This window comes from Stenotrophomonas sp. YJH_SMC_73, from assembly GCF_059370155.1.
The window spans coordinates 1-55215 of record NZ_JCAFTJ010000005.1; the positions used below are offsets into that span (position 1 = coordinate 1).

61 protein-coding genes (1 of these 61 only partly in view) are annotated in these 55215 nt (G+C 65.9%); 49 read left to right on the top strand and 12 right to left on the bottom strand.

Annotation, left to right across the window (positions count from 1 at the left end):
• From AC5P8R_RS09240 to AC5P8R_RS09380, 29 genes are all read left to right on the top strand, one after another.
• Positions 1 to 141: EF-Tu C-terminal domain-related protein (locus AC5P8R_RS09240; protein ID WP_487247787.1), on the top strand; the 141-nt coding region annotated here is incomplete at its 5' end.
• 332 nt (positions 142 to 473) lie between these two features.
• Positions 474 to 785: a 30S ribosomal protein S10 gene (rpsJ, locus tag AC5P8R_RS09245; RefSeq protein WP_005408208.1), complete on the top strand. Its 312-nt coding sequence runs from the start codon at positions 474 to 476 to the stop codon at positions 783 to 785.
• Between the two features lie 11 nt (positions 786 to 796).
• A complete protein-coding gene (gene rplC / locus AC5P8R_RS09250; RefSeq protein WP_004145336.1) occupies positions 797 to 1447 on the top strand; it encodes a 50S ribosomal protein L3 in 651 nt (216 codons plus the stop codon).
• 12 nt (positions 1448 to 1459) lie between these two features.
• Complete coding sequence (gene rplD / locus AC5P8R_RS09255) at positions 1460 to 2065, top strand: 50S ribosomal protein L4 (protein ID WP_004145337.1); 606 nt, start codon at positions 1460 to 1462, stop codon at positions 2063 to 2065.
• Positions 2062 to 2361, top strand: coding sequence for a 50S ribosomal protein L23 (gene rplW / locus AC5P8R_RS09260; RefSeq protein WP_004145338.1), 300 nt, complete (start codon positions 2062 to 2064; stop codon positions 2359 to 2361). Before rplD ends, rplW begins: the two co-directional genes overlap by 4 nt.
• A gap of 10 nt (positions 2362 to 2371) precedes the next feature.
• On the top strand, positions 2372 to 3199 hold the full coding sequence (gene rplB / locus AC5P8R_RS09265) for a 50S ribosomal protein L2 (RefSeq protein ID WP_004145339.1): 828 nt from the start codon (positions 2372 to 2374) through the stop codon (positions 3197 to 3199).
• Between the two features lie 6 nt (positions 3200 to 3205).
• Positions 3206 to 3475: a 30S ribosomal protein S19 gene (gene rpsS, locus AC5P8R_RS09270; RefSeq protein ID WP_005415413.1), complete on the top strand. Its 270-nt coding sequence runs from the start codon at positions 3206 to 3208 to the stop codon at positions 3473 to 3475.
• Positions 3476 to 3487: 12 nt separating this feature from the next.
• Positions 3488 to 3823: a 50S ribosomal protein L22 gene (rplV, locus tag AC5P8R_RS09275; protein WP_004145348.1), complete on the top strand. Its 336-nt coding sequence runs from the start codon at positions 3488 to 3490 to the stop codon at positions 3821 to 3823.
• An 18-nt stretch (positions 3824 to 3841) separates the two neighbouring features.
• On the top strand, positions 3842 to 4576 hold the full coding sequence (gene rpsC, locus AC5P8R_RS09280) for a 30S ribosomal protein S3 (RefSeq protein ID WP_004145350.1): 735 nt from the start codon (positions 3842 to 3844) through the stop codon (positions 4574 to 4576).
• A 5-nt stretch (positions 4577 to 4581) separates the two neighbouring features.
• Complete coding sequence (gene rplP / locus AC5P8R_RS09285; protein WP_004154486.1) at positions 4582 to 4995, top strand: 50S ribosomal protein L16; 414 nt, start codon at positions 4582 to 4584, stop codon at positions 4993 to 4995.
• Complete coding sequence (gene rpmC, locus AC5P8R_RS09290) at positions 4995 to 5180, top strand: 50S ribosomal protein L29 (RefSeq protein WP_004154487.1); 186 nt, start codon at positions 4995 to 4997, stop codon at positions 5178 to 5180. Before rplP ends, rpmC begins: the two co-directional genes overlap by 1 nt.
• Before the next feature lie 11 nt (positions 5181 to 5191).
• Complete coding sequence (gene rpsQ / locus AC5P8R_RS09295; protein ID WP_004154489.1) at positions 5192 to 5461, top strand: 30S ribosomal protein S17; 270 nt, start codon at positions 5192 to 5194, stop codon at positions 5459 to 5461.
• A 12-nt stretch (positions 5462 to 5473) separates the two neighbouring features.
• A complete protein-coding gene (gene rplN / locus AC5P8R_RS09300; RefSeq protein ID WP_010483978.1) occupies positions 5474 to 5842 on the top strand; it encodes a 50S ribosomal protein L14 in 369 nt (122 codons plus the stop codon).
• Positions 5843 to 5858: 16 nt separating this feature from the next.
• Positions 5859 to 6176: a 50S ribosomal protein L24 gene (gene rplX, locus AC5P8R_RS09305; RefSeq protein ID WP_004154490.1), complete on the top strand. Its 318-nt coding sequence runs from the start codon at positions 5859 to 5861 to the stop codon at positions 6174 to 6176.
• An 11-nt stretch (positions 6177 to 6187) separates the two neighbouring features.
• Entirely contained in the window at positions 6188 to 6730 is a 543-nt protein-coding gene (gene rplE, locus AC5P8R_RS09310) for a 50S ribosomal protein L5 (protein ID WP_005415416.1), read from the top strand.
• Between the two features lie 18 nt (positions 6731 to 6748).
• On the top strand, positions 6749 to 7054 hold the full coding sequence (rpsN, locus tag AC5P8R_RS09315; protein ID WP_005408209.1) for a 30S ribosomal protein S14: 306 nt from the start codon (positions 6749 to 6751) through the stop codon (positions 7052 to 7054).
• A 258-nt stretch (positions 7055 to 7312) separates the two neighbouring features.
• Complete coding sequence (gene rpsH / locus AC5P8R_RS09320) at positions 7313 to 7711, top strand: 30S ribosomal protein S8 (RefSeq protein WP_005408210.1); 399 nt, start codon at positions 7313 to 7315, stop codon at positions 7709 to 7711.
• Positions 7712 to 7729: 18 nt separating this feature from the next.
• The gene (rplF, locus tag AC5P8R_RS09325; protein WP_014646052.1) at positions 7730 to 8254 is read left to right on the top strand and encodes a 50S ribosomal protein L6; all 525 of its coding nucleotides are present in this window, start codon (positions 7730 to 7732) and stop codon (positions 8252 to 8254) included.
• Positions 8255 to 8334: 80 nt separating this feature from the next.
• The gene (gene rplR / locus AC5P8R_RS09330; RefSeq protein WP_169411773.1) at positions 8335 to 8694 is read left to right on the top strand and encodes a 50S ribosomal protein L18; all 360 of its coding nucleotides are present in this window, start codon (positions 8335 to 8337) and stop codon (positions 8692 to 8694) included.
• Positions 8695 to 8855: 161 nt separating this feature from the next.
• Entirely contained in the window at positions 8856 to 9398 is a 543-nt protein-coding gene (rpsE, locus tag AC5P8R_RS09335) for a 30S ribosomal protein S5 (protein ID WP_005408213.1), read from the top strand.
• Positions 9391 to 9582: a 50S ribosomal protein L30 gene (rpmD, locus tag AC5P8R_RS09340; RefSeq protein ID WP_005408214.1), complete on the top strand. Its 192-nt coding sequence runs from the start codon at positions 9391 to 9393 to the stop codon at positions 9580 to 9582. The genes rpsE and rpmD overlap by 8 nt, the downstream gene beginning before the upstream one ends.
• A gap of 6 nt (positions 9583 to 9588) precedes the next feature.
• A complete protein-coding gene (gene rplO, locus AC5P8R_RS09345) occupies positions 9589 to 10032 on the top strand; it encodes a 50S ribosomal protein L15 (RefSeq protein WP_004154498.1) in 444 nt (147 codons plus the stop codon).
• Positions 10033 to 10039: 7 nt separating this feature from the next.
• Complete coding sequence (gene secY, locus AC5P8R_RS09350) at positions 10040 to 11407, top strand: preprotein translocase subunit SecY (RefSeq protein ID WP_005415420.1); 1368 nt, start codon at positions 10040 to 10042, stop codon at positions 11405 to 11407.
• 347 nt (positions 11408 to 11754) lie between these two features.
• Positions 11755 to 12111 (top strand): 30S ribosomal protein S13, encoded by a 357-nt coding sequence (gene rpsM, locus AC5P8R_RS09355; RefSeq protein WP_004154500.1) that lies wholly within the window; start codon positions 11755 to 11757, stop codon positions 12109 to 12111.
• An 11-nt stretch (positions 12112 to 12122) separates the two neighbouring features.
• Positions 12123 to 12512 (top strand): 30S ribosomal protein S11, encoded by a 390-nt coding sequence (gene rpsK / locus AC5P8R_RS09360; RefSeq protein ID WP_004145443.1) that lies wholly within the window; start codon positions 12123 to 12125, stop codon positions 12510 to 12512.
• Positions 12513 to 12527: 15 nt separating this feature from the next.
• Positions 12528 to 13157 carry a 30S ribosomal protein S4 gene (gene rpsD / locus AC5P8R_RS09365; RefSeq protein WP_004145446.1) on the top strand — a complete coding sequence of 210 codons (630 nt, stop codon included), beginning with the start codon at positions 12528 to 12530 and terminating at the stop codon, positions 13155 to 13157.
• Positions 13158 to 13212: 55 nt separating this feature from the next.
• Positions 13213 to 14211, top strand: a complete 999-nt coding sequence (locus tag AC5P8R_RS09370; RefSeq protein WP_005408216.1) for a DNA-directed RNA polymerase subunit alpha — start codon at positions 13213 to 13215, stop codon at positions 14209 to 14211.
• Between the two features lie 190 nt (positions 14212 to 14401).
• Positions 14402 to 14785, top strand: coding sequence for a 50S ribosomal protein L17 (gene rplQ, locus AC5P8R_RS09375; RefSeq protein WP_005408217.1), 384 nt, complete (start codon positions 14402 to 14404; stop codon positions 14783 to 14785).
• Positions 14786 to 15027: 242 nt separating this feature from the next.
• On the top strand, positions 15028 to 15534 hold the full coding sequence (locus AC5P8R_RS09380; protein ID WP_005415421.1) for a disulfide bond formation protein B: 507 nt from the start codon (positions 15028 to 15030) through the stop codon (positions 15532 to 15534).
• A gap of 104 nt (positions 15535 to 15638) precedes the next feature.
• Here the strand turns inward: AC5P8R_RS09380 and AC5P8R_RS09385 are convergent, their stop codons facing one another.
• A complete protein-coding gene (locus AC5P8R_RS09385) occupies positions 15639 to 17762 on the bottom strand; it encodes a TonB-dependent receptor (RefSeq protein WP_014646057.1) in 2124 nt (707 codons plus the stop codon).
• Positions 17763 to 17978: 216 nt separating this feature from the next.
• Here AC5P8R_RS09385 and AC5P8R_RS09390 point away from each other — a divergent pair, with 216 nt between their 5' ends.
• Positions 17979 to 19370 (top strand): class II 3-deoxy-7-phosphoheptulonate synthase, encoded by a 1392-nt coding sequence (locus tag AC5P8R_RS09390; RefSeq protein WP_014646058.1) that lies wholly within the window; start codon positions 17979 to 17981, stop codon positions 19368 to 19370.
• A 360-nt stretch (positions 19371 to 19730) separates the two neighbouring features.
• Positions 19731 to 20918 (top strand): mechanosensitive ion channel family protein, encoded by a 1188-nt coding sequence (locus AC5P8R_RS09395; protein ID WP_169411760.1) that lies wholly within the window; start codon positions 19731 to 19733, stop codon positions 20916 to 20918.
• 72 nt (positions 20919 to 20990) lie between these two features.
• Here the strand turns inward: AC5P8R_RS09395 and AC5P8R_RS09400 are convergent, their stop codons facing one another.
• From AC5P8R_RS09400 to typA, 3 genes are read right to left on the bottom strand one after another with little or no spacing between them, the layout of a single operon-like run.
• Positions 20991 to 22613: an amidase gene (locus tag AC5P8R_RS09400; RefSeq protein ID WP_049440294.1), complete on the bottom strand. Its 1623-nt coding sequence runs from the start codon at positions 22611 to 22613 to the stop codon at positions 20991 to 20993.
• A gap of 41 nt (positions 22614 to 22654) precedes the next feature.
• Positions 22655 to 23122, bottom strand: coding sequence for a DUF2127 domain-containing protein (locus AC5P8R_RS09405; RefSeq protein WP_197606323.1), 468 nt, complete (start codon positions 23120 to 23122; stop codon positions 22655 to 22657).
• Positions 23123 to 23133: 11 nt separating this feature from the next.
• The gene (typA, locus tag AC5P8R_RS09410) at positions 23134 to 24981 is read right to left on the bottom strand and encodes a translational GTPase TypA (protein WP_046429077.1); all 1848 of its coding nucleotides are present in this window, start codon (positions 24979 to 24981) and stop codon (positions 23134 to 23136) included.
• A gap of 273 nt (positions 24982 to 25254) precedes the next feature.
• Here typA and AC5P8R_RS09415 point away from each other — a divergent pair, with 273 nt between their 5' ends.
• The 6 genes from AC5P8R_RS09415 (at position 25255) to AC5P8R_RS09440 (ending at position 32112) form a co-directional block, all read left to right on the top strand.
• On the top strand, positions 25255 to 25746 hold the full coding sequence (locus AC5P8R_RS09415) for a peptidylprolyl isomerase (protein WP_005408225.1): 492 nt from the start codon (positions 25255 to 25257) through the stop codon (positions 25744 to 25746).
• 118 nt (positions 25747 to 25864) lie between these two features.
• Positions 25865 to 26851 carry a malate dehydrogenase gene (locus AC5P8R_RS09420; RefSeq protein WP_004153634.1) on the top strand — a complete coding sequence of 329 codons (987 nt, stop codon included), beginning with the start codon at positions 25865 to 25867 and terminating at the stop codon, positions 26849 to 26851.
• Positions 26852 to 27046: 195 nt separating this feature from the next.
• Positions 27047 to 27661, top strand: coding sequence for an RluA family pseudouridine synthase (locus tag AC5P8R_RS09425; protein WP_014646064.1), 615 nt, complete (start codon positions 27047 to 27049; stop codon positions 27659 to 27661).
• A gap of 710 nt (positions 27662 to 28371) precedes the next feature.
• Positions 28372 to 30252, top strand: a complete 1881-nt coding sequence (gene prpE, locus AC5P8R_RS09430) for a propionate--CoA ligase (protein ID WP_049406571.1) — start codon at positions 28372 to 28374, stop codon at positions 30250 to 30252.
• Positions 30253 to 30506: 254 nt separating this feature from the next.
• Entirely contained in the window at positions 30507 to 31010 is a 504-nt protein-coding gene (locus AC5P8R_RS09435) for a hypothetical protein (protein ID WP_014646066.1), read from the top strand.
• A gap of 46 nt (positions 31011 to 31056) precedes the next feature.
• Complete coding sequence (locus tag AC5P8R_RS09440; protein WP_401735679.1) at positions 31057 to 32112, top strand: suppressor of fused domain protein; 1056 nt, start codon at positions 31057 to 31059, stop codon at positions 32110 to 32112.
• Positions 32113 to 32231: 119 nt separating this feature from the next.
• Here AC5P8R_RS09440 and AC5P8R_RS09445 read toward each other — a convergent pair whose 3' ends face one another.
• The 5 genes from AC5P8R_RS09445 to AC5P8R_RS09465 all read right to left on the bottom strand — a co-directional run bounded on the left by AC5P8R_RS09445 (position 32232) and on the right by AC5P8R_RS09465 (position 37831).
• Positions 32232 to 32843: a glutathione S-transferase N-terminal domain-containing protein gene (locus AC5P8R_RS09445; protein WP_014646068.1), complete on the bottom strand. Its 612-nt coding sequence runs from the start codon at positions 32841 to 32843 to the stop codon at positions 32232 to 32234.
• Between the two features lie 84 nt (positions 32844 to 32927).
• The gene (locus AC5P8R_RS09450; protein WP_004154513.1) at positions 32928 to 33386 is read right to left on the bottom strand and encodes a cell wall hydrolase; all 459 of its coding nucleotides are present in this window, start codon (positions 33384 to 33386) and stop codon (positions 32928 to 32930) included.
• 297 nt (positions 33387 to 33683) lie between these two features.
• On the bottom strand, positions 33684 to 35714 hold the full coding sequence (locus AC5P8R_RS09455) for an NADPH-dependent 2,4-dienoyl-CoA reductase (protein WP_014646069.1): 2031 nt from the start codon (positions 35712 to 35714) through the stop codon (positions 33684 to 33686).
• 272 nt (positions 35715 to 35986) lie between these two features.
• Positions 35987 to 36616, bottom strand: a complete 630-nt coding sequence (gene yczE, locus AC5P8R_RS09460; RefSeq protein WP_014646070.1) for a membrane protein YczE — start codon at positions 36614 to 36616, stop codon at positions 35987 to 35989.
• 195 nt (positions 36617 to 36811) lie between these two features.
• On the bottom strand, positions 36812 to 37831 hold the full coding sequence (locus AC5P8R_RS09465) for a zinc-binding alcohol dehydrogenase family protein (RefSeq protein WP_032955885.1): 1020 nt from the start codon (positions 37829 to 37831) through the stop codon (positions 36812 to 36814).
• A 357-nt stretch (positions 37832 to 38188) separates the two neighbouring features.
• Between AC5P8R_RS09465 and AC5P8R_RS09470 the strand changes: the two genes are divergently transcribed.
• From AC5P8R_RS09470 to AC5P8R_RS09485, 4 genes are all read left to right on the top strand, one after another.
• Positions 38189 to 39280, top strand: coding sequence for an OmpA family protein (locus tag AC5P8R_RS09470; RefSeq protein ID WP_014646072.1), 1092 nt, complete (start codon positions 38189 to 38191; stop codon positions 39278 to 39280).
• Positions 39281 to 39498: 218 nt separating this feature from the next.
• Positions 39499 to 40005 (top strand): hypothetical protein, encoded by a 507-nt coding sequence (locus AC5P8R_RS09475; protein WP_014646073.1) that lies wholly within the window; start codon positions 39499 to 39501, stop codon positions 40003 to 40005.
• Between the two features lie 20 nt (positions 40006 to 40025).
• A complete protein-coding gene (locus AC5P8R_RS09480) occupies positions 40026 to 40832 on the top strand; it encodes a pseudouridine synthase (RefSeq protein ID WP_401732735.1) in 807 nt (268 codons plus the stop codon).
• Positions 40833 to 40917: 85 nt separating this feature from the next.
• On the top strand, positions 40918 to 41253 hold the full coding sequence (locus AC5P8R_RS09485; protein WP_005415439.1) for a hypothetical protein: 336 nt from the start codon (positions 40918 to 40920) through the stop codon (positions 41251 to 41253).
• A gap of 161 nt (positions 41254 to 41414) precedes the next feature.
• Here the strand turns inward: AC5P8R_RS09485 and kbl are convergent, their stop codons facing one another.
• Positions 41415 to 42623 carry a glycine C-acetyltransferase gene (gene kbl / locus AC5P8R_RS09490; RefSeq protein WP_041863091.1) on the bottom strand — a complete coding sequence of 403 codons (1209 nt, stop codon included), beginning with the start codon at positions 42621 to 42623 and terminating at the stop codon, positions 41415 to 41417.
• Between the two features lie 201 nt (positions 42624 to 42824).
• On the opposite strand from kbl, the gene AC5P8R_RS09495 reads away from it, so the two are divergent.
• Positions 42825 to 43520 (top strand): TorF family putative porin, encoded by a 696-nt coding sequence (locus AC5P8R_RS09495; RefSeq protein ID WP_495223317.1) that lies wholly within the window; start codon positions 42825 to 42827, stop codon positions 43518 to 43520.
• A gap of 185 nt (positions 43521 to 43705) precedes the next feature.
• Here AC5P8R_RS09495 and tdh read toward each other — a convergent pair whose 3' ends face one another.
• Positions 43706 to 44728, bottom strand: a complete 1023-nt coding sequence (gene tdh, locus AC5P8R_RS09500; protein WP_032955954.1) for an L-threonine 3-dehydrogenase — start codon at positions 44726 to 44728, stop codon at positions 43706 to 43708.
• A 478-nt stretch (positions 44729 to 45206) separates the two neighbouring features.
• On the opposite strand from tdh, the gene AC5P8R_RS09505 reads away from it, so the two are divergent.
• The 7 genes from AC5P8R_RS09505 to AC5P8R_RS09535 all read left to right on the top strand — a co-directional run bounded on the left by AC5P8R_RS09505 (position 45207) and on the right by AC5P8R_RS09535 (position 53795).
• The gene (locus AC5P8R_RS09505; protein WP_014646077.1) at positions 45207 to 47372 is read left to right on the top strand and encodes a S46 family peptidase; all 2166 of its coding nucleotides are present in this window, start codon (positions 45207 to 45209) and stop codon (positions 47370 to 47372) included.
• A gap of 199 nt (positions 47373 to 47571) precedes the next feature.
• On the top strand, positions 47572 to 48216 hold the full coding sequence (locus AC5P8R_RS09510) for a histidine phosphatase family protein (protein ID WP_014646078.1): 645 nt from the start codon (positions 47572 to 47574) through the stop codon (positions 48214 to 48216).
• 41 nt (positions 48217 to 48257) lie between these two features.
• On the top strand, positions 48258 to 49529 hold the full coding sequence (folC, locus tag AC5P8R_RS09515) for a bifunctional tetrahydrofolate synthase/dihydrofolate synthase (RefSeq protein ID WP_046429107.1): 1272 nt from the start codon (positions 48258 to 48260) through the stop codon (positions 49527 to 49529).
• Positions 49530 to 49609: 80 nt separating this feature from the next.
• The gene (locus tag AC5P8R_RS09520) at positions 49610 to 50638 is read left to right on the top strand and encodes an SPOR domain-containing protein (protein WP_164109412.1); all 1029 of its coding nucleotides are present in this window, start codon (positions 49610 to 49612) and stop codon (positions 50636 to 50638) included.
• A 46-nt stretch (positions 50639 to 50684) separates the two neighbouring features.
• Positions 50685 to 51464 carry a CvpA family protein gene (locus tag AC5P8R_RS09525; protein WP_014036126.1) on the top strand — a complete coding sequence of 260 codons (780 nt, stop codon included), beginning with the start codon at positions 50685 to 50687 and terminating at the stop codon, positions 51462 to 51464.
• Positions 51465 to 51494: 30 nt separating this feature from the next.
• Positions 51495 to 52961, top strand: coding sequence for an amidophosphoribosyltransferase (gene purF / locus AC5P8R_RS09530; protein WP_005408246.1), 1467 nt, complete (start codon positions 51495 to 51497; stop codon positions 52959 to 52961).
• Positions 52962 to 52970: 9 nt separating this feature from the next.
• A complete protein-coding gene (locus AC5P8R_RS09535; protein ID WP_046429113.1) occupies positions 52971 to 53795 on the top strand; it encodes a ferritin-like domain-containing protein in 825 nt (274 codons plus the stop codon).
• 67 nt (positions 53796 to 53862) lie between these two features.
• Here the strand turns inward: AC5P8R_RS09535 and AC5P8R_RS09540 are convergent, their stop codons facing one another.
• Positions 53863 to 55215, bottom strand: the 3' portion of a protein-coding gene (locus tag AC5P8R_RS09540) for a T6SS phospholipase effector Tle1-like catalytic domain-containing protein (RefSeq protein ID WP_046429116.1). Its footprint extends 105 nt past the window's final position; only the last 1353 of its 1458 coding nucleotides appear in the window; its start codon lies off the right edge, out of view; it ends in the stop codon at positions 53863 to 53865.

The window sequence follows — 55215 nt, forward strand, 5'->3', positions numbered from 1 at the left end:
GAAATGGTGATGCCGGGTGACAACGTCAAGATGGTCGTCACCCTGATCAACCCGGTGGCAATGGACGAAGGCCTGCGCTTCGCCATCCGCGAAGGCGGCCGTACCGTCGGCGCCGGCGTGGTCTCGAAGATCATCGAGTAATCTGGTAGTATCTGCGCCCCGATGTTGCCTGGGTAGGGCATCGGGGCGTATCAAATGGGAAAGCAGGCACAGGATGTGCCTTGTGTTCCCCGGACCAGGAAGGGTCAATGCCATTCAGGCGGCGTCAACAGGCGACTGTTGACAGCTGCCTTGCGTGCCATTATGCTTCTACGTCTGGGCAGGCCAGGAAACTGGTCTGCCTGCGTTTTTGAGGTCCATGGAGTGACCTTGTCGGCCTGCAGGACTGCGGGCCGTCCGTATTCAGGAATTTCATGGGGCAAAGCAACCCAGAGGCTTTGTCTGTCGCTCTTTTAACGAAGGAACCTACCGCCATGGCGGACCAAAAGATCCGGATCCGGCTGAAAGCGTTCGATCATCGTCTGATCGACCGTTCGGCCAGCGAGATCGTTGAAACGGCAAAGCGGACCGGCGCGCAAGTGCGTGGCCCGATCCCGCTGCCGACCAAGATCGAGCGTTACACCGTTCTCGTCTCCCCGCACGTCGACAAGGACGCGCGTGACCAGTACGAGACCCGCACGCACAAGCGCGTGCTCGATATCGTTGACCCGAATGACAAGACCGTGGACGCGCTGATGAAGCTCGAACTGGCTGCCGGCGTCGACGTTCAGATCAAGCTGACCTGAGGACTACGACCATGACGAAGAAGTATTCGTTGGGCTTCGTGGGCCGCAAGGCCGGCATGAGCCGCGTGTTCACCGAAGATGGCCGTTCCATCCCGGTGACCCTGATCGAAGCAACCCCGAACCGCATCGCGCAGATCAAGACCGTCGAAACCGACGGCTACAGCGCCGTGCAGGTGACCGTCGGCGCGCGTCGCGCTGCCCTGGTCAACAAGCCGGAAGCCGGCCACTTCGCCAAGGCGAAGGTGGAAGCGGGTCGTGGCCTGTGGGAATTCCGCGTTGAAGACGCGCAGCTCGGCGATTTCGCCGTTGGCGGCGAAGTCAAGGCGGACATCTTCGAAGTCGGCCAGATCGTCGACGTCCAGGGTGTCACCAAGGGTAAGGGCTTCCAGGGCACCATCAAGCGCCACAACTTCCGTATGGGCGATGCAACCCACGGTAACTCGCTGTCGCATCGCGCGCCGGGTTCGCTGGGTCAGCGCCAGACCCCGGGTCGCGTTTTCCCGGGCAAGAAGATGTCGGGCCACATGGGCGCGGTGCAGCAGAGCACCCAGAACCTGGAAGTGGTCAAGGTCGACGTCGAGCGCGGTCTGATCGCCGTTCGCGGCGCCGTTCCGGGCGCGGCGGGTGGCGATGTGATCGTCCGTCCGGCGAGCAAGGCATAAGGAGAGATGACGATGGAACTCGTTATCACGGGTAGCAACAACAAGGTCTCGGTCTCCGACGCCGTGTTCGGTCGCGATTTCAGCGAAGATCTGGTCCACCAGGTCGTCGTTGCCTACCGCAACGCCGGTCGCGCCGGCACCAAGGCACAGAAGACTCGCTCCGAAGTGGCTGGTACCACCAAGAAGTCGAAGAAGCAGAAGGGCGGCGGCGCGCGTCATGGCGCACTGACGGCTCCGATCTTCGTCGGCGGCGGTGTCACCTTCGCGGCCAAGCCGCGCAGCTTCGAGCAGAAGGTCAATCGTAAGCAGTACCGTGCCGCCATGTGCGCGATCCTGTCCGAGCTGAACCGTCAGGGCCGTCTGACCATCGTGGAGTCCTTCGATGTCGAAGTGACCAACACGAAGGGTCTGATCGCCAAGCTGGCCGGCCTGGAGGTGGGCAAGCGCCCGCTGATCGTCACCGAAGAAGCGTCCGAGCACCTGTACCTGTCCGCCCGCAATCTGCCGTACGTGCAGGTGCGTGACGTCCAGGGTCTGGATCCGGTCTCGCTGGTGGGTGCCGACACGGTCGTCATCACCGCTGACGCGGTCAAGAAGGTCGAGGAGTGGCTGGCATGAACAGCAACGAAAAAATCTTCAGCGTGCTGCGTGCCCCGCGTGTCTCCGAAAAGACCGCGCGCCTGCAGGAACTCTCCAACCAGTATGTCTTCGAAGTTTCGAACGAAGCCACCAAGGCCGATGTAAAGGCCGCGGTTGAGCAGCTGTTCGACGTCAAGGTCGAAGCCGTCAACGTGGTCAACGTCAAGGGCAAGAACAAGTCCTTCCGTAACCGTGCTGGCCGCCGCGGCGATTGGCGCAAGGCGTACGTTCGCCTGGCCGACGGCCAGTCGATCGATGTAACGGCCAAGGCCTGAGGTACATCCCATGCCATTGATGAAATTCAAGCCCACTTCCCCCGGCCGCCGTTCGGCCGTGCGCGTGGTTACGCCCGACCTGCACAAGGGTGCTCCGCACGCCGCACTGGTCGAGTCGCAGAGCCGCTCGGGTGGCCGCAACCACCACGGCCGCATCACCGTGCGTCACGTCGGTGGTGGTGCCAAGCAGCACTACCGCATCATCGACTTCAAGCGCAACAAGCTGGGCATCCCGGCGCGCGTGGAACGCATCGAATACGATCCGAACCGCACCGCCCACATCGCCCTGCTGTGCTACGTCGATGGTGAGCGTCGCTACATCATCGCCCCGAAGGGCCTGAAGGCCGGTGATCAGGTGATCGCTGGTTCGGACGCCCCGATCAAGGCCGGCAACACCCTGCCGCTGCGCAACATCCCGGTCGGCACCACCATCCACTGCATCGAGCTGAAGCCGGGCAAGGGCGCTCAGATCGCTCGCGCCGCTGGTGCGGCCGTGCAGCTGGTGGCTCGCGAAGGCATCTACGCCACCCTGCGCCTGCGCTCGGGTGAAATGCGCAAGGTTCCGGTCGAGTGCTGCGCCACCATCGGCGAAGTCGGCAACGACGAGCACAGCCTGGAAAAGCTGGGCAAGGCCGGTGCCAAGCGTTGGCGCGGCGTCCGCCCGACCGTTCGTGGTGCTGCCATGAACCCGGTTGACCACCCGCACGGTGGTGGTGAGGCCAAGGCCGGCCAGGGTAACCCGCATCCGGTCACCCCGTGGGGTGTTCCGACCAAGGGTTACAAGACGCGCCATAACAAGCGCACTCAGCAGTTCATCGTCCGCGATCGTAGGGGCTAATCGACCATGGCACGTTCACTCAAGAAGGGCCCGTTCGTCGATCACCACCTCGTCAAGAAGGTGGAGGCCGCTGCGGGCAGCAAGAAGCCGATCAAGACCTGGTCGCGCCGTTCGATGATCCTGCCTGACATGGTAGGCATCACCATTGCCGTGCATAACGGCAAGAACCACATCCCGGTTCTCGTCAACGAGAACATGGTCGGCCACAAGCTCGGCGAATTTGCCATCACCCGGACCTTCAAGGGTCACGGTGGTGACAAGAAGTCGGGCAAGTAAGGAGAGATGACAATGGAAGCGAAAGCCATCCTGCGCACTGCGCGCATCTCCCCGCAGAAGGCTCGTCTGGTCGCTGACCAGGTGCGCGGTCTGCCGGCCGAACGTGCGGTCAACCTGCTGAAGTTCTCGGACAAGAAGGCTGCCCACCTGATCAAGAAGGTGGTGGAGTCGGCAATTGCCAACGCCGAGAACAACCAGGGCGCCGACGTCGACGAGCTGAAGGTTCAGACCATCATGGTTGATGAAGGTCCGACCCTGAAGCGTTTCATGGCGCGGGCGAAAGGCCGCGGTACCCGCATCCTCAAGCGCACCAGCCACATCACTGTGGTTGTGGGCGCCGCCAAGTAAGCGGATAAGGAAAAGACCATGGGTCATAAAGTTCATCCGATTGGTATCCGCCTCGGCATTTCCAAGGACTGGAACTCCAAGTGGTACGCCAACAAGGCCGAGTTCGCCGGTTACCTGGCAGCCGACCTGAAAGTGCGCGAAATGCTGCGCAAGAAGCTGGCCCAGGCCGGCATCAGCAAGATCCTGATCGAGCGTCCGGCCAAGACCGCTCGCGTGACGATCCACACCGCCCGTCCGGGCGTGGTGATCGGCAAGCGCGGTGAGGACATCGAGAAGCTGCGCAAGGAAGTGAGCGAGATGATGGGCGTCCCGGCGCACATCAACGTCACCGAAGTGCGCAAGCCGGAACTGGACGCGCAGCTCGTTGCCGAGTCGATCGCCCAGCAGCTGGAGCGTCGCATCATGTTCCGCCGTGCAATGAAGCGCTCGGTCGGCAACGCGATGCGCCTGGGTGCCCTGGGCATCAAGGTCAACGTTGGTGGCCGCCTCAACGGTGCTGAAATCGCCCGTTCGGAGTGGTACCGCGAAGGCCGCGTGCCGCTGCACACCCTGCGTGCCGACATCGACTATGGCTTCGCTGAAGCCAAGACGACCTACGGCATCATCGGCATCAAGGTCTGGATCTACAAGGGCGAGGTCTTCGATTTCTCCCAGGTTGGCCAGGAAAAGCAGGACGACACCCCGTCGCGCAACGATCGTCACGATCGCGGCGACCGTGGTGACCGTCAGCGCCCGGCCCGTGAAGCGAGGTAACGACAATGTTGCAACCCAAGCGAACCAAGTACCGCAAGGTACACAAGGGCCGTAACGATGGCCTGAGCTGGAGCGCCAACGCTGTCAGCTTCGGCGAATACGGCCTGAAGGCAACCGCACACGGTCAGCTGACCGCGCGTCAGATCGAAGCGGCCCGCCGCTCGATCAGCCGCTACGTCAAGCGCGGCGGCAAGATGTGGATCCGCGTGTTCCCCGACAAGCCCATCACCAAGAAGCCCATCGAAGTTCGAATGGGTTCGGGTAAGGGTAACGTGGAATACTGGGTGGCCCAGATCCAGCCCGGCCGCATGATCTATGAAATCGAGGGTGTTTCCGAGGAAGTGGCTCGCGAGGCGTTCCGCCTGGCCGCCGCCAAGCTCTCGGTCACCACCACTTTCGTGACCCGTACGGTGCGCTGATGGATATCAAAACTCTCCGTGAAAAGTCGGCTGACGAACTCAAGGCCCACCTGATCGACCTGCGTAAGGAACAGTTCTCTGTCCGTATGCAGCAGGTCACCGGCCAGCTGCCGAAGACCCACGACATTCGCCGGGTCCGTCGCGAGATTGCTCGCGTCAAGACCCTGCTCGGCAGCACGAAGTAAGGATGGCCGCTATGAGCGACAATACTGAAAAGAAGACGCTGCGCACGGTCGAAGGCCGTGTCGTCAGCAACAAGATGGACAAGACGGTTACCGTCCTGGTTGAGCGTCAGGTCAAGCACGCGCTGTACGGCAAGTACATCAAGCGCTCGACCAAGCTGCACGCCCACGATGCCGACAACGCCTGCAAGGAAGGCGATGTCGTCCGCGTGACCGAGATTGCTCCGATGTCCAAGACCAAGAACTGGCGCGTGGTGGAAGTCATCACGCGTGCGGCTGAATAAGGAGTCTGAATCATGATCCAGATGCAGAGCTACCTTGACGTCGCGGACAATTCGGGTGCCAAGCAGGTGATGTGCTTCAAGGTGCTGGGTGGTTCCAAGCGCCGTTACGCCGGCATCGGCGACATCATCAAGGTCACCGTGAAGGATGCGATTCCGCGCGGCAAGGTCAAGAAGGGTGAAGTGTATGACGCCGTCGTGGTGCGTACCCGCAAGGGTGTGCGTCGCGCCGACGGTTCGCTGATCCGCTTCGACGGCAACGCTGCCGTCCTGCTGAACAACAAGCAGGAGCCGATCGGTACCCGTATCTTCGGGCCGGTGACCCGTGAACTTCGTTCGGAGAAGTTCATGAAGATCGTCTCGCTCGCTCCCGAAGTGCTGTGAGCGACAGGAGATAATCATGGCTAACCGTATCAAGAAGGGCGACCAGGTTGTCGTCAACGCTGGCAAGGACAAGGGCAAGCAGGGCGAAGTCGTCCGCGTCGACGGCGACCGTGTGGTCGTCGCCAACGTGAACATCGTCAAGCGCCACACCAAGCCGAACCCGCAGGCAGGTGTTGCCGGCGGCGTGGTCGAGCGCGAAGCTTCGATCCATATCTCCAACGTGAACGTGCTGAACCCGGCTTCGGGCAAGGGCGAACGCGTTGGCTTCAAGGTGCTGGAGGATGGACGCAAACTGCGTGTGTTCCGCTCCAGCGGTGAGGCGCTCGACGCCTGAGGAATGTGAAGATGACTTCCCGTCTCGAAAAGATCTACAAGGAAGAAGTGGTGCCGGCGCTGATGAAGCAGTTCGGCTACACCAATCCGATGGAAGTACCGAAGCTCGTCAAGGTCACCCTGAACATGGGTGTCGGCGAGGCTGCCACCAACAAGAAGATCCTGGAAAACGCCGTCGCGGACATGACCAAGATTTCCGGCCAGAAGCCGGTTGTCACCAAGTCGCGTATCTCGGTTGCGTCGTTCAAGATCCGTGATGGTTGGCCGATCGGCTGCAAGACCACGCTGCGTCGCCACAAGATGTATGAGTTCCTGGACCGCCTGATCAACATCTCGCTGCCGCGCGTGCGCGACTTCCGTGGTGTTTCCGGTCGTTCCTTCGACGGCCGCGGCAACTTCAACATGGGTGTGAAGGAACAGATCATCTTCCCGGAAATCGACTTCGACGCCGTCGACGCGATCCGCGGTATGGATATCGCCATCACCACCACTGCGAAGACCGACGCGGAAGCGAAGGCGCTGCTGGCAGCGTTCAAGTTCCCGTTCCGTAACTGATCTGTCGAGGAAACCGAAATGGCAAAGACCTCCATGGTCAACCGCGACATCAAGCGGGAAAAGCTGGCCAAGAAGTACGCTGAGAAGCGTGCGGCTCTGAAGAAGATCGTGTCCTCCGTGGACGCGACCTACGAGGAGAAGATCGACGCCGCAACCAAGCTGGCCAAGCTGCCGCGCGATTCGTCGCCGAGCCGTCAGCGCAACCGTTGCGAGCTGTCGGGTCGTCCGCGTGGCGTGTACAGCAAGTTCGGCCTCGGCCGCAACAAGCTGCGCGAAGCCACCATGCGTGGCGACGTCCCGGGCCTGCGCAAGGCCAGCTGGTAATCCCAGCCGGCCCTGCGCTCAGCACCCCCTTGCGGGGGTGCTGAACCGGGGGAGGGGGCTGTTCAGCTTCCTTTCTGCGAAAAAACCCGAAGAGCCCGACGCAAGTCGGGCTCTTTTGGCGTATACTCCCGCGTCTTGCCCTGTGCAGACGGGGTTGTAGGAGTGGGCCCCGGCCCGCTGCATCAAGGGACCTGGCCCGTTTCCAGGAGACAACAGATTTTCGCGAAAGCGGATATCGGTGCACTCAAAGGTACTCATATGAGCATGACTGATCCCATCGCCGACCTGCTGGTCCGCATCAAGAATGCGGCCGCAGTTGGCAAGCAGACGGTGAAAGCCCCGTCGTCCAAGATCAAGGTTGCGATCGCCCAGGTCCTGAAGGACGAGGGTTACATCACCGACCTGCGCGTGACCCAGCTGGAAAACAACAAGTCCGAGCTGGAAATCGTGCTGAAGTATTTCGAAGGCAAGCCGGTCATCGCGACCCTGAAGCGCTTCTCGCGTTCGGGCCTGCGCCAGTACCGCGGCAAGAGCGAGCTGCCGAAGGTCATGAACGGCCTGGGTATCTCCATCATTTCCACCTCCAAGGGCATCATGACTGATGCGCAGGCGCGCCAGCTGGGCGTCGGCGGCGAAGTCCTGTGCTTCGTGGCCTAAGGCGAAAGGAGTAGAACTATGTCCCGCGTAGCCAAGAAGCCGATCACCCTGGGTAAGGTTGAACTGAACGTCCAGTCGGACAGCGTCACCGCCAAGGGCCCGAAGGGCACCCTGTCGCTGGCCAAGCCGGCCGGCATTGCCATCAACGTCGACAATGGCGTTGCCACCCTGAGCACCGAGAACGCCGAGCTGGTCGCACTGACCGGCACCGTGCGTGCGATCCTGTCCAACATGGTCAAGGGCGTGTCCGAAGGCTTCGAGCGCAAGCTGGAGCTGGTTGGCGTGGGTTACCGCGCTGCCATGCAGGGCAAGGACCTGAGCCTGTCGCTGGGCTTCTCGCACCCGGTCGTGTTCGTGGCGCCGGAAGGCATCACCATCACCACCCCGACCCAGACCGAGATCCTGGTCCAGGGCGCTGACAAGCAGGTCGTCGGTGAAGTCGCCGCCAAGATCCGTGCGTTCCGCAAGCCGGAGCCGTACAAGGGCAAGGGCGTGAAGTACTCCGACGAAGTCATCATCCGTAAGGAAGCCAAGAAGGCGTAAGTGCGAGTCCCTCGCAAGAGCCCGCACATCCATGTGCGGACTCCTCAGGGAGAAGCCCATCCTTCAGCTTTCAAGGAATAATCAAAATGAACAAGAACATCGCCCGCCTGCGTCGCGCCAAGTCGACCCGCGCCCACATCCGTGAGCTCGGCGTCGCCCGCCTGTCGGTGCTGCGCACCGGCCAGCACCTGTACGCCCAGGTCTTCACCGCTGACGGTTCGAAGGTGCTGGCTGCCGCCAACACCACCCAGACCGACGTCAAGGAAGGCCTGAAGAACGGCAAGAACGCCGATGCCGCTGCCAAGGTTGGCCGCATCGTCGCCGAGCGCGCCAAGGCCGCCGGCGTCGAGAAGGTTGCCTTCGATCGTTCGGGCTACCGCTACCACGGCCGCATCAAGGCCCTGGCAGAAGCGGCCCGCGAAGCCGGCCTGCAGTTCTAAGGGACAAGGGCAGGGGGCCGATGGCCTCCTGCCTGCCTGCTCGCCAGCCTGAGCGAGGCTGGACGGCGCCGCTCTTCTGCAGTGGCCCACCGGAACAACGCGTCACTCCACAACCATAAGCGGCCTCGAGCCGTACATACCCAAACAACCAAGGAATCAACATGGCAGAAGAGCGTCAGCAGCGGGGTCGCGATCGCGACCGTAACCGCGAAGAGAAGATCGACGACGGCATGATCGAAAAGCTGGTCGCGGTCAACCGCGTCAGCAAGACCGTCAAGGGTGGCCGCCAGTTCACCTTCACCGCCCTGACCGTTGTCGGCGACGGCGAAGGCAAGGTCGGTTTCGGTTATGGCAAGGCCCGCGAAGTGCCGGTCGCCATCCAGAAGTCGATGGAACAGGCCCGCAAGAACCTGGTCAGCGTTGACCTGAACAACGGCACCCTGTGGCACACCATCAAGGATGGTCACGGCGCAGCCCGCGTGTTCATGCAGCCGGCTTCGGAAGGTACCGGCGTGATCGCCGGCGGTGCCATGCGCGCCGTGCTGGAAGCCGTTGGCGTGAAGAACGTGCTGGCCAAGGCCACCGGTTCGCGTAACCCGATCAACCTGGTGCGTGCCACCGTGAAGGGCCTGTCTGCTGCGCAGTCGCCGGCTCGCATCGCGGCCAAGCGCGGCAAGAAGGTGGAGGAACTCAACCATGGCTAATGAGTCCAACAAGACTGTGAAGGTCCGCCTGGTGCGTGGCCTGCGTGGTACCCAGTCGCGTCACCGCCTGTCGGTGCGTGCCCTGGGCCTGAACAAGCTCAACGATGTGCGTGAACTGAAGGACAGCCCGCAGGTACGCGGCCTGATCAACAAGGTTCAGTACCTCGTCCAGGTTGAGGAGTAATCGACCATGACTCTGCGTCTCAATGAACTGAGCCCGGCACCGGGCGCCCGCACCGAGCGCACCCGCGTCGGCCGCGGTATCGGCTCGGGCCTGGGCAAGACTGCCGGCCGCGGCCACAAGGGTTCGTTCGCCCGTAAGGGTGGCGGCAAGATCAAGGCTGGCTTCGAAGGCGGCCAGACCCCCATGCAGCGTCGTCTGCCGAAGATCGGCTTCCGTTCGCCGATCGCCAAGGACACCGCTGAAGTGCTGCTGTACGCGCTGGACAAGCTGCCGGCCGGTGAGATCGATTTCGCCGCCCTGCGTGCTGCCAAGCTGGTCCCGAGCACCGCAAAGAAGGCCAAGGTCGTCGTCAAGGGCGAAGTGACCAAGGCGTTCACCCTGAAGGGTATTGCTGCCACGGCGGGTGCCAAGGCTGCAATCGAAGCTGCCGGCGGCAGCGTAACGGAGTAAGAAAATCATGGCGCAAGCTGGCATCGGTAACCTCGCGGGCGGAATGGGCAAGTTCACTGAACTTCGCCAACGTTTGCTGTTCGTCGTCGGGGCTTTGATCGTCTATCGCATCGGCTGCTACGTGCCGGTGCCGGGCGTCAATCCCGATGCCATGCTTGCCATGATGCAACAGCAGGGCGGCGGCATCGTGGACATGTTCAACATGTTCTCGGGCGGCGCCCTGCACCGTTTCAGCATCTTCGCGCTGAACGTGATGCCGTACATCTCGGCATCGATCGTGATGCAGCTGGCCGTGCACATCTTCCCCGCCCTGAAGGCGATGCAGAAGGAAGGTGAGTCCGGCCGCCGCAAGATCACCCAGTATTCGCGCATCGGCGCCGTGCTGCTGGCAGTGGTGCAGGGCGGCTCGATCGCGCTGGCCCTGCAGGGCCAGGTCTCGCCGTCGGGCGCTCCGGTCGTGTATGCGCCGGGCATGGGCTTCGTGCTCACTGCCGTGGTCGCACTGACCGCCGGCACCATGTTCCTGATGTGGGTCGGTGAGCAGGTCACCGAGCGCGGCATCGGCAACGGCGTGTCGCTGATCATCTTCGCCGGTATCGTGGCGGGCCTGCCGGGTGCGGTCATCCACACCTTCGATGCCTACCGCGACGGCAACATCCAGTTCATCCAGCTGCTGCTGATCGCCATCGTCGTGCTCGCCTTCACCTTCTTCGTGGTGTTCGTCGAGCGTGGCCAGCGCCGGATCACGGTCAATTACGCGCGCCGCCAGGGTGGTCGCAACGCGTACATGAACCAGACCTCGTTCCTGCCGCTGAAGCTCAACATGGCCGGCGTCATCCCGGCGATCTTTGCCTCGAGCCTGCTGGCCTTCCCGGCCACCCTGGCCATGTGGTCCGGCCAGGCCGCCAACCAGAGCAGCTTCGGCCAGGTCCTGCAGAAGGTCGCCAACGCCCTGGGCCCGGGCGAGCCGCTGCACATGATCGTGTTCGCTGCGCTGATCACCGGTTTCGCGTTCTTCTATACCGCGCTGGTGTTCAACTCGCAGGAAACCGCCGACAACCTGAAGAAGTCCGGTGCGCTGATTCCGGGCATCCGTCCGGGCAAGGCGACCGCCGACTACATCGACGGCGTGCTGACCCGCCTGACCGCGGCCGGCTCGGCGTACCTGGTGATCGTCTGCCTGCTGCCGGAACTGATGCGCACGCAGCTGAACGCCTCGTTCTACTTCGGTGGTACTTCGCTGCTGATCGTGGTGGTGGTGGTGATGGACTTCATCGCCCAGGTGCAGGCGCACCTGATGTCCCACCAGTACGAGAGCCTGCTGAAGAAGGCCAACCTGAAGGGTGGCAACCGCGGCGGTTTTGCCCGCGGCTGATAGGCCTGTTATACTTTCGTCTTCCTGACGTGATGGTCCCTCCGCTTCGCGGACTCCGGCCACACAAACGAAGGGCGGCCCCCGCAGCGGTTCCGGGTGGGGGTGTGATGAGGTGGTCCCGCGCTGGAGTAGCGCGGGCGGCCCCGGGGGAAACCCCAGGTCCAACCCCATCCGGCGCCGGAGCCTGGGCACACTCCCCAGGCCGGGTTCATGAAACCAATGGTTTCACGGGCTTCCATGTAAACCGGAACCTTGTTAGTATCGCTAGTTCACTTTTTTGATCCATCCTGCCGGATTGGCGTGCCCGAGGCGCGCTGTCGGCCATCACTCAGCTGGAGAACCGCGTCATGGCGCGTATTGCAGGCGTCAACCTGCCAGCCCAGAAGCATGTCTGGGTCGGGTTGCAAAGCATTTACGGCATCGGCCGTACCCGTTCGAAGAAGGTCTGCGAAGTCGCAGGCGTTGCTTCGACCACCAAGATCCGCGATCTGTCGGAGCCGGAAATCGAGCGCCTGCGCGCCGAAGTCGGCAAGTACATCGTGGAAGGCGATCTGCGCCGTGAAATCGGTATCGCGATCAAGCGCCTGATGGACCTGGGCTGCTACCGCGGCCTGCGTCACCGTCGTGGCCTCCCGCTGCGTGGCCAGCGCACCCGTACCAACGCCCGCACCCGCAAGGGTCCGCGCAAGGCGATCAAGAAGTAAGGGACTGAGAAATGGCTAAGCCCGCTGCTAAGACCAAGAAGAAGATCAAGCGCGTCGTCACCGACGGCGTTGCCCACGTCCACGCTTCGTTCAACAACACCATCGTCACCATCACCGACCGCCAGGGCAATGCTCTGTCGTGGGCGACCTCCGGTGGCGCTGGCTTCCGCGGTTCGCGCAAGTCGACCCCGTTCGCTGCCCAGGTGGCTGCTGAAAAGGCCGGTCGTGCTGCGCTGGACTACGGCGTGAAGTCGCTGGAAGTCCGCATCAAGGGCCCGGGTCCGGGCCGTGAGTCGGCCGTGCGTTCGTTGAACAACGTCGGCTACAAGATCACCAACATCATCGACGTGACGCCTATCCCGCACAACGGGTGCCGTCCGCCGAAGAAGCGTCGCGTCTAAAGGGAGCGATAAGAAATGGCTCGTTATATCGGTCCTACCTGTAAGCTCGCCCGCCGCGAAGGCGCCGACCTGTCCCTGAAGAGCCCGGCGCGTGCGCTGGACTCGAAGTGCAAGCTGGAGCAGAAGCCCGGCCAGCACGGCGCCACTGCCCGCAAGGGCAAGCTGTCCGACTACGCCACCCAGCTGCGTGAAAAGCAGAAGGTCAAGCGTATCTACGGCCTGCTGGAGCGTCAGTTCCGCAACTACTACAAGAAGGCCTCGACCAAGAAGGGCAACACCGGCGAGAACCTGCTGCAGCTGCTGGAAACCCGCCTGGACAACGTCGTCTACCGCATGGGCTTCGCCGTGACCCGTCCGGCTGCCCGTCAGCTGGTGTCGCACCGCGGCGTCACCGTGAATGGCAAGTCGGTCAACCTGGCTTCGTACCAGGTCAAGGCTGGCGACGCCATCGCCCTGTCTGAAAAGGCTGCCAAGCAGCTGCGCGTCCAGGAAGCCCTGACCGTCGCCGCCCAGCATGACCTGAGCCCGTCGTGGGTTGAAGTGGATTCCGGCAAGTTCACCGGCATCTTCAAGGCTGTTCCGGATCGTTCGGATCTGCCTGCGGACATCAACGAAGCGCTGATCGTCGAGCTGTATTCGAAGTAATTCACATTGGAGAGCCCCCGGCGACGGCCGGGGGTTCACTAGGAGAACCCGCAACATGACGGTTACCGCCAACCAGGTTCTGCGTCCTCGCGGTCCGCAGATCGAACGCCTTACCGACACCCGTGCAAAGGTCGTTATCGAACCTTTGGAGCGGGGTTACGGGCATACGCTGGGTAATGCCCTGCGTCGCGTGCTGCTGTCGTCCATCCCGGGCTTCGCCATCACGGAAGTCGAAATCGACGGCGTGTTGCATGAGTACACCACGGTCGAAGGTCTGCAGGAGGACGTGCTCGAAGTCCTGCTGAACCTGAAGGACGTGGCCATCCGTATGCACTCCGGCGACAGCGCCACCCTGTCCCTGTCCAAGCAGGGCCCGGGCGTTGTCACCGCTGCCGACATCAAGGTCGACCACAATGTGGAGATCCTGAACGGCGACCATGTGATCTGCCACCTGACCAAGGATACGGCGATCAACATGCGTCTGAAGATCGAACGTGGTTTCGGCTACCAGCCGGCTGCCGCGCGTCGTCGTCCGGACGAAGAAACCCGTGCCATCGGCCGCCTGGTCCTGGATGCCTCGTTCTCGCCGGTCCGCCGTGTCGCCTACGCCGTGGAAGCGGCGCGTGTCGAACAGCGTACCGACCTGGACAAGCTGGTCATCGATATCGAGACCAACGGCACCATCGATGCCGAGGAAGCCGTGCGCACCGCCGCCGACATCCTCAGCGACCAGCTGTCGGTGTTCGGTGACTTCACCCACCGCGACCGCGGTGCGGCCAAGCCGGCCAACAACGGCGTGGATCCGGTGCTGCTGCGCCCGATCGACGATCTGGAGCTGACCGTGCGTTCGGCCAACTGCCTGAAGGCTGAAAGCATCTACTACATCGGCGATCTGATCCAGAAGACCGAAGTGGAGCTGCTGAAGACCCCGAACCTGGGCAAGAAGTCGCTCACCGAGATCAAGGAAGTGCTGGCTCAGCGCGGCCTGTCCCTCGGCATGAAGCTGGAGAACTGGCCGCCGGCCGGCGTCGCCAGCCACGGCATGCTGGGCTGATATCGGTAATGCCTGGAGGCTCCACCGCTCGCGGTGGAGCCTTCAACGCAACACACCATGCCACGACGAACCGCAGGTTCGCGGGCAGGTCGTCCAGGACGGGCGGCCAGGACCAACCGCAGTCCGCGCAGTAACGCCAGGATGGCGACAACGATCCACACAGCCGCATCATTAACCAAGGAATATCACCATGCGTCACCAGAAGTCTGGCCGTAAGTTCAGCCGCACCAGCGCGCACCGCGAAGCGATGTTCAAGAACATGGCCGCCTCGCTGTTCAAGCACGAGCTGATCAAGACCACCCTGCCGAAGGCCAAGGAACTGCGCCGCGTTGCCGAGCCGCTGATCACTCTGGCCAAGGTCGACTCGGTCGCCAACCGCCGTCTGGCCTTCGCCCGCCTGCGCGACAACGAAGCCGTGGGCAACCTGTTCACCATCCTGGGCCCGCGCTACGCGAACCGTCCGGGCGGCTACCTGCGCCTGCTGAAGTGCGGTTTCCGCGCCGGCGACAACGCACCGATGGCCTACGTCGAGCTGGTTGACCGTCCGGTCGTGGCCGAGGAAGTGGCCGAGTAATCGGACCGCTCCAACGCGACACAGCGAAAGCCCGGCTCCTGCCGGGCTTTTGCGTTTCCAGGGGTCGGATCCCTTTCCGCAGGAAAGGGCTCTGACCCCGAGCAGGCAGCACCGCAGGTCAGATCCCTTTGCATTCGCAAAGGGATCCGACCCGCACCGTTCCGACAGGCGTCACCTGTGGCGGTTCGAATGGGGCGCGCTCTCGGTTACGCTTGGCGCCTTGATCCATTCGAGCGTTGACGATGAATCCACTGCGCTGGCCCTTCCGCGCCCAGTTCTTCCTGGGCTTCCTGATCTGCGCGGGCCTGCTCGGCTACGCGATCTTCCTGCAGCTGAAGATGGGCCTGGAGCCGTGCCCGCTGTGCATCTTCCAGCGCCTGGCTTTTGCCGCGCTGGGCCTGTTGTTCCTGATCGGTGCGCTGCATGGGCCGTCCAACCGTCCCGGCCGCGCCACCTACGGCGTGCTCGCCTTCATCGCGGCGGCCGTCGGCGTGGGCATCGCTGCGCGCCACGTCTACGTGCAGATGCTGCCGCCGGAGATGGGCGCGACCTGTGGCCCGCCGCTGAGCTTCCTGCGCGAGACCATGGGGCCGCTGGAAGTGTTCCGCACGGTGCTGACCGGTACCGGCAACTGCGGCAACATCGACTGGACGTTCCTGGGCCTGACCATGCCGATGTGGTCGGGCGTGTGGTTCGTGCTGCTGGCGCTGTGGGCACTGGTGGTGTCGCTGCGCAAGGTCAAGCGCTGAAGCAGGATGGGGTCGGATCCCTTTGCATCGCAAAGGGCTCTGACCCCATTCCCGGTGCGGGGTCAGAGCCCTTTCCTGCGGAAAGGGATCCGACCCCTGTCTCCTCAGAAGTCCTGCTGCAGGCTCAGGTAGGCGCCGCGGCGCGGTCCCCATTGCGGGGCGAACACGCCCACACCGCCGCCATCGCGCAGCTGGTAGCTGCGATCCAATGCGTTGATCACGGCCAGCTGCACGTGCAGCGGATGGCCGCTGTCGGCATTGAAATCATGCCCGGCGCTGAGGTTCACCTGCAGGTAGGACGGCAGCTCGCCGCCGTTGGGCACGCCCTCGATATCCGAACGCAGGCCGCTGCCGAACACGTAGTTGGCACCGACCCGGTTGTGCCCGGCGAAGGCGTAGCTGAAGCCCCCCGACGACGTCAGCTTCTGGTCGTGGTCCAGGTGGATCCAGTGGTCGGCCACATAGGCCAGCGCGTCCGGATCGAGGTTGTACTGGCTGGTGATGACCTGGGTGCCGATGGCCTTGTTGTACGCCGCGTTGAAGTAGGCGCTGAACGGACCGTTGCTGTAGTCGGCACTGAACTCCAGCCCACGGATATGGCCGCGGCGGTAGTTGAACGTCGAGTAGATGTAGGCGGCGCCGAACTGGCCTTCGTCCTGCAGGCGCGCGACGCGGCGGTCGTAGGCGTCCAGGCCCAGGGTCAGGTGTTCACCCAGCTGCTGCGAGACGCCGATGTCGTAGTAGTCGCTGCGTTCGGCCAGCGGAATGTTGTTGCCGCCGCCCGGCTGCTGGTTGGTGGTGCCGTCGTACAGGGCGATATCGCTGCTGGCGATCAGCTCACTGGCCGGTGGCGTGAAGTAACGCGAATAGCCGGCATGCACGGTGGTGCTGTCGCTGGCATTCCAGACCGCGCCCACGCGGGGGCTGAGCTGGCCCTCGGTGCGGCCGAAGGCCTTGTACCGATCACCACGCAGGCCGTAGTTCACTGTCCAGTCGTCGCCGATCTTCCACTCATCCTGCACGTACACCGCCAGCGTACTGGCGTGGAAGGCGCTGCGGTCTGGAATCAGCAGTGGCGTGGTGCTGGATTGCTGGCCGGCGCCATCGACCGGGAACACCCAGCTGTTGTTGCTGGCGCGCGCATTCTCGTAGTTGCCGTACAGGCCGTAGCGCAGCGTGTGGTCGTTGCCCAGCGGGGTGGAGAAGTCGGCCTGCAGCGTGTTGGCGCGGTTGCTGCGCTGGACCTGCGAGGCGACGCCACTGAATACCAGATCGCCGATGACATCCGGGTTGAACGCCACGTCGCTGTAGCGCTGCCCGGCGGACAGCTGGTAGGCGGTGCCGCCCAGCGTGCCCTGCAGCACCAGCATGCCGAAGCGGGTGGTCTCGCGCTGGGTTTCATCCAGCTGGCTGGAGTCGAAGGTGGTCGTGTCCAGGTAACCGAACTGCGGGGTCTGCCCGGGATTGACCGGGATCTGGAAGCGATTGTTGGCAAAGCCGGCGAACACGCTCAGGCGGGTGTTCTCGTTGACCAGGTAGGTCAGGTCGGCGAAGGCTTTGCCCTGGTGCGTGTCGTCGTGCAGCGGCTTGCGCGAGCGGGTCGGGTTCTCCAGGCCGACCTCGTTCTGGTCGTAGTTGCCGGTCAGGAACCAGCTCCAGCGCCCTTGATTGCCCCACCACGAGGCATTCGGATTGATCTTGCCGAACGAGCCTGCGGTCAGACCGGCGCTGCCGCCATTGCCGAGCTCGGCGCCGCTGCGGGTGGTGATGTCGACCACCGCAGCGGTGCGCTCGCCGAACTGCGCCGGCAGCGCCCCGTCCATCAGGCGGATGCTCTTGATGGTGCGGGCATCCAGGGTCTGGCCGAAGCCGGAGATCGATTCGGGCAGCAGTACGCCGTTGATGCGGTACTGCAGGTTCGCGTGGTCGCCGCGCACGTGCACGCCACCGTAGGAATCCTGGACCACGCCCGGAGCCTGCAGCAGCACCTGGCTGAGCGGCGCGGAGGCACCCAGCGGCTGCTTCTGGATGTCCTCGGCGGTGATCTGGTACTGGCTGCTGCCGATGTCCGGCGACAGCGCATTGCGGGCTTGGTCGAGCTGGGCGCTGACAGTGACCGTGTCGAGGTCCTTCACGGGAGCGGCGGCATCGGCGGCCATAGCGAGGGTGGGCAGACTGGCCAGGGTCAGGGCGAAGGTAATGCCGGTAGCGAGCAGGGAGGGCTTCATGGCAGATAGGCTGTGGAAGGGTCCGACGGGGACGGAGTGTTACTTCGTAACAGTGCGTGGCGAATCATGCGCCTGTCCGGGCGGCCGTGGCCATGCGGTTTCTGGCCGATCGCGATGCCCTTTCCCCGGCGTTCAGTCATGTGCAGGGCGTGCCCAGCCCTTTGCGCCAGCGGCTGGCTCTGCGACCATGACCGCCCCCCTCCCCGGAAGTCTGCAATGAGCCTGTCCGCCGTTCCGCCCGTCCTCGATCCTGCCGCGACCGCCGCTGGCGCTGCCTGGTCGCCGGAGAGCTGGCGCGGCAAGACCGCGCTGCAGATGCCGACCTACCCGGACCCGGTGGCGCTGGACGCTGCACTGCATGAGCTGAAGCGCCTGCCGCCGCTGGTCACCTCGTGGGAAATCCTGGCGCTGAAGCAGCAGTTGGCCGAGGCCCAGGAAGGCAAGCGCTTCCTGCTGCAGGGCGGCGATTGCGCCGAGAACTTCAGCGACTGCGAATCGGGCACGATTTCCAACCGATTGAAAGTGCTGCTGCAGATGAGCCTGGTGCTGGTGCATGGCCTTCGCCAGCCGGTGATCCGCGTCGGGCGCTTTGCCGGCCAGTACGCCAAGCCGCGTTCGGCCGATACCGAGACCCGCGACGGCGTGACCCTGCCCAGCTACCGCGGCGATGTGATCAATGCGCCGGCGTTCACCGAGGCGGCGCGCCTGCCGGATCCGAAGCGGATGCTGCAGGCGCATGCGCATTCGGCGATGACCATGAACTTCGTGCGTGCGCTGATCGATGGCGGCTTCGCCGACCTGCATCATCCGGAGTACTGGAACCTGGAGTGGGTGCGGCATTCGCCGCTGGCCGCCGAGTACCAGAAGATGGTGGCGTCGATCGGTGATGCGGTGCACTTCATGGAAACCCTGGCCGGGGCCCGCGTGCACAACCTCAACCGCATCGACTTCTACACCTCGCATGAAGCGCTGCTGCTGCCCTACGAGCAGGCGCTGACCCGGCAGGTGCCGCGCCAGCAGGGCTGGTTGAACCTGAGCACGCATTACCCGTGGATCGGCATGCGCACCGCCGCGCTTGACGGCGCGCACGTGGAATACCTGCGTGGCGTGCGCAATCCGATTGCGATCAAGGTCGGCCCGTCGGTGACGCCGGACCAGCTGCTGCGCCTGATCGATGTGCTCAACCCGCATGACGAGCCAGGGCGACTGAGCTTCATCCACCGCATGGGGGCAGCGCAGATTGCCGATAAGCTGCCGCCGCTGCTGGATGCGGTCAAGCGCGATGGCCGTCGCGTGCTGTGGGTGTGTGACGCGATGCATGGCAATACCGAGAGCACCGCCAATGGCTTCAAGACGCGCCGCTTCGACAACGTGCGTGGCGAAGTGGAGATGTCGTTCGATCTGCATGCGGCCGCAGGCACGCGACTGGGCGGTGTGCACCTGGAACTGACGGGCGAAGACGTGACCGAATGCACCGGTGGCGCGCGCGAACTGACCGAGCGCGACCTGGAACGCGCGTATCGTTCGACGGTGGACCCGCGGTTGAACTACGAGCAGTCGCTGGAGATCGCGATGGCGATCGTGCGCAAGCAGGAGCAGGTGCGGTAAGGGCGTTGCGGCAGGGCTTGCAGCCCTGCACCTGCTGACGCAACGGCAACGGCAACGGCCTAAGCAACGGCAACAGCATGCATTCCGTGGGATGGCGGGGCGATGTGGGCAGGCAGGACACGCCGTGAACCCCCCTCCGGGGTCCGGCACAGCCGCCAGCGGCTGGGCCGGACCGCGGAGCGGGATTCACGGCGTCTCCCGCAACCGGCCCCACTCCGCCATCCCACAGGAAGCCCGCTTCTGCTTCGGCTGTTGCTGTTGAGGTTGCCGGCCAGCGGCCGGCACTACCGCAGGTGCAGGGCTGCAAGCCCTGCCGACCAACACCCTGCTTACGAACGACTGACGTGGCGCTCATGCGCCATGCGCGAGTCTGTCCACTTGGCTGTTCGAGTGGAGGTGGCAACGGTGCACTGGCAAAGCGCACAGGCATACGCATGGCCGTTGGGATTGGCCGTAGTGGTGGGCGGCATCGGCGCGTGGCTGATCCTGTGGATCTACCATCGGCTGAAGGGGCGCGATCGTCGGCGCGCGCGTATCGGGCGTGTGCTCGGGCTGCCGATGGCCACCGCATGGCCGCTGCTGCTGTTGATCCCTGCATTGCAGGCCACGCCGCTGCAGGATCCCGTTCTGGGCAACCTGCAACGGGTGCTGCATATCGCGCTGACCGCGTGCTTCATCTGGCTGCTGGTGCGGGCGGTGGCGGCGGGCGAACGTGCCATCCTGCGCAGCCATCCCATCGATGTCTCCGACAACCTGGAGGCGCGCCGCATCCAGACCCAGACGCGGGTGCTCAGCCGCGTGCTGATGGGCGGCATCATCGTGCTGGGCGCGTCGCTGGTGCTGCTGACCTTCCCCATGGTGCAGAAGATCGGCACCGCGCTGCTGGCCTCGGCGGGCCTGATCGGCCTGGTGGCCGGTATCGCTGCAAAGCCCGTGTTCGGCAATCTGATCGCCGGCCTGCAGATCGCAGTGACGCAGCCGATCCGGCTGGATGATGTGGTGATCGTCGAAGGCGAGTGGGGGCGCATCGAGGAGATCGGCAGCAGCTATGTGGTGGTGCGCATCTGGGATGAGCGGCGAATGGTGGTGCCGCTGACCTGGTTCATCGAGAACCCCTTCCAGAACTGGACGCGGCGCAGCGCCGACCTGCTCGGCACCGCGTTCCTGTGGCTGGACTATCGTGCCCCGGTGGCAGCGATCCGTGCCGAGCTGGAACGCATCTGCCGCGGTGAAGCGCTGTGGGATGGCCGGGTCTGCGTGACCCAGGTGACCGAGACCAGCGAGCGCGCGATCCAGGTGCGCCTGCTGGTCAGTGCGCGCAGCTCCGGTGATGCCTTCGATCTGCGCTGCCTGGTGCGCGAACGCATGCTCGATTTCCTCGCGCGCGAGCATCCGCAGTCGCTGCCGCAGGTGCGTGCGCGGCTGCAGCATGCAGACGAACTGGACATGCCGCGCGGTCCACGTGCGCGCACTGCGGATGTGCGTTCGCCGGGGGCTGAAGACGGTGAGGCGGCGATCGTGCCGGTGGAGCCCGACCAGCCGCTGTAGAGCCGAGCCATGCTCGGCTGCTTTCGATTTTCCGTTGAAGCCGAGCGTGGGCTCGGCTCTACAGAAACACGATCACGGCTCGCCGGCGTCGATCAGGGTGTCGGTGTCGAAGTGCGGCGGGCGTCGCGCGCGGGTGCGCTGTTCGTAGGCGTAGGCCATTTCGATCAGCTTCGGTTCGCTCCAGGCGGTGCCCATGAACAGCAGGCCGACCGGCAGGCCATTGATCTGGCCCATCGGCACGCTGAGGCTGGGATAGCCGGCGACGGCGGCGGCGCTGTAGCTCTCGCCGGGGAAGTCGTCGCCTTCGCTGCGGATCGGCCACGCCACACCGGTGGTCGGCGCCACCAGGGCATCGAGCTGGTGGGCGGCGAGGGCGGCGTCGATGCCTTCCGCGCCGGCCAGCCGGCGCGCATTGCTGCGTGCACGGATATAGGCGGGGTCGGCCAGGCCGGCGGTAGCGTCGGCCGCCACCAGCAGTTCCTGGCCGAACAGGCCCAGCTCCTGCTTGCTGTGCGCCTGGTTGAAGGCGATCAGGTCGGCCAGGCTGCGTAGTGGCGCGCGATGGGTGCTGAAGTAGCGCTCCAGCCCGGCCTTGAATTCGTACAGCAGCACCGTGCGTTCCGCCTCGGCCCAGGCGCCCTGGTTGGGCAGCTCCACCGGCACCACGAAGGCACCCGCCCGACGCAGCTCGGTGGCCGCCTGTTCGATCAGCGGCGGCATGCCGCGGTATTTCAGCAGCGGTGTCTGCAGCAGGCCGATGCGCTTGCCACGCAGGCCCTGCGGGTCCAGGCGCGCGGTGTAGTCGTACACCGCGCGGCCAGGCATGGTCGCCGTGGCCGGGTCGGCATCGTCGCGGCCGGCGATAGCGGTCAGCACGGCTGCAGCGTCGGCGACGCTGCGGGTCATCGGCCCTGCGGTGTCCTGGCTGAAGGAAATCGGGATGATGCCCTCGCGGCTGACCAGGCCGACGGTCGGCTTGAGGCCGACGATGCCATTGACCGCCGCAGGGCAGACGATGCTGCCGTCGGTTTCGGTGCCGATCGCCACGCTGGCCAGGTTGGCGGCGACCGCCACCGCGCTGCCGCTGCTGGAGCCGCAGGGCGAGTGGCTGAGGCGATAGGGATTGCGGGTCTGGCCGCCGCGTGCGCTCCAGCCGGACACCGAATCGTTGCCGCGGAAATTGGCCCACTCGCTGAGATTGGTCTTGCCCAGCACCACCGCGCCGGCGTCGCGCAGCCGGCGCACCAGGTAGGCGTCGTCCGGGCGGAACCCCTGCAGGGCCAGCGAGCCGGCGCTGGTGGCCATCGGGGCGGCGTTGATGTTGTCCTTCAGCAGTACCGGAATGCCGTGCAGCGGGCCGCGCAGGCGTCCATCACGGCGCTCGCGGTCGCGCGCAGCGGCTTCCTTCAGTGCATCCGGGTTGAGCTCGATCACCGCGCGCAGGCGCGGCCCGGTGCGGTCCAGGGTGGCGATGCGCTGCAGGTAGGCCTGGGTCAGGGTGGTGCTGTCCAGCTCACCGGCGCTCATCCGCGCCTGCAGGTCGGTGACATCGGTTTCGGCGTACGGGAACGGCACGTTGCGGCTCGCGGGTTCGGCCGCATGCGCGCTGGACGCGGCCGGGCTGCAGCCAGCCGAAAGCAGCGCAGGCAGCGCGGCAAGCAGGCAGGTCAGCAGAGGCGGCAAGGACGGGCGCATGGGGCGGCTTGGTCGGCTCCAATCCCCAGTGTAGCCGGTGCTCAGCGGTGGCGCTTGCGCAGGTCGCGGGCGAGGACGTAGACCACGATCAGGTTGATCGCCAGGATCGCCCACGATGGCCAGCCGGGATGGCGGATGATCGCGAAGATGTCGAAAGGCAGGTACAGGGAGGCGGTCAGGCAGCCCAGCCAGGAGGCCCAGGCCTTGGCCCGCCACAGGCCCCAGGCTTCGACCAGGTGCAGCAGGCCGTAGCCGATCATCCCCGCCGCGGCCAGGTGGACCGCGTCGGGGCTGATCATGTGCAGCAGCGAGGGCAGGGTGCCATGGTCCGGATCCAGGCTGAAACGCCGGATCAGGACCATGATGCCGTGCCGCAGCGGCTGCGGTCCGAGCACTTCCAGCCCGGTGGCGGCCAACAGCGCCAGCATCGCCTTGCTCGCTTCGAGCAGGGCGATGACGTGGAGGCCCGGATGCCGGTGCGGATCCGGGTTGTAGCCGCTCTGGTCCACGGGGTGCTGGCTCAGCCGCCGCGCGAAGCCTTCTTGCGGTCGCTTTCGGTCAGGAACTTCTTGCGCAGACGGATCTCCTTGGGGGTGATCTCGACCAGCTCGTCGTCTTCGATGAAGTCCAGGGCCTGTTCCAGCGAGTACTTGATCGCCGGGGTCAGCTGGATCGCGTCGTCCTTGCCCGAAGCGCGCATGTTGGTCAGCGGCTTGGTCTTGATCGCGTTGACGGTCAGATCGTTGTCCTTGGAGTGGATGCCGACCAGCTGGCCTTCATACACGTTGTCGCCTTCGGCAGCGAAGAGCTTGCCGCGCTCCTGCAGCGGACCCAGCGAGTAGGCGGGAGTGACGCCCGGCGCATTGGCGATCATCACGCCGTTGATGCGCTTGGCGATCGCGCCCTGTTCCTTCGGACCGTAATGGTCGAACACGTGGAACAGCAGGCCCGAACCCTGGGTCAGGGTCTTGAACTCGTTCTGGAAACCGATCAGGCCACGGGCCGGGATCTGGTATTCCAGGCGCACACGGCCCTTGCCGTCCGGTTCCATGTTCTTCAGCTGGCCCTTGCGGGTACCCAGCTTTTCCATCACGCCGCCCTGGTGGATTTCTTCGATGTCCACCACCAGCTGCTCGATCGGCTCCATCATCTGGCCGTCGATTTCCTTGATGATCACTTCCGGGCGCGACACCGCCAGCTCGTAGCCTTCACGGCGCATGTTCTCGATCAGCACCGACAGGTGCAGTTCGCCGCGGCCGGAGACCAGGAACTTGTCGGCGTCTTCCAGCTGTTCGACCTTCAGTGCCACGTTGTGGACCTGCTCGCGGTCCAGGCGGTCCTTGATCTGGCGGCTGGTCAGGAACTTGCCACCGGACAGGTCCTTGTTGCCGGCGAACGGCGAGTTGTTGACCTGGAAGGTCATCGAGATGGTCGGCTCGTCGACGGTCAGCGCCGGCAGGGCTTCGGGGGTATCCGGGTGGCACAGGGTGTCGGAGATGGTCAGCTCCGGAATGCCGGAGATGGCCACGATGTCACCGGCCTCGGCCGTCTCCTGCTCGATGCGCTCCAGGCCCAGGAAGCCCAGCACCTGGGCGACCTTGCCGTTGCGCTTCTTGCCTTCACGGTCGATGACGGCGACCTGCATGTTCTTCTTCAGGGTGCCGCGCTGGATGCGGCCGATGCCGATCACGCCCACGAAGTTGTTGTAGTCCAGCTGGCTGATGCGCATCTGGAACGGGCCTTCCGGGTCCACTTCCGGACGCGGGGCGTGCTGCATGATCGCTTCGTACAGCGGGGTCATGTCGCCGTCGCGCACGGTGTCTTCCAGGCCGGCGTAGCCGTTCAGGGCCGAGGCGTAGACGATCGGGAAGTCCAGCTGCTCATTGGTGGCGCCGAGCTTGTCGAACAGGTCGAAGACCTGGTCGATCACCCATTCCGGACGCGCGCCCGGACGGTCGATCTTGTTGACCACGACGATCGGCTTGAAGCCCATCGCGAAGGCCTTCTGGGTGACGAAGCGGGTCTGCGGCATCGGGCCGTCCATCGCATCGACCAGGATCAGCACGGTGTCGACCATCGACAGCACGCGCTCGACCTCACCACCGAAGTCGGCGTGGCCGGGGGTGTCGACGATGTTGATCCGGTTCTTGATGCCGGTCTTCTTGTCTTCCCAGGTGATGGCGGTGTTCTTGGCCAGGATGGTGATGCCGCGTTCCTTTTCCTGGTCGTTGCTGTCCATCACGCGCTCGGCGAGGACGGTACGCTCGGACAGGGTGCCGGACTGCTTCAGCAGCTGGTCGACCAGGGTGGTCTTGCCATGGTCGACGTGGGCGACGATGGCGATGTTGCGAAGATTTTCGATGGACATACGAAAGGGGGCCAGTCGGCGCCGGATTTGGAAAAAGAAGTCCAACATTATACGTCGAACTTGACGATTCGCGAAAAGGTGGATTTCACGCCTGTCACGGGGCCCATTCAGCTGGGCATCCGCCGCCCCGGCCGGGGCCGCCAGAACCCGGCTGCGCGGCTCCCCGTCCGGGGGCTGAAGCGGGGCGCTTCACCAATGGTCGAAGCCGCCGCCGACACGAGGCGGGTGTAAACTAGGTGGCTAGACGCATTCCCCTTTGCATCAAGGATCTTCATGTCCCTCATCGCCACTTTCGACACCACCCAGGGCCCGATCAAGGTCGAGCTGTTCGCCGACAAGGCACCGCTGACCGTGGCCAACTTCGTGAACCTGGTCAAGCACGGCTTCTATGACGGCCTGATCTTCCACCGCGTTATCGCCGACTTCATGATCCAGGGCGGCTGCCCGCAGGGTCGTGGCACCGGCGGCCCGGGCTACAAGTTCGAAGACGAGAAGAATGGCGTGAAGCACGAGGTCGGCTCGCTGTCGATGGCCAACGCCGGCCCGAACACCAACGGCAGCCAGTTCTTCATCACCCACATCAAGACCGATTGGCTGGACGGCCGCCACACCGTCTTCGGCAAGGTCCTGGAAGGCCAGGCGATCGTCGATTCGGTCAAGCAGGGCGACGTGATCCATTCGATTACCCTGGAAGGCGACGTCGACGCCGTGCTGGCCGCCCAGGCCGACCGCGTCGCGGAGTGGAACAAGCACCTCGCCGCCTGATCCCCCTTCGAAACGGCCACCCACGGGTGGCCGTTTCCCTGTTCCCCGCCGCCCGCCAGGCCTGCGTGGCTCTGCCCGCGGCGTCCCATCAAACGCTTGCAAGCAAGAGGAAACCCCCATGAAAGCACCCGTTCGTGTTGCCGTGACCGGCGCCGCCGGCCAGATCGGTTATGCCCTGCTGTTCCGCATCGCCTCCGGCGAAATGCTGGGCAAGGACCAGCCGGTCATCCTGCAGCTGCTGGAACTGCCGGTCGACAAGGCCCAGGCCGCCCTGAAGGGCGTGATGATGGAGCTGGAAGACTGCGCCTTCCCGCTGCTGGCCGGCATGGTCGGCACCGATGATGCCGAAGTCGCGTTCAAGGACGCCGACATCGCCCTGCTGGTTGGCGCACGTCCGCGTGGCCCGGGCATGGAGCGCAAGGACCTGCTGCTGGAAAACGCCAAGATCTTCACCGCCCAGGGCGCGGCGCTGAACAAGGTCGCCAGCCGTGACGTGAAGGTGCTGGTGGTCGGCAACCCGGCCAACACCAATGCCTACATCGCCATGAAGTCGGCCCCGGACCTGAAGCCGGAAAACTTCACCGCCATGCTGCGCCTGGACCACAACCGCGCGCTGAGCCAGCTGTCGACCAAGCTCGGCAAGCCGGTCGGTGGCATGGAGAAGCTGGTCGTGTGGGGCAACCACAGCCCGACCATGTACCCGGACTACCGTTTCGCCACCGCCGATGGCGCGTCGATCGCCGATGCGATCAACGACCAGGAATGGAACGCCAACACCTTCATCCCGACCGTGGGCAAGCGCGGCGCGGCGATCATCGAAGCCCGTGGCTCGTCCTCGGCCGCTTCGGCCGCCAACGCTGCCATCGACCACGTGCGTGACTGGGTGCTGGGCAGCAACGGCAAGTGGGTCACCATGGGCGTGCCGTCCGACGGTTCCTACGGCATTCCGGAAGGCGTGATCTTCGGCTTCGCAGTGACCACCGAGAACGGCAAGTACACCCTGGTGAAGGATCTGCCGATCGACGACTTCAGCCAGAAGTACATCGACAAGACCCTGGCCGAGCTGGAAGAAGAGCGCGCCGGCGTTGCCCACCTGCTGGGCTGATGCAGGCGGTACCGGCTCGAGCCGGTACCTCTTTCATCAAGGTAGGTGTCGACCGCTGGTCGGTACATTCCCATCGAGGTAGGTACCGACCATTGGTCGGTACATTTCCATCAAGGTAGGTACCGACCGTTGGTCGGTACGCAGAACGGGGAAGCTTCGGCTTCCCCGTTTCTGTTTGGACGGATACGGAGCCGCATGATCCACCTGCATTACATCGACGACGCGCTGCTGGTGGCCGAGAAGCCGGCCGGCCTGCTGTCCGTGCCCGGCCGCGGCGCCGAGAACCAGGATTGCGTGGTCGCGCGCCTGCAGGCGCTGTACCCGGATGCGTTGACCGTGCACCGCCTGGACCAGGTGACCTCCGGCCTGCTGCTGCATGCGCGCGGCAAGGACATGCAGGTGGCGTTGTCGATGCAGTTCGAGCAGCGCCAGGTCGGCAAGCGTTATGAAGCGATCGTGGAGGGGCTGCTTGAAGGCGATGCCGGCGACGTGGACCTGCCACTGATCGTGGACTGGCCAAACCGGCCGAAGCAGATGATCGATCACGAACGCGGCAAGCCGGCGCTGACGCGCTGGCGCGTAATGGCGCGTGATGCCGAAGCGCAGCGCACGCGCGTGGCGCTGGAGCCGGTTACTGGCCGCAGCCATCAACTGCGCCTGCACATGGCCAGTCTCGGCCATCCCATCGTTGGCGATGTGCTGTATGACGCCGCGCCTGCGCAGCGCGTGCATCTGCATGCGCGCAGCCTGCGGTTCACCCACCCGGTGACGGGCGACGCGCTCGCGTTCGAGTCCGCCACTCCGTTCTAGGGGTTCGGCAGGGCTTGCAGCCCTGCACCTGCTACGAACCGGAGCAACGTCAAAGGCCAAGGTGGCTCTGGTCTTCTGCTTGCTGGGCGGGGCGGTGTGGGTTGGCAGGACACGCCGTAACTCCCCCTCCGGGGGCCGGCCCAGCCGCTGGCGGCTGTGCGTTCGGGCGCTTGCAAAGCAGTGCTTCGCAAGCAAAGCGCCCTCACCCATGGGGGCTCGATGGCGCCATCCATGGCGCCAACGGTCCTGCCAACCCACACCGCCCCACCCCCGACAGATTTGTGCGGCAGTTGGTAACGGCTGTCGCTGTTGGTGTTGGTAGGTGTCGACCTTGGTCGACAAGATTTTTCTGTCAGATATCGAATTGAATATTGAATCTGGGGATCCGACCCCGTGCTCCGACAGATCGCGGAAGTCTGTCGAAGGCGGGGTGGGTCCGGTTGCGGGGGCGTGAGCCGCATGGATGCGGCGACCGAGCCTCCATGGACGGATTCACGGTGTCCCCCGCAACCGGACCCACCTCGCCATCCCACGGGAAACCCGCTGTTGCTTCGGCTGTTGCTTCTGAGGTTGCCGGCCAGCGGCCGGCACTACCGCGGGTGCAGGGCGCAGCCCTGCATGAAAACCCCACCCCCTACCAAGGTAGGGCGGCCCGCGCGGCAGCGCCGGACTATCCTCGAACCCATGACTTTGTCTGGGAGGGCTGCGTCATGAACTACGAGGAAACCTACCGTCGCTCGATCGACGAGCCGGAGGCCTTCTGGGGCGAGGAAGCCAAGCGCATCCATTGGCACAAACCGCCGCAGCAGGTACTCGACTACAGCAACCCGCCGTTCCGGCGCTGGTTTGTCGGGGGTGAAACCAATCTCTGCTACAACGCCGTCGACCGCCATCTGGCCGAGCGCGCCGACCAGCTCGCGCTGGTTGCCATTTCCACCGAGACCAGCAGCACCCGCGAGATCACCTATCGCCAGCTGTATCGGGAAGTGAACGACTTCGCTGCCGTGCTCAAGCACCTCGGCGTCGGTCACGGTGACCGTGTGGTGATCTACATGCCGAACATGGCCGAAGCGGTATTCGCCATGCTCGCCTGCGCGCGCATCGGCGCCGTGCATTCGGTGGTGTTCGGTGGCTTCGCCGCGCACAACCTGGCGCTGCGCATCGACGATGCCAAGCCGAAGCTGCTGATCGCCGCCGATGCCGGCATGCGCGGTGGCAAGCTGATTCCGTACAAGCCGATGGTCGATGCAGCCTGCGCCGAAGCCACGTCGCCACCGCCGCACGTGCTGATCGTGTCGCGCGGACTGGATGCCGCCGAACCACGCGTGCCGGGCCGCGATGTGGAGTACGCCGCGCTGCGTGCGCAGATCGGTGAGGTCGACGTGCCGGTGCAGTGGCTGGAATCGAGCGAGCCGAGCTACCTGTTGTATACCTCGGGCACCACCGGCAAGCCGAAGGGCGTGCAGCGCGATGTCGGCGGCTACGCGGTGGCGATGGCACAGTCGATGGAAACCGTGTTCGACTGCAGGCCGGGGCAGGTGATGTTCTCCACGTCCGATGTCGGCTGGGCGGTAGGCCATTCCTACAATGTGTACGGCCCGCTGATCGGCGGCTGCACCTCGCTGCTGTACGAAGGGCTGCCGACCAACCCGGACCCGGGCATCTGGTGGGCGCTGTGCGAGCAGTACAACGTGCGCACGATGTTCTCGTCCCCCACTGCCATCCGCGTGCTGAAGAAGCACGATGCGGACTTCATCCATCGCCACGACCTGCGCGCGCTGAAATACCTGTTCCTGGCCGGCGAGCCGCTGGACGAACCGACCGCGCACTGGATCAGCGAAGCGCTCGGCAAGCCGATCATCGACAACTACTGGCAGACCGAGACCGGCTGGCCGGCGCTGACCCTGCTGCCGGGCCTGGAGATGAAGCCGGTGCGCTTCGGTTCGCCGGGCTTGCCCAACCTCGGCTACCGGATGAAGGTGATCGACGAGAACACCGGCGAGGAAGTCGCACCGGGGCAGAAGGGGGTGCTGGTGGTGTCGCCACCGTTGCCGCCGGGCTGCATGAGCACGGTGTGGAACGACGACAACCGTTTCCTGCAGAGCTACTTCAGCCACTTCAAGGAACTGCTGTACAGCTCGCTGGACTGGGCAATCCGCGACGACGATGGCTACACCTTCATCCTCGGCCGTACCGATGATGTGATCAACGTGGCCGGGCACCGGCTGGGCACGCGCGAGATCGAAGAGGCCATTTCGAGCCACCCGCGCGTGGCCGAGGCTGCCGTGATCGGGGTCAAGGACGAATTGAAGGGGCAGGTGCCGCTGGTGTTCGTCACCCTCAAGCAGGGCCTGGATGGCGAGGATCCGGCGCAAGTGGTGGCCGAGATGATGGCCACGGTGACCACCTCGCTCGGCGCAGTGGCCCGCCCGGCGCACGTGCACGTGGTCAACGCGCTGCCCAAGACCCGTTCGGGCAAGCTGCTGCGGCGCTCGTTGCAGGCGCTGGCCGAGCAGCGCGACCCGGGTGACCTGTCGACGCTGGACGACCCCGGCGCGCTGGAGGAGATCCGCCGGGCGCTGGGCCGTTGATCCGGTCGTGCCGGCCACTGGCCGGCACCCCCATCCACCCCGAGGTTGCCGGCCACTGGCCGGCACCCCCATCCACCCCGAGGTTGCCGGCCAGCGGCCGGCACTACCCGCAGTACTTGCGCTAAGCTCGGCCTGTCATCGACCTGCAATACGCGGCTCGCGCCGGGGAACGCGCGTGCCGTCCGGAGATGGCAACACAGGGGAGCGTGCCCGCGAGGGCGCGCTGGCATTGCGCATCGAGCGAGGGGGAGGCAATGGCATTGCTGCACGCCAAGACGGCTGCTGGCCGTCAGGAAATCGAAGACCGTAGCCGGCGCCTGCCGGCGGCACTGCGTTCGATCCTGCTGATGGTCGATGGCCATCGCAACGACACCGAACTGCGTGGCCTGTTCGAAGGCCTGCGGGCACCACCGGACGCGCTGGAGCAATTGTCAGCACAGGGCCTGATCGAAGTGATCGGCGGAAGCGCAGAGGTGGCGCCGGCGCGCGGCATCAGCACCGGGCGCGAACAGGACCCGGCGCTGTACCAGCAGTTGTACGACGCGATGAGCGAGGCGGTGCGCCGCCACCTGGGCCTGAAGGGCTACTTCATGCAGTTGAAGATCGAACGCTGCACCGATGCGCTGGCGCTGGAGCGCTTGTGCCCGGAGTTGCTGGCGGCGGTGGGCAAGGCGCGCAGCCCGGCATTGGCGCAGCGCTGGTGGCAGGAAACCCAGGCGGCGGTGCTGAACGCTGGCAGTGAGGTCGTGCAGGCCTGAGCCACCGCGTAAAGTGATCGGTTCACTTCCCTACAAGGAGTCCCGCGTGCAGGACGACCACGACGACACCGACACCCCAGGCTGGGACGCGATCAATGCGGCGCTGGCGCCGCTGTATGCCGGCCAGGAGCCGCGTCACTTCGGCACCGCGCTTCCGTACACGCTCGGTGGCCAGGATCCACTGGATGGCATCAGCGTGTACTGGGCGGATGCGCCGGTACCGCACTGGCATTACATCACCTACGGCTTCTCCGAGCTGTACGCCAAGGAGAGCAGTGATGCAGATGCCAGCGGTTATGGCTTCGAGCTGACCTTCCGTCTGGCTGCCGAGGCCGGTGAGAACGCCGGCAGCACCCCGCCGGTGTGGCCGATGAACCTGCTGCAGAACCTGGCGCGCTACGTGTTCGGCAGTGGCAACGTGTTCGAGGATGGCCATCACCTCAACGCCAACGGTCCGATCGCGCTGGAGACCGGCACGCGGCTGTGCCATCTGGCCTTCATTGCGGACCCGCAGTTGCCGGCGCGGGACACGGCCAACGGCCATCTGCAGTTCCTGCAGCTGGTCGGATTGACCGATGAGGAGATGGAGGCGGTCAAGCGCTGGTCGACGCGTGGCGTGCTGCAGGCGCTGCTGCCGGCAATGCCGCTGTGGATCAGCGATCTGCATCGCGGCAATCTGCTGGACGATCCGGCGCTGGCACAGCGGGTGCAGGCCGGCAGCGAACGCGAGGGTTCCAGCACCGGCATGCTGTTCATCGAGACCCTGGACTGGCGGCAGGAGGCGGGCGTCACCACGCTGGTGCTCGGCGCCGGTCAGGTCGCCAGCGTGTGCGAACTGTTGCCGCTGCGCCTGCGCCACGGCAAATCGCTGGAACTGGCCAGCCGCGAGCGGCAGTGGGAGTTCATCGCGCATGGGGGCGGTGAAGCGGCGGACGTATCCGCCGACAGCGCGCGCTGGTCACTGGACGAGGCGGGCCTGCAGGCCCTGGCAGGGGTGCGCGCCGAGCGCGGGGTTTACCCGGTGGCGGGGGCGCTGCGCATCGAAGTGGTGCCGACCTACCTGCGCGATGCCAAGGGGGAAGTGATCCGCCAGATCGGCTGATCGCGCGAATGATATCGAGGGGTCGGAGCCGCCTGCTGCGCAGGCGGATCCGACCCCGTCTGGTGGCCGGTGGGGTCAGATCCGTCCGCCACGCGAACGGCTCTGACCCCTGACCAAGGTCAGGCCAGGCCTTCGGCCTTAAGCGCGGCCTGCACGCCGGCATCGGCATCCATGCGTGCCTTGTAGGCGGCCAGATTGTCCAGGCCCGACAGGTCGACCTTGGTGCCGGCGGCCCAGCGCAGGGTGATGTAGAAGTACGGGTCGGCGAAGCTGCGGAAGCCGGCCAGCCAGGGCTTGTCGGCCAGCTGCCTGTCGGCGGTCTCGAACAGGCCACGCAGGCGCTTGTGCGCGGCGGCGCGGATCGCGTCGTACTGGCCTTCGTCGGCAATGAACTTGCCCGGCGCGAACAGCGGCGAGAAGGCCGGGTGCACGTCGGAATTGACGAACGCCAGCCAGCGGGTGGCTTCGGCGCGCTGGCGCGGGCTGCCGTCACCGCCGAGGCCGGCCTGCGGGAAGCTGTCGGCGATGTAGCCCATGATCGCGGCGTTCTGCAGCAGCACGAAGTCGCCGTCGACCAGCGCGGGCACCGCACCGGCCGGATTGATCTTGAGGAATTCCGGACCCTTCAGGGTGTCCTTGTTCAGCAGTTCAACCTCGAACGGCTGGCCGGTCCACTGCAGGGCGATGTGGTCGGCGGTGGAACAGGCACCGGGCTTGCTGTACAGCTTCATGGGAACTCCAGGTGATGCGGGCGGGAAACGCCCACTATCCCAGAGCCTGCCGGCAGGCGGCAACGCTGCCGCCGGCACGGATCGTTACGACTGCCGCGGCTTGAGGTTCTGCACCTTATAGAAGGTGTGATCGCCGATGGTGGCCACCTGGTAGGCATTGCGCCAGTTCGGGCTGGCGATGGACAGCGCGGCGAAGTGGCTGGCACCGGGCACGATCTCGCGGCGCTCGCCGGCCGGCAGCGCCCAGTTGCGCTCGGCGTCGAAGGCCACGTTCATTGCCTCGCTCCAGGCCGCGTCGTTGCCCAACTGGGTGCCGGGGGAGACGATGGTCGGTGCGAACTGCTTGCGCGCGGTGACCACCTGGCACATCGAGTCGCCCCACAGGCCACTGTCGAGACGGCGCAGTGCGACCTCGGCGACGGCCTGCTGGCCGCGCAGGGTCTGGTCGCGGGCTTCCAGGTAAACGGTGGTGCTCAAACACAGTGAATCAGCGGCCGGCTGCGGCAACAACTGCGACAGCCAGAGAATCCAGGCCAGTTTCATATAACTCCTTGCTCCGTATGGGCCGCACCCTCCGGTTCCGGCCGCAGGGCGACAGGAGGCGGGGTACGACTTGGCGTCATGGGGAGGCGGCCATCGGGGCCGCCCCGTTGGGCAGCCCCAAAAGAAACGACCAGTACCGATCGTGGGGCTGCGCCGGCTCACCGGAAACTGGCTGGTGAGCGGAAAGATGGCGCAAGGTAGGGGGGCGTAGCCGAACGCATCGTGAACCGCTCGGCTTGACATTCAGGTTTAATGAGGGTGACGGAAATCACATTCCGCCCCCCATTCAGGCGCTCATCAGAGCCCGGCGGCAACCCGGCTGCCCTGGTCGATGGCGCGCTTGGCGTCGAGTTCTGCGGCCACGTCGGCACCGCCGATCAGCTGCGCGTTGATGCCGGCCGCCTGCAGTTCGGCCTGCAGCGCGCGGTTGGGTTCCTGCCCGGCGCAGATCACCACATGGTCGACCGGCAGCAGCTGTTCGCTGCCGTCCACGCGGATGCGCAGGCCCGCGTCGTCCACGCCGAGGTACTCGACGCCACCGAGCATGCGCACGCCCTTGGCCTTCAGCGTGGCGCGATGGATCCAGCCGGTGGTCTTGCCCAGGCGCGCGCCGGGCTTGCCCGGGCTGCGCTGCAGCAGCCACAGCCGGCGCGGCGAGGTTTCAACCTCCGGCCTGGCCAGTGAGCCGCGGGCCTCGAAGGTGCTGTCCACGCCCCATTCGGCCATCCAGCGCTGCGGGTCGAGGGAGGGGGACTCGCCGGCGTGGCTGAGGAATTCGCCGACATCGAAGCCGATGCCGCCGGCGCCGATGATCGCCGCACTGGCGCCCACTTCGACCCGGCCCAGCAGTACGTCCAGATAGCTGACCACCCTGGCGTGGTCGGCACCGGGGAAATCAACTCTGCGCGGCGTGATGCCGGTGGCCAGCACCACTTCGTCGAAGCCGGTCAGCTGGGCGGCATCGGCGCGGGTGCCGAGGCGCAGCTGCACACCGGTTTCGGCCAGTTTGTGGCGGAAGTAGCGCAGGGTCTCGTGGAACTCTTCCTTGCCGGGGATGCGCTTGGCCACGTTGAACTGGCCGCCGATCTCATCATTGGCGTCGAACAGGGTGACCTGGTGGCCGCGCTGGGCAGCGACGGTGGCACAGGCCAGGCCGGCAGGGCCGGCACCGACCACGGCAATCTTCTTCGGCGTGGCAGTGGGGTGATAGACCAGCTCGGTCTCGTGCGCGGCGCGCGGATTGACCAGGCAGCTGGCCAGCTTGTTCTCGAACACGTGGTCCAGGCAGGCCTGGTTGCAGGCGATGCAGGTGTTGATCGCCTCGGCGCGGCCGGCACGGGCCTTGTTCGGCCACTGCGGGTCGGCCAGCAGCGGGCGCGCCAGCGACACCATGTCGGCGCCGCCATTGGCGAGGATGCGCTCGGCGACGTCGGGCATGTTGATGCGGTTGGTCGCCACCAGCGGCACCTTCACATGCGGCTTGAGCTTGGCGGTGACCCCGGCGAAGGCAGCACGCGGCACCGAGGTGGCGATGGTCGGAATGCGCGCTTCGTGCCAGCCGATGCCGGAATTGATGATCGTTGCGCCGGCCGCCTCGATGGCCTGCGCCTGCTGCACGATTTCTTCCCAGCTGCTGCCGTCGTCGACCAGATCCACCAGCGACAGGCGATAGATGATGATGAAGTCCGGGCCGCAGGCCTCGCGGATGCGGCGTACGATCTCGACCGCGAAGCGCATGCGTTGGCGCGCGTCGCCGCCCCAGGCATCGGTGCGCTTGTTGGTGCGCGGGGCGATGAATTCGTTGATGAGGTAGCCCTCCGAACCCATCACTTCCACGCCGTCGTAGCCAGCCTCGCGGGCCAGCTTCGCGCTGCGTGCGTAATCGGCGATATGCCGGTCGACGCCGCTGGCCGACAACACGCGCGGGGTGAACGGGTTGATCGGTGCCTTCAGCTTCGACGGTGCCACCGACAACGGGTGATAGGCGTAACGGCCTGCATGCAGCAGCTGCAGGCAGATCTTCGCGCCGTGCTGGTGCGCGGCGGCGGTGAGCTGGCGGTGCGGCCGCACTTCCCAGGGCCAGGACAGCTTGCCGCCGAACGGCTTCAGCCAGCCGACCACATTCGGTGCGAAGCCGCCGGTGACGATCAGGCCGACGCCGCCCTCGGCGCGCTCGGCGAAATACGCCGCCAGCCGCGGGAAGTCGCGGGCGCGATCCTCCAGGCCGGTGTGCATCGAGCCCATCAATACGCGGTTGCGCAGTTGGGTGAAGCCCAGGTCCAGCGGGGCGAACAGATGGGGATAGGCGCTTTCGTTGGCTGGCGACATGGTCGATACGCTTGCGTACGGAAGCGCGAAGCGTGCCGCGAAACGGCGGCCGGGGCAAGGGCCGCTGGATGGCGCCGGCGCTGCCCCCGAACTCCGGGGGCGATAGTGCCGGCCGCTGGCCGGGTACGCTCGGCACATGCGTGCTGTCGCTCCCGCGTTTCGCTGCGCGAATCGCGGGCCCCACTTACCGGCCTCCACCCCCCCGCGCCTGCGGCGCTGCCCCCGAACTCCGGGGGCGGTAGTGCCGGCCGCTGGCCGGCATTCGGGGCAGCTCAGGGTGATTGCGGCTGCCGGGCAGCGGCGGGTACGACCGGGGGGCGGCCGATCCCGAACCAGCCCAGCGTGACGCCGCACAGCGGGCCGATCAGCAGGGCGAAGGCGAGGGTGCCGAGGCCGACATTGCCGCCCAGCCACCAGCCCAGCAGCAATACGCTGCCTTCGATCAGGCTGCGCACCTTCCAGATCGGCCAACCGGTGCGGGCATGCAGGCCAGTCATCAAGCCATCGCGCGGTCCCGGGCCGAGGCGGGCGCCGATGTACAGGCCGGTGGCCAGCGCGACCAGCAGCATGCCTGCACAGAACATCGCCAGCTGCCAGCCCACGCCGATGGCCGGTGGCAGCAGCCACAACCCGAACTGTGCGGAGGGACCGATCAGCATCACGTTGAGCACCGTGCCGACGCCCGGCTTCTGGCGCAGTGGCCACCACAGCAACAGCACCAGTGCGCCGATGACATTGGTCGCCAGCCCGAAGGACAGCGGCGTCTGTGCGGCGATGCCCTGCGACAGCACGTCCCAGGGCGCCACGCCGATGGCGGCACGGATCATCAGCGAGGCACCGAAGCCATACAGGAACAGGCCGGTGATCAGTTGCAGCAGGCGCAGGGGCAGGGCGGTAGGCATGGCGGGCTCGGGGGAGGGGATATCTGTTTCCACCGTATCCCTGATTTCCTTGAGGCCATAGATACAGATCCCAGCCAATCCGCTGGTACAGGCCGCGCCGATCCTGCATGCGGGCGGTTGTGCAGGGCCGCGCCCGTGTTCTGTTGGTGGCGGCAGGCGTAGCAGCCGGGCGTGGGCTCGGCCTACATCACGGCGTCAGTCGTCCCAGCCCACCAGCGCCAGCTTGCCCACCGTGTGCCCGCTGGCCAGGCGCTGATGCGCGATGTCCAGGTTGGCCGCATTGATCGTGCCCAGCGTTTCACTGAGCGTGCCACGCAGCTGGCCGGCATCGATCATGCTGGCGGCGCGGCTGAGGATGCGATGCTGTTCGATGCAGTCGGCGGTGGCGAAGCGCGAGCGCGCGAACATGAATTCCCAATGGATGCCGATGCACTTGGCCTTGTACGGATCGCCGATGCGCAGTGCGCCACGCGGCTCCACGATCAGGCCGACATGGCCCTGTGGTGCCAGCAGCTGGCCCAGTTCGTCCCAGTAGTGATCGGTGTCGGCCAGGTTGAGCGCCACCTGCACTGCGTCGATGCCCAGTGCCTGCAGCTGGGGCTGCAGCGGCTGCCGATGGTCGATCACATGCGTGGCCCCCATCTGCCGGCACCAGTCGATCGAGGCCTCGCGCGAGGCGGTGGCGATCACCTCGAAGCCGGCATGGCGGGCCAGCTGGATCGCCATCGAGCCCACGCCTCCCGCACCGCCGATCACCAGCAGGTGCTGGCCGCCATGGCGGCGATCATCCAGGTGCAGCGGCATGCGCTGGAACAACAGCTCCCAGGCGGTCAGCGTGGTCAGGGGTAGTGCGGCGGCTTCGGCGAAATCGAGCGTGGTCGGCTTGCGGGCGACCAGGCGCTCGTCCACCCACTGGTACTGGGCGTTGCAGCCCGGCCGGGTAACGTCACCGGCGAAGTAGACCTCGTCACCGGAGGCGAACAGGCTGGCCTCGTCACCGATGGCTTCGACCACGCCGGCGGCGTCCCAGCCGAGCACCCGGGGAACCTCAAGGGTGGCCGGATCGGTAGCGGCCCGCTGCTTGCCATCGACGGGGTTGACCGATACCGCTTCGATCCGCACCAGCAGATCGCGGCCGCGAGGAGGCAGCGGCGGCGGCAGCAGGACATCACGCAGGGCAGGTGCGTATTCACGACTCAGGGCGACGGCTTTCATCACGGCTCCGGCTGGGTTCGTGATCCCATCATAAGGTTCCTCACGTTTCCGCAAACCTGCTGAACCGTGCGATGCAGTGTGCTGCGCAGTATGTCGGTTTTCGCGCTTAAACCCCGTCAAACCCTTGCAGTGTGTGGGTCTTGCGGATTTTCATCATCCTGTATAGGGTTTCAACGTCGGACCGGTCGACGGTCGGGCGCAACACTTCACATGTTACGGGACTGTTAACATGGCCTTCACCCGCCTGAGCATAATGTTCGCGGCGGTGGCGTGCTGAATCGGCTGTCGTACATCGACGCACTAGTGCTGGCCCATGCCTCTACCGGTTTCATACCCCCGAAATAGGAGCTGTACTCAATGAACAAGAAGATCCTTACTGCCGCGCTGCTGGGCGGCCTGGCTTTCGCCCAGGCAGCTTCGGCGCAGGAGTTCGATGACCGCTGGTACCTGACCGGTTCGGCCGGCTTCAACTTCCAGGACAGCGACCGTCTGACCAATGACGCTCCGTTCGTGACCCTGGGCCTGGGTAAGTTCATCAGCCCGAACTGGTCGCTGGACGGTGAACTGAACTACCAGAACCCGAACTTCGACAGCAACCAGGACCTGAACTGGTCGCAGTACGGCGTCTCGCTGGACCTGCGTCGCCACTTCATCAAGGAAGGCCGCGGCTGGAACCCGTACATCGTCGGTGGCCTGGGCTACCAGAAGTCGGAAGAAGAGTACGCTGCAATCGACAACAACGGTCCGCGCCAGCGTAAGGACGGCAACGTTGCCGCCAAGCTGGGCGTCGGCCTGCAGACCACCTTCGAGAAGCGTGTTGCTGTCCGCGCCGAAGTGGCCTACCGCGCTGACTTCGACGACCAGAGCATCGCCGCCAAGGACGAGAGCTGGTTCGGCGACGTGCTGGCTTCGGTCGGCGTCGTGATCCCGCTGGGCCCGGCTCCGGTCGCGGCTGCTCCGGCTCCGGCTCCGGTTGCCCCGAGCTGCGCCGACCTGGATGACGACGGTGACGGCGTCAACAACTGCGACGACAAGTGCCCGAACTCGCAGCCGGGTCAGACCATCGGTCCGGACGGTTGCCCGGTTCCGGTCTCCATCGACCTGAAGGGCGTCAACTTCGACTTCGACAAGTCGAACCTGCGTCCGGACGCCGTGGCGATCCTGAGCGAAGCCACCGAGATCCTGAAGCGTTACCCGGATCTGCGCGTTGAAGTTGCCGGTCACACCGACTCGAAGGGTACCGACGCTTACAACCAGAAGCTGTCGGAGCGTCGCGCCACCGCCGTGTACAACTACCTGACCAAGAACGGCGTCGACGCCGGTCGCCTGGTCGGCCCGATCGGCTACGGCGAGAGCCGTCCGATTGCTCCGAACACCAACCCGGATGGTTCGGACAACCCGGAAGGTCGCGCCAAGAACCGTCGTACCGAGCTGAACGTCCAGAACTAAGTTCTGACGCTCTGCCAGTAGGACACAGCAGGACCCGGCTTCGGCCGGGTCTTGTTGTTTCTGCGGTCCGGAACCCGGCGTTTCAGGCGCGGGAGTAACCGTTCGTCGGGATTTTGCCCATAAAACCAATGAGTTGCCGTATTCATTGAAAGTGGCGCTTGAAAGCTGTCGCGGCATTGCTAAACTCGCCGCGTCACTTCCTTTCCTGGATGCCCTTCATGCTGCGCTCTGCATCGGCCGCCTTCCTGGCGCTGGCCCTGGTTCCCGCCGCCCACGCTGCGGTCGATTGCTCGGTCAACACCAGCGCCTCGCCGCTGCCGTTGCCGGCCACGACCATCGCGCCGGTGGCCGACGAGCTCTACATCCGTGGCAACCAGCTGGGCATGCCGGCCGGCGTGCTGAGCAGCAACTACGATCCGTCGCAGTCGCTGGACCAGGTGCTGCAGCGCCTGCGCATCGATGGGTGCCAGAACATCGCCAAGGCCATTCCGAGCGCACCGGCGGTGAAGCCGAACGATCCGGCGGCCTACAAGCCGCAGACCGAATTCGACAACACGCCCTGGCGCTTCGACATGAGCCAGAACGGCAAGCGCATGACCGCCGAAGAGTTCGACGCCTGGATGAAGGCGCGTGGCGTGCGTGTGGTCAAGGCGCGTCCGGCTCCGGCCGCCACTCCGGCTGCGGCCGAAGCACCGGCTGAGACCAAGCCGGTCGACAAGAAGTAAGCGCGGCGGGGAGCAGAGGCTTGCGCACGCGCCGCCCACCTGCTGCCCCCGCTGCCCGCTCCCACGCACCGCGTGGGCGTGCGGTTCCGGATGTCTCCAATGGCGTGCGCCATGGCCTGGCGCGCGTGCTGTCCAAGGCCGGCGTGTGCTCACGCAGCGAGGCCGCGCGCTGGATTTCCGATGGCCGCGTGCGCGTGTCCGGCCGCATCATCCGTGATCCCGAGTTCCCGATTGCCAGTCCGCACCCGCCGATCGAAGTCGATGGCCGGCCGATGGATGCGCCGCAGCGGCTGTACCTGGTGCTCAACAAGCCGCGCGGCGTGGTGACCACGGCGCAGGACGAGCGTGGTCGCGACACGGTGTATCGCTGCTTCGATGGTGCCGGCCTGCCGTGGATCGCGCCGGTCGGGCGCCTGGACAAGGCCAGCGAAGGGCTGTTGTTGTTCAGCAATGATCCGCAGTGGGCGGCGCGCCTGACCGATCCGGAGACCGGCCCACAGAAGACCTATCACGTGCAGGTGGATCGTCTTCCCGATGAGGACACCCTGGCCGCGCTGCGCGCCGGTGTCGAGGACGAGGGCGAGTTCCTCGTCGCCCAGGCCGTGCGCGTACTGCGCAGTGGCGACAAGACCGCATGGCTGGAGGTGGTCCTCGACGAGGGACGCAACCGCCATATCCGCCGCCTGTTGGCGGCCTTCGACCTGCAGGTGCTGCGCCTGGTCCGGGTCGCGATCGGTGGGCTGCTGCTCGGCGATCTCGGCAAGGGGCAATGGCGGGTGCTGGAGGTCAGCGACCAGCAGCGGCTGGGGGCCGCTGCACCGGGCTGATCATCGCCCGCGGCCGGCAGTCGCCGGCCACCGTTCCAGGCGTAGGGGGCGCCTGGTTGCTGAATTTCCCGAACGGAGCCTGCCCATGTACCACCCGACCCTCAACCAAACCCTGCGCTGCGCAGGCCTGCTGCTGCCGATGGTGCTGCTGGCCGCCTGTGGCGGCCACAAGAAGGTGGCCAAGGCGGAAACGCCTGCCGAGACCCCGGTGGTGGAAGTGAAGACCCCGGAGCTGGATGGTCGCGGCAGTTACCGCTTCCTGATGAGCAACGGCGACAAGAAGATGACCGCCGATGAGTTCGATGCCTGGATGAAGGCCAACGGCATCCGCGTTGCCAAGGGCAACGGCCAGGACGCCGCCGCCAAGCCGGTAGTGGTGGCCAGCAAGGAAGAGCCGAAGGGCAAGAAGAAAAAGAAGTGACGCCTGGCGGTGCCGACCCTGGCCGGCACGCCCTCAGGCCACGGCGGGTGCCGACCGTGGTCGGCAGCCATCCAGCCCGGTAGGTGCCGACCTTGGTCGGCACGCTTTGACCAGCGGGGTCAGGGCCTTTTCCGCAGGAAAGGGATCCGACCCCGGCATGATCAGCCCTTGACCACGCCCAGTTCGACACCAATGCGGGTGAACGCATCGATCGCGCGATCCAGGTGCTCGCGGCTGTGCGCGGCGCTGATCTGGGTCCGGATGCGGGCCTGGCCCTTGGGCACCACCGGGAAGAAGAAGCCGATCGCGTAGATGCCTTCTTCCAGCAGGCGCTCGGCGAATTTCTGCGCCAACGGTGCGTCATACAGCATTACCGGGCTGATCGGATGCACGCCCGGCTTCACGTCGAAACCGGCGGCGGTCATCTTCTCGCGGAAGTAGGCGGTGTTCTCGGCCAGCGTGCTGCGAAGGTCGTCAGCGGCAGCCAGCATTTCGAACGCCTTGATGCCGGCGGCCACCACATGCGGCGGCAGCGAGTTGGAGAACAGGTACGGGCGCGAGCGCTGGCGCAGCAGTTCGATCACCTCGGCGCTGGCGCAGGTGAAGCCGCCCAGCGCGCCGCCCATGGCCTTGCCCAGAGTGCCGGTGATGATGTCGATCTTCTCCAGCACGCCCTTGACCTCGGCCGACCCACGGCCGGTAGCGCCAAGGAAGCCGGTGGCGTGGCATTCGTCGATGTGTACCAGCGCGTTGTACTTCTTCGCCAGCGCGGTGATCTCGTCCAGCGGCGCGATGAAGCCGTCCATCGAGAATACGCCATCGGTGGTGATCAGCTTGGTCTTGCAGCCTGCGGCATCGGCGGCCTGCAGCTGCGCTTCCAGATCGGCCATGTCGCAGTTGGCGTATCGGAAGCGCTTGGCCTTGCACAGGCGCACGCCGTCGATGATCGAAGCATGGTTCAGCGCGTCGGAAATGATCGCGTCGTTCTCGCCGAGCAGCGGCTCGAACAGGCCACCGTTGGCATCGAAGCAGGCCGCGTACAGGATGGTGTCCTGCTTGCCGAAGAAATCGGCGATCTGCTTCTCCAGCTGCTTGTGCAGATCCTGGGTGCCGCAGATGAAGCGCACCGAGGCCATGCCGAAGCCGTGGGTATCCAGTGCGTCCTTGGCGGCCTGGATCAGGTCCGGATGGTCGGCCAGGCCCAGGTAGTTGTTGGCACAGAAGTTCAGCACCTTGCGGCCGTCGTCGAGGGTGATCTCGGCCGATTGCGGGCTGGTGATGATCCGCTCGGACTTGAACAGGCCCTGGGCGCGGATGGCGTCCAGTTCCTCGGCGTAGTGGCGGGTCAGGGCGGAGGAGACGTCGGTCATGGCGTGGGCACGGCTCTGAACGGGGAAACCGCTGATTCTACCGGGCATCACCGGTCATCAACCGGGCTGGATGGGGCATCGCCATGGGCAGCGCATGTTGCATCGCAATAGCAAAGTGGTTAAGAATTCGTGAACCGGAGCTGTCGCGCTCCGGCCGCTCCCGCCTTCCACGCCACGCCACCGCCCCCACCGGAGACGCTCATGAAGCACGCCCGTGCCTGCCTCGCCATTGCCGCTGCCCTGACCCTGGCCGCCCCGTTCGCCGCCAGCGCGCAGGAGAACGAATCGCCGTACAGCTGGAATGTCACCGCCGTTTCCGACTACCTGTTCCGTGGCGTGTCGCAGACCGACGAGAAGCCGACCCTGCAGGCGGGCTTCACCTACACCTCGCCGGTGGGCCTGTATGCCGGTGTCTGGGGTTCGGGCGTGGACTTCGGTCCGGGCGATCCGAACACCGAGATCGACTACCAGATCGGCTACGGCGTGGACGTCACTTCGCGCGTCAACTTCGACGTGCTGCTGAACCGCTACACCTACCTCGGTGCCAGCCACCAGAACTACAACGAGCTGGTGACCACCACCACGCTCGACGACACCTACAAGCTGACCGTGGCCTACACCAACGACCAGTGGAACAGCGGCACCGATGGCTGGTACTACGGCTTGGGCGGCAGCTGGGGCCTGCCGAAGGACTTCACGCTGAATGCCAACGTCGGTCGCAGCACCTTCGAGGACGGCATCGCCAAGGACTATACCGACTGGAACGTCGGCGTCAGCCGCCAGTTCGGCCTGTTCAACGTCGGCCTGGGCTACTACGGCACCGACAGCAATGGACGCGAGAACTCGGGCAAGCTGGCCCACAGCCGGGTGCTGCTGACCGTGGCCGTGGGCAAGTAACGCCGCAGGCGTTACGGTAGGTGCCAAGCTTGCCTGGCACGCATTGCGAAAAAGGCGCCCATCGGGCGCCTTTTTCAGTTCCGCGGTGTTCTTGATCCCATCTGGGGAAGAGCCCCCTTGTTGTTCAAGGGGGCGCGCCAAAGGCGCGGGGATAAGGAAACATGCGGGGGAATTGACCCTTCGGGTCAGTTCCAGCTGAGCACGACCTTGCCGGCCTTGCCTTCTTCCATCAGGTCGAAGCCCTTCTGGAACTCGTCGATCGGCAGCTGGTGGGTCATCACCTTGCCGAGCGGGAAGCCGGACAGCACCAGCTGGGTCATCTTGTACCAGGTCTCGTACATCTTGCGGCCGTAGATGCCCTGCACGGTCAGGCCCTTGAAGATGATCTTGTCCCAGTCGCAGCCGGCGCCCTTGGGCATGATGCCGAGCATGGCGATCTTGCCGCCGTGGTACATGCAGTCGAGCATGTCGTTGAACGCGCGCGGGTTGCCGCTCATTTCCAGGCCCACGTCGAAGCCCTCCATGTGCAGCTCCTTCATCACGTCCTTCAGCGACTGGTTGGCGACGTTGACCACGCGGGTGGCGCCCATGTCGGCGGCCAGCTTCAGGCGGAAGTCGTTGACGTCGGTCACCACCACGTTGCGCGCACCGATGTGCTTGCAGATGCCGGCGGCGATGATGCCGATCGGACCGGCGCCGGTGATCAGCACGTCTTCGCCGATCACGTCGAATTCCAGCGCGCAGTGTGCGGCATTGCCGTACGGGTCGAAGAACGCGGCCAGTTCCGACGGGATCTGGTCCGGAATCGGCCACAGGTTGCTGGCCGGCATCACCATGTATTCGGCGAAGGCGCCGTTGACGTTGACGCCGATGCCGACGGTGTTCGGGCACAGGTGCGGGCGGCCGCCACGGCAGTTGCGGCAATGGCCACAGACGATGTGACCTTCGGCCGAGACGCGCTGGCCGATCTCATAGCCGGTCACCGCCGAGCCGAGCGCGGCAATGCGGCCGACGAACTCATGGCCGATGGTCAGGCCCGGCTTGATGGTGCGCTGGCTCCACTCGTCCCACAGATAGATGTGCAGGTCGGTGCCGCAGATCGCGGTCTTTTCCAGCTTGATCAGGACCTCGTTCGGGCCCGGGGTCGGAACCGGAACTTCTTCCAGCCAGATGCCCTTGGCCGCTTCGCGCTTGACCAGGGCCTTCATCGTTTGCTGCGCCATCGGGGTGGAACTCATCAGGGGGAAAGCGCGGATTATAGGGTGCCGCGCGGATTTCCCATGTTGCGCTGCGGGTGCAATGGCGGAACGAAAGGCGTGCGCCGACGGGCGTTTCGAACGTGCTGCAAACAGCAGCGCCTCCTTGAGTCCTGGGGAGGGCGCGCGGTCACCCTGGCCGGGACACGCAAAAGCCCATCCATGGTGCTCGATGGCGCCTTGCTCGTGCGCGCTATCCTGCGCACACGGCAAGACCGGGGTTGGGCGTCCCGCCCAACCCGCCAGTCGCATGCGCCCGGCCCATGGCGCCAACGGTCCCGGCCAGGGTGACCACGCCCCCTCTGGACGATTCCATGTGCGCGGCCGATGTGCGCATGGCAGAGCAAGAAGTAGGCCCATGACTTCCGGGGTTCGGGCCGTGGCAGGGCGGCGGGCTACAATCGAGGGTTCCATTACCAGGGGCTGCTCCATGCGCTCGAACCTGCTTGCATTCTCCATCGTCGCCAGCCTCGGGCTGGCCCAGGTCGCCCATGCCGCTGAAGGCATGTGGGTGCCGCAGCAGCTGCCGGAAATCGCCGGTCCGTTGCAGAAGGCCGGCCTGAAGCTGTCCCCGGAGCAGCTGTCCAACCTCACCGGCGACCCGATGGGCGCGGTCGTCGCCCTCGGCGGCTGCACCGCCAGCTTCGTGTCGCCGCAGGGCCTGGTGGTCACCAACCACCACTGCGCCTACGGTGCGATCCAGCTGAATTCGACCGCCGAGAAGAACCTGATCAAGGACGGCTTCAACGCGCCGAAGCACAGCGATGAACTGAGCGCCGGCCCGAACGCCCGCGTCTACGTGCTCGACCAGATCACCGACGTCACCGCCCAGGCCAAGGCCGCCATTGCCGCCGCCGGCAACGACCCGCTGGCCCGCAGCCGTGCGCTGGACGCCTTCGACAAGGCCCAGGTCGCCGCGTGTGAAGCCGAGGACGGCTTCCGCTGCCGCCTGTACACCTTCTCCGGCGGCAACACCTACCGACTGTTCCGCAACATGGAAATCAAGGACGTGCGCCTGGTCTACGCGCCCCCGGGCAGCGTCGGCAAGTACGGCGGCGACGTCGACAACTGGATGTGGCCGCGCCACACCGGCGACTTCTCGTTCTACCGCGCCTACGTCGGCAAGGACGGCAAGCCGGCCGCATTCTCGGCCGACAACGTGCCGTACCAGCCCAAGCACTTCCTGAAGTTCACCGACCAGCCGCTGGGCGCCGGTGACTTCGTGATGGTGGCAGGCTATCCGGGCCGCACCAACCGCTACGCGCTGGCCGGTGAGTTCAACGAAACCGCCAGCTGGACCTACCCGACCATCGCCAGGCACTACAACGCAGTGTTGAAGATGATCGATGAGGCGGGCAAGGCCGACGCCGACGTCAAGGTGAAGTACGCCGCCACCGCGGCCAGCATGAACAACGTGGCCAAGAACTACGCCGGCCAGCTGGAAGGCTTCAAGCGCATCGACGCTGCTGGCCAGAAGCAGGCTGAAGAAGCCGCCGTGCTGGCCTGGCTGAAGAAGCAGGGCGCCGCCGGCAAGCCGGCGCTGGCAGCGCACGCGCAGCTGGTCAAGCACCTGGATACCAGCAAGGCGACCCGCGAGCGCGATCTGTTCGTCGGCCAGTTCAACAACACCTCGGCGGTCAACGCCGCCATCGGCCTGTACCGCCTGTCGATCGAGCGCACCAAGCCGGACGCCGAGCGCGAGGTCGGCTACCAGCAGCGCGACCTGCCGACCCTGGAAGGCGGCCTGAAGCAGATGGATCGCCGCTATGTGGCGAAGATGGACCAGCAGCTGCAGACCTACTGGCTGGACCAGTACGTCGCCCTGCCGGCCGCGCAGCGCAACAACGACGTGCTGAACACCTGGCTGGGCGGCAGCGATGCCAGCGCGGTCAAGGCACTGGTGAGCAAGCTGTCGGGCACTGAGCTGGGCAGCCTGGATGCACGCCTGAAGTGGTTCAAGGCCGACCGCGCCGCGTTCGAAGCCAGCACCGATCCGGCCATCCAGTACGCGGTGGCGATCATGCCGTCGCTGCTGAAGCAGGAAGAGCAGAAGAAGATCCGCGAAGGCGAGTCGCTGACCGCACGTCCGCTGTACCTGCAGGCACTGGCTGACTACAAGAAGAGCCAGGGCGAGTTCGTGTACCCGGATGCCAACCTGTCGCTGCGCATCACTTTCGGCAACGTGATGGGCTATGAGCCCAGGGACGGCGTGGCCTACACCCCGTTCACCACGCTGGAGGGCATCGTCGCCAAGGACACCGGCGTCGATCCGTTCGATGCGCCCAAGGCCCTGCTCGACGCGGTCAAGGCCAAGCGCTACGGCGGCCTGGAAGACAAGCGCGTGGGCTCGGTCCCGGTGAACTTCCTGTCCAACCTGGACATCACCGGTGGCAACTCGGGTTCACCGGTGCTGGACGCCAACGGCAAGCTGGTCGGCCTGGCCTTCGACGGCAACTGGGAATCGGTCAGCTCCAACTGGGTGTTCGACCCGGTGATGACCCGCATGATCGCGGTCGACAGCCGCTACATGCAGTGGATCATGCAGGAAGTGGCGCCGGCGCCGACGCTGCTGAAGGAGCTGAACCTGGCGAAATAAACCCGTTGCGGTAGTGCCGGCCGCTGGCCGGCAACCCCGACCAGATAGCCGGAGTTTCCAAAACCCCGCGATCCACGTCGCGGGGTTTTTTCATGCCCGGCACGGCCCGGTGCGCCGAACGGGTATCATCCCTGTTCCGCGCACTTCACAGGATGTGAACGAAACGCGGAACCTCCTCCCCCCAGGACCCCTTGCACGCATGCGCATCCTGCTTGCCCGCCACGGCGAAACGCCGTGGAACGCCGAAGGCCGCTACCAGGGCCAGATCGACATCCCGCTTTCGCCGATCGGTGAAGCCCAGGCCCAAGCCCTGGGCGCCCGCTTGGCCTCGGTGGACATCACCCGTGCCGTCGCCTCGCCGCTGTCACGCGCGCAGCGCACCGCGCAGCTGGCACTCGGTGCCGCCCGTGCCGACATGTTGCTGACCGAGCCGGAGCTGCAGGAAATCGCCCACGGCGAGTGGGAAGGCCTGCTGGCCAGCGAAATCAACGAAAAGGACCCGTCGCGCCTGAAGGCGTGGCGCGAGGAGCCGGACACCGTGCTGATGCCCGGCGGTGAATCGCTGCGCCTGGTGCTGGAGCGCAGTTGGCGCGGCCTGGCCCGCGCCACCGAAGGCCTCGGCGAGCACGACACCCTGCTGGTGGTCGCCCATGATGCGGTCAACCGCGTGATCCTGTGCAAGGTGCTGGGCCTGCCGATCTCCCGCCTGTGGACCTTCCGCCAGGCGCCGACCACGCTCAACCTGCTCGAAGGCGCCGACCTGGACAGCCTGGAAGTGGTGCGCCTGAACGACTGTGCCCACCACACGCCGTTCTTCGGCGAAGCCAAGCACCGCGCACTCTGATCCATCCCCTCGCATCAACTGCTTCTGCTGGAACCGCTGCCGTGACGAACACCCCGACCACCCTGGCCGACTGGCTGGACTACATTGAACGCCAGCACCCGGCGACCATCGACATGGGCCTGGAGCGCGTGCGCGCCGTGGCTACGGCGATGGGCCTGGGGGCGCCGGCCCAGCGCACCATCGTGGTCGGTGGCACCAACGGCAAGGGCTCCACCGTGGCCTTCATCGAAGCCATCGCGCGTGCTGCCGGCTGGAAGGTCGGCGCGTACACCTCGCCGCACCTGCTGCGCTACAACGAGCGCGTGCGCATCGACGGCCACGATGTGGAGGATGCGGCGCTGGTCGCCGCCTTCAACACCATCGAGGCCGCGCGTGGCGATATCACGCTGACCTATTTCGAGTACGGCACGCTGGCCGCGCTGCAGCTGTTCGCCGACGCCGGGCTGGACCTGGCGGTGCTGGAAGTGGGCCTGGGCGGTCGCCTGGATGCGGTCAACATCGTCGACGCTGACGTGGCGGTGATCACCACCGTGGACATCGACCATGCCGAATGGCTGGGCGAGGACCGCGAAGCGATCGGCACCGAGAAGGCCGGCATCATCCGTGGCTGGAAGCCGGTGATCCTGGGCGAGACCGACCCGCCGTCGAGCGTGCTCGCACGTGCCTACCTGGTCGGCGCCAACGCGATCCGCGGCGGCAGCGATTATTTCTACGAACCAATCGATGCCCAGCGCTGGCGCTGGCGCGATGTCGGCCTGCGCATGGAACTGCCGACCCCGGCGCTGGCCGGCCCGATCCAGCTGGCCAACGCGGGTGCCGCCATCGCTGCGCTGCGCGCGCTGGACAAGCCGGTGCCGCGTGCGGCGTGGGCTGCTGGTGTCGCGGCGGCGCGCATCTCTGGCCGCCTGCAGGCGTTCGAGCGTGACGGCGTGCAGGTCCGTGTCGATGTCGGGCACAACCCGCAGGCGGCGGGCCAGCTGGCGCGCGCGCTGAAGGCCGAAGCGTCGGCCGGGCGCACCCTGGCGGTGTACGCCGCGCTGCAGGACAAGGACGCGGTGGGCGTTGTGCAGGCGCTGCAGGACGTGGTCGGCGAGTGGACCCTGGCCGGACTGGACGGCCCGCGCGGGCAGAGTGCTGCCCAGTTGCAGGCCCGCCTGGCCGGTACGGCGGCGGCCAAGGCTCAGCGCGCTGATACTGTCGAGCAGGCGCTGGCACAGGTACTGGCCCAGGCCGGGCGCGGTGACCGCGTACTGGTGTTCGGCTCCTTCCATACCGCCGCTGCCGCGCTGCAATGGTTGCAGGGCGCCGCCTGATCCGCGTTCAGCCAATGCCGACGCCGTCCGGTCCGGCACCCGTATAATCGACCGCAACCTCCGGACAGTTGCCGCCTCACGTGGATACGCCTCTGAAACAGCGTCTGATTGGTGCCATCGTGCTGGTGGCGCTGGCCGTGATTTTCCTGCCGATGCTGGTCAAGGGACCGGCGCCGGACAGCGGTGTGGCCTCGGTGCCGATCGCCGCGCCGGACGCACCGGCCGATGGCCAGTTCGAAACCCGTGAGCTGCCGCTGGTTGCTCCGGCCGGTGGAGCCACCGGCCTGCAGACCGGGCAGGCCAAGCCGCTGCAGGAGACGGCCGCGCCGGCTACGCCGCCGACCGTGGACACGTCTCCGGCGGTTGCCGCCGGCAACTTCGCCGTCACGTTTGGCGCCTACGGCAGCAAGGCCGACGCCGATGCGGTGATCGCCTACCTGCAGCGCTCGCAGCTGCCAGGCTTCGCCGAAACCACCACCATCAGCGGGCGCCAGGCGTGGCGTGTGCGTGTCGGGCCGTACGCCGACCGTGCCCAGGCCGAAGCCGCGCGCCTGCAGGCGGTCAAGATCCGCGCCGATGTGAAGGCAGAAGTCATCACCCTGGATGCGGCGGCAGGCAGCAGTGCGACGGTTGCCGCCACGCCGGCGCCGACCACCAGCACCCCGGCCGCGGCCACCACGCCGTCGGCCACCAGCAACCCGGTGCGCAGCGAAAGCCTGCCGCCAAGCACGCCGACGGCGACCACCAAACCAGAGCCGCCCAAGCCGGCACCGAAGCCCGAGGCTCCGAAGCCGGACGCCAAGCCCGAGCCGAAGCCGGAGGCCGCCGCCAACAAGCCGGCGCCTGCCACGCCGACAGCACCGGCAGCCAGTGGCGTCGGCTTCGCCGTGCAGTTGGGCGCGTTCGGCCAGGCCAACGATGCCAACGCGCTGCGCGACAAGGTCCGCGCCGCCGGCTTCAGTGCTTTCGTCGAGCAGGTACGCACTGAAAAGGGCACGCTGCATCGCGTCCGCGTCGGACCGGTGGCCAACCGCGCTGACGCCGAGCAGCTGAAGGCGCAGGTCGCCGCCAAGGTCGGCGTGGCCGGCATGGTCCGACCGCACCCATGATCCACGCGCAGGCCCGTTGCCAGCGCCGCCGAAGGAGCGGGGCGCCATGATCGACGTGGTGCTGCTGATCGTGATCGCCGCCTCGACCCTGCTCGGGATGCTGCGTGGCTTTGTTGGAATCGTCATCGGCACGCTGTCGTGGCTGCTGGCCGCGTGGGCGGCCTTCGCCTTCGGCAACGATGCGGCACGCTGGTGGGCGGCCCCGGCCGCACCCGGCGGCGAGCATTTCGTTGGCGGCTACCTGGGCGTGGGCATTGGCGTGATGATCGTGGTCGCGGTGATCGGCATGGTCATCAAGGCGATGATCCATCGCAGCATGCTGACCAGCCTGGACCGGTTGCTGGGCGGCGTGCTGGGCGCCGTGCGTGGCGGCCTGATCGCGGCGATCCTGGTGCTGCTGGCCGGCTTCACCCCGCTGACCGCCGAACCGTCCTGGAAGCGCTCGGCGGTCCGCCCGGTGCTGAACCCGGCCGTGGCCTGGATGAACGGGAAGCTGCCGCACTGGCAGGTGCCCGGCGCCGATCTGCTGCCCAAGACCTTGCCGACCGACATGCTGTCCCCATCTGCATTGATGGAGCTGGGGAAGAGCGCAGGCGCCGATCTGGGAAAGCCGGGTGCGGCAGGCGATAATGGCATCCTCAACCAGGTAGTGGCGGGCAGCGGATGGCTGCGGCCCGCGAAAGCGGAACAGGGCGACGCATACGATCCGGCCGAAGTGCGCCCGGACGCCCCAGCACTGCCAGACAGTATCGAGCCGGGCGATCCGGCCAATGTCGACCGCAGGCGCGGCGACCACCGCGGCCAGGTACGGCCACCTTCCTTGTAACTGGGCACAGCCCAGCGGAGACTTCGCACCATGTGTGGCATCGTCGGAATCGTCGGCAACCAGAACGTCGCCGGGCAGTTGTATGACGGCTTGACCGTTCTCCAGCATCGCGGCCAGGATGCCGCGGGCATCGCCACGGCCAATGGCAGCCGCCTGCGGGTGCAGAAGGCCACCGGCCTGGTCCGCGATGTGTTCGATGCACGCACCATGTCCACCCTGGAAGGCAGCGTCGGCATCGCCCATGTGCGCTACCCGACGGCCGGCTCGGAAGGCATGGACGAGGCGCAGCCGTTCTACGTCAACTCGCCGTACGGCATCGCGCTGGCCCACAACGGCAACCTGATCAACACCGAGGCGCTGCGCCAGCAGGTGTTCGAGCAGGACCGCCGCAACGTCAACACCGATTCGGACAGCGAAGTGCTGTTGAACGTGTTCGCCTATGAGCTGGAACAGCAGCGCCAGCTGAGCCCGGAAGCCGCGATCCGCGCGGTGGCTGGCGTGCACCGCCGCTGCAAGGGCGGCTACGCGGTGGTCAGCGTGGTGCTGGGCCTGGGCCTGGTGGCCTTCCGCGACCCGCACGGCATCCGTCCGCTGGTGCTCGGCAAGCGCAGCCATGCCGAGGGCGACGAGTACATCGTGGCCTCCGAGTCGGCCGCGCTGGACGTGCTGGGCTTCCAGCGCGTGCGCGATGTGCAGCCGGGCGAAGCCCTGGTGATCACCGCCCGCGGCGAGCTGTTCTCGGAAATCTGCGCCGAGCCGGCCGAGCACACCCCGTGCATCTTCGAGTACGTGTACTTCGCGCGTCCGGATTCGATGATCGACAACGTCTCGGTGCACAAGGCGCGCATGCGCATGGGCATCAAGCTGGGCGAGAAGATCCTGCGCCTGCGCCCGGACCACGATATCGACACCATCATCCCGATCCCGGATACCTCGCGTGATGCCGCGCTGGAGATCTCCAACGTGCTTGGGGTGAAGTATCGCGAAGGCTTCATCAAGAACCGCTACATCGGCCGCACCTTCATCATGCCGGGCCAGGGCGAACGCGTGAAGTCGGTGCGCCGCAAGCTCAACCCGATCCACCTGGAGTTCCGCAACCGCGTGGTGCTGCTGGTGGACGACTCGATCGTGCGTGGCACCACCAGCCAGCAGATCGTGCAGATGGCCCGTGATGCGGGCGCGCGCAAGGTCTACCTGGCCAGCGCGGCACCGCCGGTGCGCTACCCGAACATCTACGGCATCGACATGCCGGCGGCCGAAGAGCTGGTCGCGCACAACCGCACCGTCGAAGAGATCGAGGCCCACCTGGGCTGCGACTGGCTGATCTACCAGGATCTGGAGGACATGGAAGCGGCGGTGAGCGAGGGCAACCCGGCGCTGCGCAACTTCGATTCGTCCTGCTTCAACGGCCACTACCCGACGGGTATCGAGCCGGGCTACTTCGAGCGCATCCAGCAGCTGCGTTCGGACGACGCCAAGCACAAGCGCCGCGCCTGAGGTCCAGGCGTGGTCGATGTACCCGACGTTGGTGGCGACCTGCTGCGCTCAGCGCAGCAGTGCCTGGCCGAAGCCGACCCGCTGCGCAAGGTCGCGTTGACCCAGGCGTATGCCGCCGCGTTCCGTGCCGGCCGCCTGAAGGTGGCTGCCGATGCGCCGCCGCCGGAACCGATCCGCATGCCTGGCCGGCCGGCACGGCTGGTGCTGGTGCATCCGCGCGAAGTGCCCCGGCGCGGGCTGGGCGGCGTGGAAGGACGCGCCGCCTTCATCCACGCCATCGCCCACATCGAACTCAACGCGATCGACCTGGCCTGGGATGCGGTGTACCGCTTCCGCGGCCTGCCGCCAGCGTTCCATGCCGACTGGGTCAGCTGTGCCGACGACGAATCGCGGCACTTCATGCTGCTGCGCGAGCGCCTGCAGGCGCATGGCCACGACTACGCCGATTTCCCCGCGCACAACGGCCTGTGGGAAATGTGCGAAAAGACCGCGCATGACGGCCTGGCGCGCATGGCCCTGGTACCGCGCGTGCTGGAAGCGCGCGGCCTGGACGTGACACCGGGCATGATCGAGAAGCTGCGCAATGTCGGTGATGGTGAAACCGCCGACGTACTGGAAGTGATCCTGCGCGAGGAAGTGGCGCACGTTGCCGCCGGTTCGCGCTGGTACCGCTGGTACTGCGATCGCGCCGGCGTCGAGCCGCGTGCGCGCTTCAAGGCGCTGCTGGTGGAATACGCCGGCGGCTACCTGCACGGGCCGTTCAACATCGAAGCGCGCCTGCTGGCCGGCTTCGACGCCGACGAGCTCGCCAACCTGGTCGAACAGGCCGGTTGAACAAAAGGGGACGGAGGGGATTAAGTCGTTTGTGCCACAAACGACTTAATCCCCTCCGTCCCCTTTTTCATGCGTTGGGCAGCACCACGCGCTTGCCATCCACGGTGGGCCGGTTGATGTAGAACAGGCCGGGACCGGGCCGGTAGGGCAGTTCGCTGACGCCGGCATCGGCGGCATAGGTCAGGGCGGTGTCGCCCAGCGCGTCGAAATTCCAGTGCGCCGACTGCATCAGGTAGCGTCGGCGCAGCAGCGCCTCCTGGGTCTGGGTCAACGCCTGCCCTGCCACCAGCCGCCGTGCGATCGGTTGCAGGGCCGACGGCAGTTCCCAGCCGGGAACCTCGGCAGCGCTGGCGCGCCAGGTCACGCCGGCATCGATGGCATGCTGCTGCATCACCTGCAGCGCGATCAACTGGTAGCGCCAGTCGATGCGCCGCCGCAGTACCACGGCGGCAGTCACGTACAGCACCGGGGACAGCAGCACGCTGCGGCTGCCGGCGCGGCGCTGCTGCTGCCACTGGTGCCAGACATCCACCCACACTTCCTTTTCGTCCACGCCCAGCTGCTGCCGCCAGCGTTCGGCATCGGCCTGCGTTTCAGCGTAAGCCGTGGTGGCCTGCAGCATCGCCAGCGGGGGAATCTGGTAGTCGGCAACGGCGGGGCGGCGCAGCTGCTGGCGACGTGGGCGGCTGAGCAGCTTGGGGCCTTCCTCCAGCTGGTTGTAGCCTCCGCCGATGTTGGCGTGCACGCCGGGCAAAGCGATCTCGGTGAACGGCGGTGCCACCGTGGTCAGCGGATAGTGCTGGCGATGCTCGTCGCGCGCGGTCAACTGCACCACGCGTGCAGCGATGCCACTGGACAGGGCAAGCTGCGGTTGTTCGTCGGCGCGGCCACCACTGACCGCAGCCACGGTATCGAACAGGCCCATGAATCGCAGCACCGGAAGGGCAGGGGCGAAGTCCGGCGTACAGACCAGGCCGGACGACTGCAGCAGTTGCCGCCAGCGCGTGGTATCCCAGCCCTGCAGCTGGTTGGCGATATCACGTGCGGCGGCAGCGCCTCGAGAGAACCCGAACAGATCCAGCTGCACGCGACGCAGCGGTTGCCGCCAACGCGTGGACAGTTCTGCAAGCGCAGCCGGCAGCACCACCTGCAGCGCGCGCTGCACCTTTGCGCGGACGCCGCTGGCGCCGATACCGAACGCCAGTCCGATCAGGTCGTCGTCGGCGTCATCGCGGGTACCAACACCTTCCACGTAGATCGACAGCGAAGGCGTGGCCATCGCATCGCGGCGGCTGTCCGGGTACAGCTGCTGCAGGCGTGCGATGTTGGTCAGGCCGTTGTCGTAGCTGCTGGTCAGCCGGCTCTGGTAGGTCGAATCATCATCCGCACGCAGCTGCGCCGGGCGCGGTCGCGGCTGCTG

Coding starts and splice junctions, on each gene's coding strand:
- rpsJ (WP_005408208.1), top strand. CDS start 474: ATGGCGGACCAAAAGATCCGGATCCGGCTGAAAGCGTTCGATCATCGT.
- rplC (WP_004145336.1), top strand. CDS start 797: ATGACGAAGAAGTATTCGTTGGGCTTCGTGGGCCGCAAGGCCGGCATG.
- rplD (WP_004145337.1), top strand. CDS start 1,460: ATGGAACTCGTTATCACGGGTAGCAACAACAAGGTCTCGGTCTCCGAC.
- rplW (WP_004145338.1), top strand. CDS start 2,062: ATGAACAGCAACGAAAAAATCTTCAGCGTGCTGCGTGCCCCGCGTGTC.
- rplB (WP_004145339.1), top strand. CDS start 2,372: ATGCCATTGATGAAATTCAAGCCCACTTCCCCCGGCCGCCGTTCGGCC.
- rpsS (WP_005415413.1), top strand. CDS start 3,206: ATGGCACGTTCACTCAAGAAGGGCCCGTTCGTCGATCACCACCTCGTC.
- rplV (WP_004145348.1), top strand. CDS start 3,488: ATGGAAGCGAAAGCCATCCTGCGCACTGCGCGCATCTCCCCGCAGAAG.
- rpsC (WP_004145350.1), top strand. CDS start 3,842: ATGGGTCATAAAGTTCATCCGATTGGTATCCGCCTCGGCATTTCCAAG.
- rplP (WP_004154486.1), top strand. CDS start 4,582: ATGTTGCAACCCAAGCGAACCAAGTACCGCAAGGTACACAAGGGCCGT.
- rpmC (WP_004154487.1), top strand. CDS start 4,995: ATGGATATCAAAACTCTCCGTGAAAAGTCGGCTGACGAACTCAAGGCC.
- rpsQ (WP_004154489.1), top strand. CDS start 5,192: ATGAGCGACAATACTGAAAAGAAGACGCTGCGCACGGTCGAAGGCCGT.
- rplN (WP_010483978.1), top strand. CDS start 5,474: ATGATCCAGATGCAGAGCTACCTTGACGTCGCGGACAATTCGGGTGCC.
- rplX (WP_004154490.1), top strand. CDS start 5,859: ATGGCTAACCGTATCAAGAAGGGCGACCAGGTTGTCGTCAACGCTGGC.
- rplE (WP_005415416.1), top strand. CDS start 6,188: ATGACTTCCCGTCTCGAAAAGATCTACAAGGAAGAAGTGGTGCCGGCG.
- rpsN (WP_005408209.1), top strand. CDS start 6,749: ATGGCAAAGACCTCCATGGTCAACCGCGACATCAAGCGGGAAAAGCTG.
- rpsH (WP_005408210.1), top strand. CDS start 7,313: ATGAGCATGACTGATCCCATCGCCGACCTGCTGGTCCGCATCAAGAAT.
- rplF (WP_014646052.1), top strand. CDS start 7,730: ATGTCCCGCGTAGCCAAGAAGCCGATCACCCTGGGTAAGGTTGAACTG.
- rpsE (WP_005408213.1), top strand. CDS start 8,856: ATGGCAGAAGAGCGTCAGCAGCGGGGTCGCGATCGCGACCGTAACCGC.
- rpmD (WP_005408214.1), top strand. CDS start 9,391: ATGGCTAATGAGTCCAACAAGACTGTGAAGGTCCGCCTGGTGCGTGGC.
- rplO (WP_004154498.1), top strand. CDS start 9,589: ATGACTCTGCGTCTCAATGAACTGAGCCCGGCACCGGGCGCCCGCACC.
- secY (WP_005415420.1), top strand. CDS start 10,040: ATGGCGCAAGCTGGCATCGGTAACCTCGCGGGCGGAATGGGCAAGTTC.
- rpsM (WP_004154500.1), top strand. CDS start 11,755: ATGGCGCGTATTGCAGGCGTCAACCTGCCAGCCCAGAAGCATGTCTGG.
- rpsK (WP_004145443.1), top strand. CDS start 12,123: ATGGCTAAGCCCGCTGCTAAGACCAAGAAGAAGATCAAGCGCGTCGTC.
- rpsD (WP_004145446.1), top strand. CDS start 12,528: ATGGCTCGTTATATCGGTCCTACCTGTAAGCTCGCCCGCCGCGAAGGC.
- AC5P8R_RS09370 (WP_005408216.1), top strand. CDS start 13,213: ATGACGGTTACCGCCAACCAGGTTCTGCGTCCTCGCGGTCCGCAGATC.
- rplQ (WP_005408217.1), top strand. CDS start 14,402: ATGCGTCACCAGAAGTCTGGCCGTAAGTTCAGCCGCACCAGCGCGCAC.
- AC5P8R_RS09380 (WP_005415421.1), top strand. CDS start 15,028: ATGAATCCACTGCGCTGGCCCTTCCGCGCCCAGTTCTTCCTGGGCTTC.
- AC5P8R_RS09385 (WP_014646057.1), bottom strand. CDS start 17,762: ATGAAGCCCTCCCTGCTCGCTACCGGCATTACCTTCGCCCTGACCCTG.
- AC5P8R_RS09390 (WP_014646058.1), top strand. CDS start 17,979: ATGAGCCTGTCCGCCGTTCCGCCCGTCCTCGATCCTGCCGCGACCGCC.
- AC5P8R_RS09395 (WP_169411760.1), top strand. CDS start 19,731: ATGCGCGAGTCTGTCCACTTGGCTGTTCGAGTGGAGGTGGCAACGGTG.
- AC5P8R_RS09400 (WP_049440294.1), bottom strand. CDS start 22,613: ATGCGCCCGTCCTTGCCGCCTCTGCTGACCTGCCTGCTTGCCGCGCTG.
- typA (WP_046429077.1), bottom strand. CDS start 24,981: ATGTCCATCGAAAATCTTCGCAACATCGCCATCGTCGCCCACGTCGAC.
- AC5P8R_RS09415 (WP_005408225.1), top strand. CDS start 25,255: ATGTCCCTCATCGCCACTTTCGACACCACCCAGGGCCCGATCAAGGTC.
- AC5P8R_RS09420 (WP_004153634.1), top strand. CDS start 25,865: ATGAAAGCACCCGTTCGTGTTGCCGTGACCGGCGCCGCCGGCCAGATC.
- AC5P8R_RS09425 (WP_014646064.1), top strand. CDS start 27,047: ATGATCCACCTGCATTACATCGACGACGCGCTGCTGGTGGCCGAGAAG.
- prpE (WP_049406571.1), top strand. CDS start 28,372: ATGAACTACGAGGAAACCTACCGTCGCTCGATCGACGAGCCGGAGGCC.
- AC5P8R_RS09435 (WP_014646066.1), top strand. CDS start 30,507: ATGGCATTGCTGCACGCCAAGACGGCTGCTGGCCGTCAGGAAATCGAA.
- AC5P8R_RS09445 (WP_014646068.1), bottom strand. CDS start 32,843: ATGAAGCTGTACAGCAAGCCCGGTGCCTGTTCCACCGCCGACCACATC.
- AC5P8R_RS09450 (WP_004154513.1), bottom strand. CDS start 33,386: ATGAAACTGGCCTGGATTCTCTGGCTGTCGCAGTTGTTGCCGCAGCCG.
- AC5P8R_RS09455 (WP_014646069.1), bottom strand. CDS start 35,714: ATGTCGCCAGCCAACGAAAGCGCCTATCCCCATCTGTTCGCCCCGCTG.
- yczE (WP_014646070.1), bottom strand. CDS start 36,616: ATGCCTACCGCCCTGCCCCTGCGCCTGCTGCAACTGATCACCGGCCTG.
- AC5P8R_RS09465 (WP_032955885.1), bottom strand. CDS start 37,831: ATGAAAGCCGTCGCCCTGAGTCGTGAATACGCACCTGCCCTGCGTGAT.
- AC5P8R_RS09470 (WP_014646072.1), top strand. CDS start 38,189: ATGAACAAGAAGATCCTTACTGCCGCGCTGCTGGGCGGCCTGGCTTTC.
- AC5P8R_RS09475 (WP_014646073.1), top strand. CDS start 39,499: ATGCTGCGCTCTGCATCGGCCGCCTTCCTGGCGCTGGCCCTGGTTCCC.
- AC5P8R_RS09485 (WP_005415439.1), top strand. CDS start 40,918: ATGTACCACCCGACCCTCAACCAAACCCTGCGCTGCGCAGGCCTGCTG.
- kbl (WP_041863091.1), bottom strand. CDS start 42,623: ATGACCGACGTCTCCTCCGCCCTGACCCGCCACTACGCCGAGGAACTG.
- AC5P8R_RS09495 (WP_495223317.1), top strand. CDS start 42,825: ATGAAGCACGCCCGTGCCTGCCTCGCCATTGCCGCTGCCCTGACCCTG.
- tdh (WP_032955954.1), bottom strand. CDS start 44,728: ATGAAGGCCCTGGTCAAGCGCGAAGCGGCCAAGGGCATCTGGCTGGAA.
- AC5P8R_RS09505 (WP_014646077.1), top strand. CDS start 45,207: ATGCGCTCGAACCTGCTTGCATTCTCCATCGTCGCCAGCCTCGGGCTG.
- AC5P8R_RS09510 (WP_014646078.1), top strand. CDS start 47,572: ATGCGCATCCTGCTTGCCCGCCACGGCGAAACGCCGTGGAACGCCGAA.
- AC5P8R_RS09525 (WP_014036126.1), top strand. CDS start 50,685: ATGATCGACGTGGTGCTGCTGATCGTGATCGCCGCCTCGACCCTGCTC.
- purF (WP_005408246.1), top strand. CDS start 51,495: ATGTGTGGCATCGTCGGAATCGTCGGCAACCAGAACGTCGCCGGGCAG.